The organism is Pseudoxanthomonas sp. 22568 (assembly GCF_052044485.1).
Taxonomy (GTDB): domain Bacteria; phylum Pseudomonadota; class Gammaproteobacteria; order Xanthomonadales; family Xanthomonadaceae; genus Pseudoxanthomonas_A; species Pseudoxanthomonas_A beigongshangi.
Map to the genome: position 1 here is coordinate 55462 of NZ_JBQENC010000008.1, position 57320 is coordinate 112781.

Here is a 57320-nt window from a genome sequence, read left to right on the forward strand (position 1 = left end):
CGCGCAGGCCGGCGGTGGTTGCCATGACTGGTCCGGGCTGCTGGCCGGCGCCGATTGGCTGCATGTGTCCGGGGTGACGCCGGCGCTGGGCGCGGACGCGGCGCGGGGCACGCTGGAAGCGATGCGCGCCGCGCGCGCGGCGGGCGTCCGGGTGTCCTTCGACGGCAACTATCGCCCGCAGCTGTGGCAGGCATGGGATGGCGACGCGCCGGCGCTGCTGCATGGCCTGATGGCCGAGGCCGACGTGATGTTCGCCAGCCATCGCGACATCGAGGTTGTGCTGGGACGTTCGTTCGATGGCGCCACCGCGCAGGAACGTTTCGCCGCCGGCGCGCAGGCCGCGTTCGCGGCGTTTCCGCGATTGCAGCGGATGGCCGCGACCGTGCGCGTGCAGCGCAGCGTGGATCACCATGCCCTGTCCGCGGTCGCGCTGCGGCGCGACGGGCGCCTGCTGGGAACGCCGGAGTACGAGATTCCGGGCATCGTCGACCGCATCGGTACCGGCGATGCGTTCGCCGCCGGCGTGCTGCATGGCGATCTGACCAGCCGGGACGACGCCGACGCGCTGCGTTTCGGCCTGGCGGCGGGATGCCTCAAGCATTCGCTGCCGGGCGACTTCAGCACCCTGGATGTCGCCGAGGTCGATGCCTTCCTGACGCAGGCGGGGTTCGACGTCCGCCGTTGACCGCGCGGCGGCGGGTTGCATCGCAGCAAACCGGGTCCATCCGGGCGCGCGGCCGGGGGGGGGCGCTTGTCGTCGCGCGTGTTTCGCGGCGTGCGCGCCTGCCGCGACGCGGGGCCGGGATCACCGCCACGGCAAGGCGTGACGCGGCGGAGGTGGCATATCGCAAGCAAATGTTGGGTCTGAAGATGCCGGGCGCGACTTTTCTTTGTGTCCGCATCGTTGAAACTGCCCCGCCATGAAGAGTGCGGTCCATGCGTAGCAAGTTGTTCGTGCCCGGCAGTCGCCCGGAACTGTTCGCCAAGGCGATGGCGAGCGGTGCCGACGCGATCTCCTTCGACCTGGAGGACGCCGTGCCTCCCGGGCGCAAGGCGGAGGCGCGCGCGAACCTGGCGCAGTTCCTGGCGGGCGCGGACCTGCCGGCCGGCAAGGTGATCATCGTGCGTACCAACGCGCCGTCTTCGCCGGAGTTCGAGGCGGACCTGGCCGCGCTCGCGGGTCGCCGGGTGGATCTGCTGAACCTGCCCAAGATCGACCAGGCCCGGGACGTCACCACGGCGGTGGTGGCGATGGCCTCGCTGCTGGCGACCGAGCAGGCGCCGGAATTGCTGATCAACATCGAGACGCCGCTGGGTCTGCGCAACGCCGCCGACATCGCCCGCGCGCATCCGCGCGTGGCCGGACTGCAACTGGGCCTGGGTGACCTGTTCGAGCACCTGGGCATCGACCGCCGCGATCCGGCCAACCTGCACGCGGCGATGTACGCCCTGCGCATGGCCGCCGCCGAAGCCGGCGTGTTCGCCTATGACAGCGCCTATCCGGACCTCGCCGACGAGGCGGGATTCCAAACCGAGGCGGGCATCGCCCGCCGGCTGGGCTATCTGGGCAAGAGCTGCATCCATCCTCGCCAGATCGACCTGGCCAATGCCGTGTTCCAGCCTTCCGTCGAAGAGATCGCGCGGGCGCGGCGGATCGTCGCGGCCGCCGCCGAGGCGGCGCGGCAAGGACGTGGCGCCTTCCTGCTGGAAGGACGCATGATCGATCCTCCCTACCTGCACCGTGCGCAAGCCATCGTCGCGGCGGCGGAGGCATGAAGATCGCGGGGGAGCGTAGAGGATTGCCATCCACGCAGCGCGTTCCGGATGCGCCGGATGCCGCGACCACACCGAATTTCGAAAGCATGGAAACACGATGAGCCGAACCGCCTTCCTGCCCGTATCCAAGGAGGCGACCGGCTTCCTGCGCGCCGCGCTGTGCCTGTTGCTGCTGCTGTGCGCGGCCGTTCCCGGCGTGCACGCCGAGAGCCTGACCTCGGTGGAACGCGACGCGCTGCCGGCACTGCCTGCCGGCGCGCACGTGGAGATGCTGAGATCGATCGAGGACCGTCCGCTTGCGCTGGGCAGCGATGGCGCGTGGGTCCTGTCGGCCGATGGCCGCCAGTGGCAGACGCTGTCATGGCCTGGTGGCGCCGCGCCACGCGTGCTGGACGCCGGCGGTGATGGCCGTCGCCTGTTCGCGCTGGTGTCCGTCGGAACCGGGCCGGCGCGGATCGAGGAACTGCGGCTCAGCGGAAACAGCCTCGCCCGCCAGTCGATGCCCGCGCTCCCGCTGGCGCTGAGCGGCGCACGCTTCGCCATCCTGGGCGAAAACCTGTACGTGATGGGCCTGGGCGACGGCACGCCTCGTCTGTGGCGTACCGTATTGAACGGGCCTGCCGCGTGGGTCGACGGCCCGGCGTGGCCGGAAGGCGCCTCGGGCGGCGAGTTGCTGGCGCAGACCAACGCGCTCTACCTGATCGGCACCGGCACGACCTCGCAACCGTTGTGGCGCTGGACGGCCGATCACGGGTGGGAAACCAAGCCGGCGGTGCCGGGCACGCGCCTGCCGGGTTCGGCGCGCGCGATGGGACAGGCGCATCTGCTCATGCTGGTGCGCGACAATCGCGGCACGCACCTGATGACCTATCACACCATCACCAGCGCCTGGGCCACGCTGCCGGCGACGGTTGGCGACGACGTGCCGCTGGCCACCGGCTGGCGCAACGGCCTGGTCTGGATGACCGGCGATGGCAAGGGCGGGCAGGTCATCGAATCCGCGCAGCTGGCGTCCGGAAAACACCTGCTGAAGTGGATGGACTGGCTGGTGATCATCATCTACCTCGCGTCGATGATCGGCATTGGCATGTACTTCTACCTGAAGGAAAAGCGCAATTCGACCTCGGACTTCTTCGTCGGCGGGCGCAGCATTCCGTTCTGGGCGGCAGGGGTGAGCCTGTATGCCACCAACACCAGTTCGATCAGTTTCATCGCCATTCCGGCCAAGGCGTTCGAGACCAACTGGCAGTACATGACCAACAACCTGATCGCCGTGCTCGGGCTGATGTTCGTGGCGGTGTGGATCGTGCCGCTGCTGCGCCGGCTGGACCTGATGTCGGTGTTCTCGTACCTGGAAACCCGCTTTCACCCTGCCATCCGCATGCTCGCCAGCGCGCTGTGCATCGCCATGCAGGTCGGCGCGCGGATGAGCGTGATCCTGTTCCTGCCCGCGCTGGCGATCGCCACCATCACCGGCATCAGCGTGGTGTGGAGCGTGATCCTGATGGGCGTGTTCACCATCATCTATACCGCGATGGGCGGCATGAAGGCGGTGATCTGGACCGACTTCGTCCAGGTATTCGTCAAGATGGGGGGGGCGATGTTCGCCATCGGCTTCATCATCTGGCACTTGAAGGGCGGTGCGCCGGAGTTCTTCGCCACCGCGATGGCCGAGCAGAAGATGCACACGCTCGACTTCAGCTTCGACCTGACCAAGGCCACGGTGTGGGGCTTCATCTTCCTGGTGATCTTCGACGTCGTGCTGACCTTCCCCAAGGACCAGGTGTTGATGCAGCGCACTCTGTCCACCAAGTCGGACAAGGAGGCCGGGCGTTCGATCTGGGCGTTCGCCGCGATCATGATTCCCGGTGGTTTCATCTTCTACGGTATCGGCACGGCGCTGTTCGTCTACTACAAGAACAACCCCGAGCGCCTGAATCCGCTGCTGCCGATCGACGCCACCTTCCCGCTGTTCATCGCCGCCGAACTGCCGCCGGGCGTGACCGGGCTGATCATTGCCGGCATCTTCGCCGCCGCGATGGCCACGCTGTCGAGCATCATGAACAGCGTCGCCACCCTGATCTCGGTCGACTTCTACGAGAAGCTGTCGAAGAAGGCCGACCAGAAGAAGAGCGTGCTGTTCGCCGAGATCACCACGGTGATGGTCGGCCTGGTCGGCATCGGCCTGGCGCTGCTGCTGTCGCGCTACGACATCCATTCGCTGTTCGACATCTCGATCGAGTTGGCCGGCTTGCTGGGCGGTGGTTTCGCCGGCGCGTACACGCTGGGCATGTTCACCCGCCGGGCCAATTCACCAGGCGTTGCGATCGGTATTGGCTCGAGCATCGTGCTGACCTTCCTGGCCTGGTCGATGGACCTGGTCCATCCGTACTTCTACCTGGCCATCTCGATCCTGCTGTGCATCGTCATCGGCTACCTGGCCAGTCTGCTGTTCCCGGCGCCCCAACGCTCGCTCAAGGGCCTGACCATCTACCGCGATGCGGAGTAACCGCGCTTTCCGCCCCTGCCGTTGGTCCTGTCGCGCGCGCGGCGGGGCTCCTGTAGCCTGAGCACTCGCCAGGGGGAGACACGTGGATACCCAGTTCCTGAACACCTTCGTCACCGTGGTCGACCGCGGCTCGATGGCGGCGGCCGCGCGTGAACTGAACATCACGCCGGCGGCGGTGGCGCAGCAGATCCGCACCCTGGAACGCGAACTCGGTGCATCGCTGATCGCGCGGGTGGGGCGGACCGTGAGCGTCACCGAGGAGGGCTCGCGGATCATCCAGCGGGCCCGCGATCTGCTGCGCGACGTGGCCGACATGCGCAGCGTCGCCAACGACAGCGCGGTATCCGGCGAACTGCGCCTGGGGGCCTGCCCGACCGCGCTGGCCGGCATGCTGCCGGATATCCTGGCGCGGATGGTGGAAACGTTTCCGCAGATCAACGTGTTCATCAAGCCGGGCTACTCCGCGGATCTGTACCGCGCGGTGGAGTCGGGCGAGCTGGACGCGGCCATCGTGCTGCAGGCGCCGTTCTCGCTGCCCAAGACCTGCCAGTGGCAACTGCTGCGCGAGGAACCGCTGGTGGTGCTGGCGCCGGCGGCGATGGCTGGCCGCGACCCGCACGAACTGCTCGCCACCCAGCCGCTGATCCGCTACGACCGCAACCAGTGGGGCGGCCGCCAGGCCGACGAGTACCTGCGCAGCGCCGGCATCGTTCCGCACGAGCGTTTCGAACTCAACGCCCTCAACGCCATCGCGGTGATGGTGGACCGCGGCCTGGGCGTTTCGCTGGTGCCCAACTGGGCGCGGCCTTGGCCGGAGGGGCTGGACCTGGTCCGGATTCCGCTGCCCAACGAATGCGTGCCGCGCCGCATCGGCATGGTCTGGTCGCGCTCGACCGTGCGCATCCGCCTGGTCACCGTCCTGCTGCAGGAAAGCCAGGCGGTTTCGCAGCTGTCCTGAACACGCGCGATGTTGCACTGCATCGATACCGTCGACCGGGATCACCCAACAAAAACTAGGCTCTGAACATAGGCGCGGAGGATTCTTTCCGTGACGGCGTGCACCTAGGCTCTGTCGACATTGTCGAGGCTGTCGCCGGCGTCTGGGAGGAACGTCTGGCAGCGCGGGCGCCATTCTCTCCGCCGCCCGCGGATGCGCAACAACAACAAGAACGCTATCGGGGAGCCCTGCGGCCTGCGCCGCGGTTCTCGCAGCCCACCATCTCAGAGAAGAACACCATGAAGCACGTGCCCGCCGCATTCGGCGTATTCCTGCTGGCCGCCGCCGTCAGCGCCAGCGTCAAGGCCCAACAGAACACCCCGCCACCGCCGGACGAGGCGTCGAAGGCCGGGGAAGTGGAAGCCACCAATCTCGATCAGGTGATCGTGACCGGCGTGCGCACGCCGAAGGCGGTGGACAAGATTCCGGGCGCGATCACGCTGGTGTCCAAGGAAGACATCGCCCATACGCTGCTGGTGACTGAAGACGCCACCGCAGTGCTCGCCCGCACCGTTCCCGGCTACGCGGAATCCTCCCAGGCGATGAGCAACACCGGCGAGACCCTGCGCGGCCGCATCGCCTTGCGCCTGTTCGACGGCGTCCCGCAGGGATCGCCCCTGCGCGAAGGCGGACGCAATGCGACCTTCACCGACATGGGCATGGTCGGCCGCATCGAGGTCATCAATGGCCCGTCGGCGTCCGAAGGCATCGGCGCGGCCGGCGGCATCATCAACTACCTGTCCAAGAACCCGACCAAGGAAGGCCACGAGACCACGGTCACCACACGCTATTCGACCCAGTTCGGTTCCGACAGCGCTGGCTGGAAGCTGGGTGTCAACCATGCGTACAAGCAGGACAACGCCGACTTCATCGGCGGTGTGTCCTTCATCGATCGCGGTATTTCCTATGATGGCAACGGCCGCCGCATCGGCATGAACACCAGTGGCTCGGTGGCGGATTCGGAAGCGAAGAACCTGTTCCTGAAGGGCGGCATCAACTTCGGCGAGAACGGCGAACAGCGCATCCAGGCGACCATCAGCCACTTCAAGATCGAGGGCAAGGGCAACTATGTCCAGGTCGTGGGCTGTCGCGGTCCGGAAGACCAGGACGCCGATCCGCCATGCACCGTACCGCGTACGAATACCTCCGAGCGCGGGCAGATCTTCGGCCAGAAGGCCGAGTTCAACGACTTCAAGCAATACGCCATCAAGTACACCCACGGCGATTTCTTTGGCGGCACGTTGGGCGTCGATGCCTACTACGCCGATCAGGCCATGCGCTATCTGCCGGAGAACGGCGACGACAAGCAGCTGGTCAAGGTGGATGACGACTTCAACGAGGCCGACCGCATCTACGATCAGTCCGAAATCGTCTCCGACAAGAAGGGCTTCCGCGTCGGTTGGACCCGTCCGGAGCTTTTCAATGTCGCCGGTCTCGAACTGCGCACCGGTGTCGACGTCGTCAAGGACACAGCCGAGCAGCGCCTGGCGTTGACGAACCGCTTGTGGGTGCCTCCGATGGAATATGAAAGCACCGCGCCCTATGCGCAGCTGACCTACGATATCGGCCCAGTGACCCTGAGCGGCGGATACCGCCGCGAGGACGGCGAGTTGAATGTCGACAGCTATACCACCACCGCCTATCGCAACAGCGTGTTCGTGCAGGGTGGTGGCGTGAAATACAAGGAAAACCTGATCAACTACGGTGCCATCTGGCGCATCACCGATGAATGGTCGGTGTTCGGCTCCTATGGCGAGGGGTTTGGCTTGCCGAACATTGGTATCCCGCTGCGTAACATCAACGTGCCGGGCCAGTCGGTGGATCGTATCGCGGATATCGCCGCCATCGTTGTCGACAACACCGAGTTTGGCGTCAACTGGCGTGGCAACCGTGGTTCCTTCAGCGCCTCGCACTATGACTCCAAGACGCCGTTCGGTACCTCACTGGCGATTGACCCGAATTCCAACGACTTCATCCTCAGCCGCGCGCCGACTCGCATCAAGGGCGTCGAGGTGAGCGGCGACTGGCGCTTCAATCCGCAATGGAAGGTCAGCGCGCTGTACTCACGCATCCGTGGCAAGACTGCGTTCTGGGCCGCTGATCCCGCCGGCAACTACGGCGCCGGCGCACTGAACAAGCCGATGGGCGTGCTGGACATCAACCCCGACAAGATCTCCGCCGCGGTGACCTGGAACCCGACCACGAACATCGACGTCACCCTCGGGGCGACCCGCCTGGCGGATCGGAACATTTCGGGCAGTGACACCCGCGCCTACGACAACCGCTTCTTCGAATACGAGGAAAAGACCACCGGTTATACCCTGTTCGATCTGGGCGTCAACGTGCAGACCGAAAGCTTCGGAAAGTTCTCGGTCGGCATCGAGAACCTGACCGACAAGCAGTACATCCTGAGCTGGTCGCAGCTGGCGGGCTACCAGAACTACTGGGCGGGCCGTGGTCGCATGGTCTCGATCACCCACACCATCAACTTTTGAAACGGACGACTCCCCCACGTCGGATGTTTCAGGCAACGCACGGGCGGCGGGTGTGGCCGCTGCTGATGGCCGCGCTGATGGCCGTGCACACGGCGCGGGCGCAGGGCCCGGTGGTGGACCTTCCGTCCGCGGCGTCCGCCGCGGCGGAAGGTTTCTCTCCGGTCCGCCTGCAGCGGCTGGATGATTCCCTTGAACGGGCGACCGGATCGGAGGGCTACCTCGGTGCGGTGGCCCTGATCGTGCGCGATGGCAAGGTCGTCACGGTGCAGGCGCACGGCAGCCGCGATCTCGCGCGCAGCCGGCCGATGACGGAGGATGCCGTCTTCCGCATCTATTCGATGACCAAGCCGATCACCTCGGTGGCGGTGCTCCAGCTGATGGAGCAGGGCAAGCTGGGCCTGGACGATCCGGTGAGCCGCTACCTGCCGGCGTTCAAACACATGCAGCGCTTCGCCGGCGGCACGGCGGACAAGCCGGTGCTGGTGCCGGCGCAACGTCCCATCACCGTGCGTCAGCTGCTGACCCATACCGCGGGTTTCGCCACCGGCGGCGAGGGCTTCGAGGAAGCCACCCGCCTGCTGGAACGCGCCGACCTGCATGATTCGCCCGATCTGGCGACCTTTGTCTCGCGACTGGCGGCGGTGCCGCTGGCGACCGAACCCGGAACCCGCTTCAAGTACGACGGCACCGGCATCGAAGTGCTGGCGCGCGTGGTCGAGGTGGTGAGTGGAGAGTCCTTCGAAGCGTATGTGCGCGGACATATCCTTGCGCCGCTGCGCATGCGCGACACCGGATTCAGCGTGCCGGAAGCCGCGCGCGGGCGCGTGGTCGATTTGACCCGCATGGGCGCCGACGGTCGGCTTGGGCTGGACGACAGCCGCAGCGCACGGCAACCGGGGGTGTCCCTCAATGCCTATCCCAGCGGCGCGGGTGGACTCTACTCCACGATTTCCGACTATGCGCGGTTCTGCCAGATGCTGCTGGCTGGTGGCGCGCTGGATGATCAGCGCATCCTCGGCCGCAAGACCGTGGACCTGATGATGATGAACCACCTCCAGGGACAGCTCGATCCGCCGGTTACCGAATTCAGCCGCGCCGAAGGCTTCGGCCTGGGTGGCTCGGTGATCCTGGACGTGGCCGGGCGCGGGCGATTGGGTTCGGTCGGCGCGTTCGGCTGGTCCGGCGCGGCCTCGACCTATTTCACCATTGACCGGCAGGAACGCCTGATCGCGATCCTGTTGCTGCAGCACCTGCCCGACGGCCAGCCGCACGATCTTCCCCGTCTCGCCACGCCTTTCTACAACCTGGTCTACCAGGCACTGGAACCATGACCGCAACACCCAGGCACATCCTCGTCGCCGGCTCGGCGAATCTCGATTTCGTCGTCCGCGCCGCGCACGTGCCGGCCCCGGGCGAGACGGTGCTGGGGCGCGACTTCGCCACCTTCCCGGGCGGCAAGGGCGCCAACCAGGCGGTGGCGGCCGCGCGCGCCGGCGGCGCGCCCACCCGCATGCTGCTGGGACTGGGCGAGGATGCGTTCGCCGCGACCCTCGAGGATTCATTGCGCGGCGCCGGCGTGGAACCGGTGATCGTGCGGTCCCGAAAACTGCCCACGGGCACCGCCTTCATCTGCCTGTCCGACGACGCGGAGAACGCGATCACGGTCGCGCCCGGCGCCAACAACGCGCTGCGCGCCAGCGATCTGCCGCCGTTGGCCGCGGTGTCGCACCTGCTGCTGCAACTGGAGACCCCGATGGAAACGGTCACGGCCTATGCCGCGACCGCGCGCCACGCGGGAGTCACGGTGGTGCTCAACGCCGCACCCGCGCGGTCGCTGCCCGATGCGCTGCTGCGCTCGGTCGACGTGCTGATCGTCAACGAAGGCGAACTCGAAGCGCTGGCGGGATCCGCCGGCGGCATCGCCGATCGTCTTGCCCGCCTGGCCGTGCCCTGCGTGGTGGTCACCCTGGGTGCGCGCGGCTGCATCGCGCGCAGCGCCGAGGGCCTGTTCCTGCAACCGGCGTTCCGGGTGGACGCCGTCGATACCACCGCCGCCGGCGACACCTTCTGCGGTGCGCTGGCCGCGCGGCTGGCGCGGGGCGACGCCCTGGCCGATGCATTACGCTACGCCTGCGCGGCGTCGGCGCTGGCCTGCACGCGCCTGGGCGCGCAGGCCTCGGTGCCCGCGCGCGAGGCGGTCGAAGCCTTCCTGCGCGACGCGCCGGCCACCACCGCGCAGGCGCGCGAGGCATTGGCCGCGCAGTTCGGCCTGACCTGAATCCCCCTCCCTGAAAGAACCACGCCATGACCGCCGCACCGGATCCGTTCCCTCCCGCCCACGACGACGACGCGCCGCGCCACGTGCCGAAGACCGAGTACAAGTTCTCGCACGTCACCACCCAGCGCTATCTGCCGACGCCGGGCAAGGCGCCGGGTTGGCCATTCGCCGAGATCGGCCACTGGAAGATCGACGTCAACGCCACGTCGGCCGACTGGATCGCCGAACTGCGCGACTGGCGCCGCGAACATCTGACCCGCATCGGCTACGACGACGCCAACTACCGACGCCCCGAGCTGCAATGGGCGCAGCGCAACTTCGTGCATGCGCAGATGATGGTGGAGGAACGCTATTTCTACGATCCGGTAGCCGGCCGCTACACCGTGGATCGCTACCTGGATGATCTGGAGCAGCGCTTCGGCGGGCTGGACAGCGTACTGCTCTGGTACGTCTATCCGAATATCGGCATCGACGATCGCAACCAGTTCGACATGGCCGCGGATCTGCCAGGCGGCCTGGCGGGCTTGAAAAGCGCGGTCGATGATTTCCATCGACGTGGCGTCAAGGTGTTCCTGCCGACCATGCCCTGGGACAACGGCACCCGCGCGCAGGGCGAGGCGGACTGGCAGGCCATCGCGCGGCTGGTGAAGGAAGTCGGCGCCGACGGCATCAACGGCGACACCTACAACGGCGTGCCGCGCGCGTTCTTCGATGCCTGCGATGCGCTCGGCCAGCCGGTGGTGGTGCAGCCGGAATCCACGATCAGCGCCGAGGAACACCTGATCTGGAACGTACAGAGCTGGGGCAAGAAGGCACCGAACGAGGTCATTCCGCCGGTCGCCAAGTTCAAGTGGCTGGAACCGCGCCACATGATCAACTACGAGAACCGCTGGGGCCGCGACCGCAACCACGATCTGCAGTACATCTTCTTCAATGGCATTGGTTACAACGCCTGGGAGAACATCTGGGGCCTGTGGAACCAATTCACCCCGCGCGACGCCGAATCGCTGCGCCGCGTCGCCACCCTCGAGCGCCGCTTTGCACCGCTGATGGTCAGCCGTGACTGGACGCCCTACTACCCGACCTTGCAGGCGGGCGTGTTCGCCAGCCGTTTCCCGGGCGAGGGCCAGGTGCTGTGGACGCTGGTCAACCGCAACGAGTACGACGTGGAAGGCGAACAACTGGCGCTGCCGCACCAGCCGGGCCGCCAGTACTTCGATGCCTGGCACGGCGTGGAGCTGCAACCGCTGATCACGGGTGATCAGGCGGTGCTGGAGATGAACCTGGAAGGCCGCGGGTTCGGCGCGGTGCTGGCCTTGGACGAAGGCGTTGAGATCGAAGGCTTGCCTGCGTTCCTGTCGCTGATGGCGGATCTGGCGCGGGTGCCGCTGCGCACCCTGTCCAACCGCTGGCACGCCATTCCGCAGCGGATCACGCCGATCGCGCCCACTGACGTGCGTGCGCAGGCACCGGAAGGCATGGTGACCGTGCCGGCCGGCGAGTTCGTGTTCGTGGTCGGCGGCGTGGAGATCGAGGGCCAGACCTGGGAAGGGCTGGACGTGCAGTATCCGTGGGAGGGCAGCGCGCGCCGGCATCATCGGAGGCGGATGGCGATGAAGGCATTCCACATCGATCGCCATCCGGTCACCAACTCCCAGTTCAAGCGGTTCCTGGAGGCCAGTGGCTACGCGCCGCGCGACGTGCACAACTTCCTGCGCGACTGGCAGGACGGTGCACCGCGCCCGGGTTGGGAAGACAAGCCGGTCACCTGGGTCTCGCTGGAGGACGCGCGCGCCTATGCCGAATGGGCGGGCAAGCGCCTGCCGCGTGAATGGGAATGGCAATACGCCGCGCAGGGCACCGACGGGCGGTTGTATCCGTGGGGCAACGAATGGCGCGCCGATGCGGTGCCGCCGGTGAACCGCGGGCGCCGCCTGCTTCCGCCGGCTGATGTCGGCGCGTATCCACAGGGTGCGAGCCCGTTCGGTGTCGAGGATCTGGTCGGCAACGTGTGGCAGTGGACCGACGAGTACGCCGACGAGCACACCCGCGCGGCGATCCTGCGCGGCGGCAGCGCCTATCAGCCGCAGACTTCGCACTGGTATTTCCCGCAGGCGTACCGGCTGGATCAGCATGGCAAGTACCTGCTGATGGCACCGAGCAAGGATCGGTCCGGCATGCTCGGTTTCCGTTGCGTGGTGGACGCGGAGTAGGGCATGGCGGTGAATGCACAGGCCCCGCGGGGCGATCGCTTCGTTCCCGCGCCCGCGGTGGTGCTGGGCGGCGTGCTGGGCGAGGCCATCGAGGCCAGCCGGCGAGGCCGCCTGGGCCATTTCATCACCGGCCCGGACAGCCCGGCGATTGCGATCTTCCATCCCGAGCACACCCGCGAGAATCTGGAAGGCGACTGGTACGGCGAACACGCGGGCAAATGGCTGTACGCCGCCGCCCGCGCGGTGGCGCGCAGCGGCGATGTCGACCTGCGCGACAACCTGCGCGCGGTGGCCGACTACCTGCTGTCCCGCCAGGCCGACGACGGCTACCTGGGCAACTACGCGCCCGAGCGCCGCTTCATGCGTCCGCAGCCGCCCAAGCCGGTCAGCTGGGATGGCGCGCCGGCCTGGCGGACCTGGGACATCTGGACCCACAGCTATCTGATCCTCGGCCTGATCGAAACCTGGCGCGCGCTGGGCGACGAGCGCTACCTGGCCGCCGCGCAACGCATCGGCGATCTGTGCTGGCGCACGCTGGGCGAAGGCGGCATCGACATCACCTCGCTCGGCAACCACTTCGGCATGTCGGCCACGGTGCTGATGGATCCGGCGGTGGAACTGCATCTGGCGACCGGCGACCTGCGCTACCTGGAATTGGCCGAGCGCATCGCCGGACAGGCCGACGCCGAGCCGCGGCTGGGGCTGATCCGGCGCGCGCTGGAAGGTGCCGACGCGTCGGAAATCGCCACCGGCAAGGCCTACCAGCTGGCCTGGAACCTGGTCGGTCTGGCCAAGCTGCACCGGGCGACCGGCAAGGCGCGCTATCGCGACGCGGTCGATCACCTGTGGCGCAACATCCGCGATCACCACCTGACCCTCGGTGGCGGTCCCTGGGGCGGGGTGGCGCATCGCTCGCGCGAAGTGTTCAATCCCGCCGGCGTGTTCAGCCCGCAGGCCTATGTGGAAACCTGTTCGGTGCTGGCATGGCTGCAGCTCAATCGCGAGCTGCTGCAGATCACCGGGCATGCGCGCCATGCCGAGGAAATCGAGCGCATCGCCTACAACGATCTGCTCGGCGCCGCCGCGCCCAACGGCGAGGACTGGTGTTACTACTCGTTCCCGAATGGCCCGCGCGTCCACACCACCTATTGGCGCTGCTGCAAGTCCAGCGGCGCGATGGCGTGGGAGGAACTGCCACCGCTGGCCTACGGCGTGGCCGAGGACGGCGCGTTGCAGGTCAATCTCTACGCGCCCGGACAGGCGCGGCTGGCCTTGCCAAAGGGTGAAGTCGGGATCGTCCAGTCGGGCGGTTACCCGTTCGCGGACGACGTGACCCTGACACTGCAACCGGCGCAGGCGATGCGCTTCACCCTGCGCCTGCGCGTGCCCGCCTGGACCGAAGGCGCCCGCGTGACAGTGAACGGCGAGGTGCTGGATGCCGGAATCGCGCCGGGAGAGTGGCTGGACATCAGCCGTGACTGGCTGCCGGGCGACGTCGTGGCGCTGCGCGTGCCGATGACGCCGACGCTTCATCTCCGTCGCAGCCGCAACGTGCAGGAATCGCGCGCGCCGGACGGTTCACCGGTGCGCCAGCAGGTGCTGCGCTACGACTACGTCGGCCTGACCCGGGGACCGCTGGTGTACGCGACGGGGCTGATTGACGGATTCAAGCACGAGGAAGCGGTGCGCCTGCCGGATGCGCCGCCGGCGCGATGGTTGCGTGAACTCGCCGCCGCCGATGGCGGTCCGGGCATGGACGTGGAGATGCAACTGGATGGCCGCGCACCGTTGCGCTTCGCGCCGTACTACCGCGCCGGCGGCCGCGAGGATGGTGCGTGGCGGCTGGGCTGGCTGTCGCTGGCGCCGGATCCCGCCGCCTGGGCGGATCCGCCGGATGCCGGCCGGGCCATGGAGTAGCGGAGTGCGCGTGCCGGGCAAGCAAGAATTTGTCGCCGCTGAAAATATGCGGTCCCGCTGTTTCGTCCCCGGAGCATGCGGGAGACTGGCCGCGGCACGGCTAGCGGCACCCGATGGAAACTTCACGCATGGATAACCCGTCTCCCTTCGGCCTGGTGCGGCGCGAGGGCCCCGCAGGACCGCTCAGCGGCGTCAAGGTGCTGGATCTGAGCGCCTACATCGCCGGGCCGTACGGCTGCACGCTGCTGGCCGATCAGGGCGCGCAGGTGATCAAGATCGAGCCGCCGGATGGCGACAACCTGCGCAAGTATCCCTCCACGCTGGCGGCCGAGAGCCGCGCGTTCATGGGCGTGAACCGCAGCAAGATCGGCATCGTCCTGGACCTCAAGTCGGCCGAGGGCCTGGCCGCGCTGTTGCGGCTGGTGCGGGAGGCCGACGTGCTGGTGCACAACTTCCGGCCTGCCGTGCCGAAACGGCTGGGTATCGATTTCGATCGCCTGACCCTGATCAATCCGCGCCTGATCTACTGCGCCGTCACCGGCTATGGCGAGCATGGTCCGATGAAGGACAAGGCCGGTTACGACCAGGTCCTGCAGACCATGACCGGCATGTGCGCTTTGCAGGGCAAGCGCGGCGGCGCGCCGGAGATCATCTACGGTTCGGTGGTGGACTATTACGCAGCGGCGCTGTTGGCGGGCGGGGTGTCCTCCGCGCTGTACGAGCGCGAGCGCAGCGGGCGCGGCCAGTTCGTCGGGGTGTCGCTGTTGCGCAGCGCGCTGACCATGCAATCGGCAAGGATGATCTGGGCCGAGGGCGAATCGCTCGACATCGGCCGCGACATGCGCTCCGGTGGCGTCACCGGCATCCATCCTGCACGCGAGGGCCATATCTACATCTCCGCCAATACGCCCAGGTTCTGGAAGGCCTTGTGCGGGAAGACCGGCCTTGACGCGCTGGCGGCGGACGAACGCTACGACAGCGTGCGCAAGCGCGCCGAACACGCCAATGAAATCGTGCCGCTGCTGCATGAAGCGCTCGCCACCCGCACCGCGCTGGAATGGGAAGCCCTGTTCGGCGACGAGGTGCCGTGCGCGGCCGCGCGCCGGGTCGAGGACATGTTCGATCATCCGCAGGTGCTGGCCGAGGACATCGTCGCCAACATCGAACATCCGGCGGTGGGCCGCTATCGCGGCGTGACCCGGCCGATCGCGTTCGGCCGCACGCCCGGCCCGGCGCCGTTCGCCGCGCCGGTGTTCAACCAGCACACCGGCGACGTGCTGGATCGCTGCACGGACGATGGCACCGTGAAGGACTGAACCCCCGAACCGGTCCACGCACCGGTTCTCACGGATTTTTACGATGAATTTACGCGGCCGACCGGGCCGCGAATGGAGGCTTTACGCCTGCCGGCGGGAAGATTTCCACAGTCGCGGAGCCGTTTCCGCGTGGACATCCCGCAATGCGCATTCCTTCCCTCCGCACGCCGGCACTGGCGTGCGTATTCCTGCTGGCGCTGGCCGAACCCGCCGCCGCCGTTACCCTGAGCGGCAATGCCGCGCTTACCACCGACTACATCTGGCGCGGCACCAGCCAGACCCAGGGCGATCCGGCGATCCAGGCCGGCTTCAAGGCCGCCGCCGCCAACGGTCTTTACGGTTCGGTGTGGGGTTCCAATGTGGAATTCGCTCCCGAGACGCATGCCAGCAGCGAGTTCGATTTCATCGTCGGCTGGTCCGGGAACCTGGCCGATGACTGGGCGCTGGACGTCAATCTCACGCATTACCGCTATCCGGGCACGACCGTGGATCTCAACTGGTCCGAACTCAACGGCACCGTGACCTGGAGGCAGAACACCTGGGCGCAGGTCGGCTGGTCCAACGACGCTCTGGCGACGGACCGGAACGGCACCTACGCGCAGTTGGGCGCGCGCGCTCCGCTGGGAGAACGGTGGCGGCTGGAAGGCGCGGTCGGCCGTTACTGGCTGGATGACGCCTATGGCGACAGCTACGCACACGCGCAACTGGGCGCGGTGTGGGCGTTCAAGGCGCCGTTCGAACTGCGCGTGACCGCGCACGCCACCGACGATTCCGCCAAGCGCCTGTTTCCGGATCTGGCCGGCTCGCGTGTCGAGGCGGCCCTGCAAGCGTCTTTTTGAGGAGAACTCCCATGCCTGGTTGGCTGGCCCTGTTGTGTGGCATCGCGGTGATCGTGGCGGCAGGCTACCTGCTGTACGTGATCCTGCGTCCCGAAGAATTCTGATGCGGGTGAACGACAATGACTGAAGCATTTCTCGTCTTCGCGCTCGCCATCGCGCTGGGCTGGCCGCTGGGCCGTTACCTGGCGGCGGTGATGCGCGGCGCGCCGATGCGCGGCGACCGGCTGTTCGGCTGGATCGAAAAGCCGATCTACGCGCTGCTGGGCACGCGCCCGGAGCGGGGCATGAACTGGCGCGGCTATGCCGGCGCGTTCCTGCTCAGCAACCTGATCGTCGGCCTGATTGCCTGGGTCATCTTCATGACCCAGGCCTGGCTGCCGTTCAATCCCGACGACATCCCGAACATGCGCTGGGACACCGCGCTGCACACGATGGTGTCGTTCCTGACCAATACCAACCAGCAGCACTACTCCGGTCAGGCGCAGCTGTCCTACCTGTCGCAGATGACCGGCATCGTCGGCCTGCAGGTGGTGACGCCGATGATGGGCCTGGCGATGGTGGTGGCGACGCTGCGCGCGTTGTTCGGCGGCCGCGGCGGGGTGAATTCCACCCAGGAAGGCGGTGTCGGGCAACCGAGCGAACGCGTGGACGTGGGCAACTACTGGGCCGATGTGGTGCGTTCGACGGTCCGCTTCATGCTGCCGCTTTGCCTGGCGTGGACGCTGCTGCTGACGAGCCAGGGCGTGCCGTCCACGCTCGCCGCAGGTCCGGTGGCGACGCCGGTGGACAGCAGTGCCGGCATGGGCGAACAGAAAATCCCGTTGGGCCCGGTCGCGGCGATGGTCGCGGCCAAGCAACTGGGTTCCAACGGCGGTGGCTGGTACGGCCCGAACAGCTCGGTGCCGCTGGAGAACCCGACCCCGCTGTCCAACCTGCTGGAGACCCTGGCCATCCTGCTGATCCCGGTGTCGGTGGTGTTCATGGTCGGCGCGTTCACCGGCCGGCGGAAGTTCACCGCGCTGGTATTCGGCAGCATGATGCTGATGTCGGTGATATCCACCGGCGCGGCGATCTGGTCCGAGGCGCATTCGGCGACGGCTGCCGACCCTGCGCTGATGGAAGGCAAGGAAGTGCGTATCGGCACCGACGCGTCCGCGTTGTGGGCGGCGGTGACCACCCAGGTCAACAACGGTTCGGTCAACGCCATGCACGACTCGCTGGCACCGATGACCGGGCTGGTCGCGCTGGTCAACATGCTGGTCAACGCGATCTGGGGCGGTGTGGGCTGCGGCCTGCAGCAGTTCATCGTGTACCTGCTGCTGAGCGTGTTCCTGGCCGGCCTGATGACCGGGCGCACGCCGGAACTGTTCGGCCGCAAGATCGAGGCCGGTGAAGTGCGCCTGCTGGCGTTGCTGATCCTGCTGCAGCCGCTGGTGGTGCTGGGACTGACCGCGATCACGCTGGCCGTCCCGTCGATCACCGGAAATTCCAATCCCGGCTTCCACGCCATCAGCCAGGTCTTCTACGAGTACACCTCGGCCTTCGCCAACAACGGCTCGGGTTTCGAAGGGCTGGGCGACGCCACCTACTGGTGGAACCTGAGCTGCGTGGTGGCGCTGGCACTGGGGCGCTTCCCCGCGCTGATCATCCCGCTGCTGGTGGCCGCGCGCATGGCCGGCAAGCGCCACGCCGTCGAATCGGCCGGCACCCTGCACATCGAAACGCCTACCTTCGCGCTGACCCTGGTGGCCGTGGTCGTGATCCTCACCGTGCTGCAGTTCATGCCCGCACTGGTGCTGGGACCGATCGCGGATCACCTGTCACTGGTCGCGCACTGAGAGCACTCCCATGACGACGATTTCTTACCAGGAAAAAACCCGCCGGGATCATCCGGCGCTGATGGACGGCGCGGCGTTCCGCGCGGCCCTGCGCGACGCCTTCCTCAAACTGGCGCCGCGGCACCTGATCCGCAGCCCGGTGATGGCGGTGGTGATGGGCGGCACCCTGCTGTCGGCGGTGATCACGCTGGCCGGGGTGGCATCGGCCGGATTTGGCTGGGCCGTGACCGCGATCCTGTTCGTGACGGTGCTGTTCGGCAACTTCGCCGAAGCGGTGGCCGAAGCGCGCGGCCGCGGCCAGGCCGCATCGCTGCGGCGCGCACGCAAGGATCTGGTCGCGCGCCGGGTGGAGACCGCGCTGGGCGGCGCCGAAACCCGCATTCCGGCGGCCGAGCTGCGTCCGGGCGATTACGTGATCGTCTCGGCGGGCGAGCAGATTCCCGCCGACGGCGAGATCATCCGTGGTGTGGCGACCATCAACGAGTCGGCGGTGACCGGTGAATCGGCGCCGGTGCTGCGCGAGGCCGGCACCGATCGCTCCGGCGTGATCGGCGGCACCAAGGTGCTTTCCGACGAGATCGTGGTGAAGATCACCGCCGAGCCGGGGCACAGCTTCCTCGACCGGATGATCGCGCTGGTGGAAGGCGCCAATCGCCAGAAGACCCCCAACGAGATCGCGCTGACCCTGCTGCTGGCGGCGATGACCCTGACCTTCCTTATCGTAGTGGCGACCCTGCCGGCGATCGGTGCCTTCGTCGGCGTGAAGGTGGATCCGCTGCTGCTGATCGCGCTGCTGGTGTGCCTGATTCCGACCACCATCGGTGGCCTGCTGCCGGCCATCGGCATCGCCGGCATGAACCGCGCGTTGTCGGCCAACGTGCTGGCCAAGTCCGGCAAGGCGGTGGAAGTGGCCGGCGACGTGGACGTGTTGCTGCTGGACAAGACCGGCACCATCACCCACGGCGATCGCCAGGCCACCGCGTTCCATCCGCTGGCCGGCATCGACAAGGCGCAGCTGCGTGACGCCGCGCTGCTGGCCTCGCTGGCCGATCCGACCCCGGAAGGCAAATCGATCGTGCGGCTGGCGCGTGAGCAGGGCTGCATCCTGGACGAGCCCGAGCGGGCGACCTACCTGCAGTTCACCGCCCAGACCCGGATGTCCGGCGTGGACGTGGAAGACCGGGTGATCCGCAAGGGCGCCGGCGATGCCATCGGCCAGCATGTGCAGGCACACGGCGGCAACGTGCCCAACGAACTGGCCGCGCGCATCGAGCAGGTCGCCCGCGGCGGCGCCACTCCGCTGGTGGTGTCCGAGGGCCGGCACGTGCTGGGCGTGGTCGAACTGTCCGACGTGGTCAAGCACGGCATCAAGGAGAAATTCGCCCGCCTGCGCGCGATGGGCATCCAGACCGTGATGATCACCGGCGACAATCCGCTGACGGCCGCGGCCATCGCCGCCGAGGCCGGCGTCGACGATTACATCGCCGAGGCCAGGCCGGAGGACAAGCTCGCCCGCATCCGCCGCGAACAGGCCACCGGACGACTGGTGGCGATGGTCGGCGACGGCACCAACGATGCGCCGGCGCTGGCGCAGGCCGATGTGGGCCTGGCGATGAACTCGGGTACGCAGGCGGCCAAGGAAGCCGGCAACATGGTCGATCTGGATTCGGATCCGGCCAAGCTGCTGGCGGTGGTCGAGGTCGGCAAGCAGCAGCTGATCACGCGCGGCGCGCTGACCACCTTCTCGCTCGCCAACGACGTGTCCAAGTACTTCGCGATCCTGCCGGCGCTGTTCGCCGCGGCGCTGCCGCAGATGGGCGCGCTCAACGTGATGCACCTGTCCAGTCCCGCCAATGCCGTGCTGGCCGCGCTGATCTTCAACGCGATCATCATCCCGGTGCTGATTCCGCTGGCGCTGCGCGGCGTGCGCTTCCGTCCGGCCACCGCCACCGTGCTGCTGCGGCGGAACATGCTGATCTACGGCGTGGGCGGCGTGCTGCTGCCGTTCGTGGGCATCAAACTGATCGACATGGCGCTGTCCCTCGTGACCGGCGCCTGAGGAAAACGACATGCAATCTCCCGTGAGCTACAAGATCGTCGCGTCGCCGCATATCACCCGCGCCGGCCTGCTGCGTCCTTCCCTCGGCCTGGCGCTGGTATCGCTGCTCGGCTTCGGCCTGCTGTATTCGCTGGCCGGCACCGGGCTGGGGCGCGGCCTGTTCCCCGCGCAGGCGACCGGATCGATCATCGACGCGCAGGGCCACGTCGCCGGTTCGGCGCTGGTGGCGCAGCCGTTCGCCGACCCGCGTTACTTCCAGCCGCGTCCCTCGGCGGCCGGCTACGACCCGATGGCGGCGGCCGGCAGCAACCAGTCGCGCGGCAATCCGGACCTGCGCAAGCGCATCGACGAAGCCCGCGCGGCGGTGGCCGCGCGCGACGGCATCGCGCCGGTCGATGTGCCGCCCGATCTGATCACCCAGTCCGGTGGCGGCCTGGATCCGCACGTCAGTCCGCGCGGCGCGGAGGTGCAGATCGCCCGCGTCGCCCGCGCCCGCGGGCTGCCGCCGGCCACGGTGGCGGAACTGACCAAGCGCCATACCGAGGCCCCGCAGTTCGGCCTGCTCGGCGAGCCCCGGGTGAATGTCCTGCGCCTGAATCTGGCGCTGGACGCACTGCCGGCCACCACGCAGCAGGCACAATAGCCGCATGACCGACGCCCGCAGCCGCCAAGCCGATGCCCTGATCGACGGCCTGCACCGCGAGGCGGGCGGCCGCCTGACCATCTTCCTGGGCGCCGCGCCCGGCGTCGGCAAGACCTACACGATGCTTTCGCGCGCGCGGGAAATGCGCAAGCAGGGCACCGACGTCGTGATCGGCATCGTCGAGACCCACGGACGCAGCGAGACCGCCGCGCTCACCGAGGGCCTGGAGGTGGTGCCGCGCAGGCGGGTCAGCTACCAGGGGCGCTGGCTGGACGAGATGGATCTCGACGCGCTGCTGGCGCGCCGGCCCAAGGTCGCGCTGGTCGACGAGCTGGCGCACCGCAACGCGCCCGGCAGCCGCCACGAGCGCCGCTGGCAGGACGTGATGGAACTGCTGGAAGCGGGCATCGACGTCTACACGACGATCAACATCCAGCACCTGGAAAGCCTCAACGACGTGGTCCACCGCATCACCGGCGTGCGGGTCAGCGAGACCGTGCCGGACGCGGTGTTCGATCGCCTGCGCGACATCGTGCTGGTCGACCTGCCGCCGCGCGAGCTGATCGAACGGCTGCACCAGGGCAAGGTCTACCTGCCGGACCAGGCGGCGCAGGCGTTGCAGGCGTTCTTTTCGCCATCCAACCTGATCGCGCTGCGCGAACTGGCGATGCAGACCGTCGCCGACCGCGTCGAAAACGATCTGCGCGACACCCGGACCGCGCGCGGCCTGCCCGGCATGGCGCTGCGCCGCCGGGTGCTGGTGGCGATTGACGGCATGGGCCAGTCGGAATACCTGGTGCGGGTCGCCCGGCGCCTGGCCGAACGCCGTGACGCGCCTTGGACGGTGGTGACCGTGCAGGCGCGCGAGGCCGGCGAGGCCACCCAGCTGGAACTGGATCGCGCGTTCGCGCTGGCGCGCCGGCTCGGCGCGCAGACCGATGTGGTGCACGGCAACAGCATCGCCGACGCGCTGTTGGATCACGCCGCCCAGATCGGCGCCTCCACGCTGGTGCTGGGACGCACCCGCGAGCGACCGGTGGCGCGGATGTTCAACCGCACCCTGACCCAGCAGCTGCTGCAACGGGCCGCGCACTACGAACTGGTCATCATCAACACGCCGGAAGCGCGGGCGCGCTCGCGTCGGCGCTGGAACCGCGCCGACATGCCGGTGTTGCGCAACGATCTGCTGTTCGCGGTAATCGCGGCGGTGCTGGCGGTCGGCGTGTCCTGGCTGGTCGAACGCTGGACCGGCATCGACGATCTGTCGATGGTGTTCATCGTCGCGGTGGTGCTGGTGGCCACCCGCACCCGGATGGCGGCGGCGGTGGTGGCGGCGCTGCTGAGCTTCCTGGCCTACAACTTCTTCTTCATCGACCCGCGCTTCACCTTCAACATCGGCGCCTCGCAGGGCGTGACCACGGTGTTCCTGTTCCTGCTGGCGGCGCTGGTCGCCGGCCGGCTGGCCTCGCGCCTGCGCATGCAGGTGCTGGCGCTGCGCGCGGCCAATGCCCATGCCACCGCCCTGCAGATGCTCGGACGGCAGCTCACCAGCGCGGCGGATCTGGGCCAGGTGCTGGCCGCCGGCCGCGACGCGCTGGGCACGGCGATGGACGCCGAAATCTGGCTGCGCTGGGATGGACAGGTGGCGGCATCGAACGGGGTGGTGCTGGAAGGCAAGGATCTGGCCGCCGCCGACTGGGCCCAGCAGCATGCGCAGGCCACCGGCCGCTTCACCGACACCCTGGCCGGATCCGCGTGGTGGTTCCTGCCGCTGCGCGACGCGCGCGGGGTGATGGGGGCGGCCGGCGTGCGTTTCCCGCGCGAACTGCCCCGGCTGGGTTTCGAGCAGCGGCGGATGGCCGAGGCGATGGCCGACGACATCGCACAGGCCGCGCTGCGCACCCGGCTGGTCGCGGATCTGGAGGGCGCGCGCATCACCGGCGAGACTGAGCGCCTGCGCTCGGCGCTGCTGTCCTCGGTCTCGCATGATCTGCGCTCGCCGCTGGCCTCGATGATCGGTTCGGCCAGCAGCCTGGCGAATTACGCCGACGCGATGGACGCCGAGGATCGCAAGGCGCTGCTGGACACCATCCAGCGCGAGGGCGAGCGGCTGGATCGCTATATCCAGAACCTGCTCGACATGACCCGGCTGGGCCATACCGGGCTGACCCTCAACCGCGACTGGATCAACGTCGACGAACTGATCGGCTCGGCGGTCGGGCGGCTGCAGCGCTACCAGCCGGAAGTGCGGCTGCAGACCCGGATCGCCACCGACCTGCCGCCGATCTGGGTGCATCCGGCGCTGGTCGAGCAGGCGGTGTTCAATGTGCTGGAGAACGCCGCCAAGTTCTCCCCGCGCGGCGAGCCGGTCGAGGTCGAGGCGCGCCTGGTCGACGAACAGTTGCGCATCGACGTGCGCGATCGCGGGCCGGGCATCCCGGAGCAGGAGCGCAGCCGCATCTTCGACATGTTCTACAGCGTGGAGCGCGGCGATCGCGGCCGCCAGGGCACCGGCCTGGGCCTGACCATCTGCCAGGGCATGATCGGCGCCCACGGCGGCAGCGTGGAGGCGCTGCCCGGGCCGGATGGCCGCGGCACCACGATCAGGATTACGCTTCCCCTCCTGCATCCCTGAGTTCCGCCGGTCCCGCCTTGAATCCCGCCGACACCGTCCCGGTTTCGTCCGCGCCCCCGGTCCGCATCCTGGTGGTCGACGACGAGCCGCAGATCCGCAAGTTCCTCGACATCAGCCTGCGCGCGCAGGGGTATCGGGTACTGCTGGCCGAGGACGGCGCTTCCGGCCTGGCCGCGCTCGCTTCGCCGGGCGCGGATCTGGTGATCCTGGACATCGGCCTGCCGGATCGCGACGGCCACGAGGTGTTGCGCGAAATCCGCGGATTCTCGCAGGTGCCGGTGATCATGCTGACCGTGCGCGCGGGCGAGCAGGAGAAGGTGGCCGCGCTCGACGCGGGCGCCAACGACTACGTGACCAAGCCGTTCGGCGTGCAGGAACTGATGGCGCGCATCCGCGGCCTGCTGCGTGCCCACGCGGGCGCGACGGTGGAGGCACCGGTGGTGTTCGATGATGGCCGCCTGCATGTTGACCTGGCCCGGCGCGAGGTGTCCCTGGACGGCGAGCCGCTGGCGTTGAGCCGCAAGGAATTCGCCCTGCTGTCCTTGCTGTTGCGCCATGCCGGTCGGGTGGTCACCCAGCCGCAATTGCTGCGCGAACTGTGGGGCCCCACCCACCAGCAGGACACCCACTACCTGCGCATCCTGGTCGGCAAGCTGCGCCAGAAGATCGGCGACGACGCTTCCGCGCCGCGTTACATCGCCACCGAGCCGGGCGTGGGCCTGCGTTTCATCGACGGTGGCCACTGACGCGGCCACCGCGCGAAGGCAACCGGGACGCAGGCGTCAGGGACGACGCTCCAGCCGCAGCAGCCGTCCCGCCGGCTCATCCGTCAACAGGTACAGCGTGCCGTCCGGCGCCTGTTTCACGTTGCGCAGGCGGGTTCCGCTGAGCAGCACTTCCTCGCCGAGCACGCGATCGCCCTCCAGGTCCAGCCGCATCAGGCTGCCGGTGGACAGTCCGGCGAGGATCATGTCGCCGCGCCATTCCGGAAACTGCGAGCCGCTGTAGATCACCAGGCCGGTGGGCGCGACGGTGCGATCGGTCCAGGTCCATGCGGGCGCGGTGTAGATCGCCCCGGGCAGCGTCTGCGGCCGGTAGCCGGTGGTGCGATAGCGGCCCGAGGTGTGCACCGGCCAGCCGTAGTTGGCGCGCGGACGCAGCACGTTGACCTCGTCGCCGCGATGGGTGCCATGTTCGGACATCCAGATGCGTCCGTCCGCCGCCTGCGCCAGTCCCTGCGCGGCGCGGATGCCGAGCGCATAGAGACCGGGCACCGCATTCGCGCCAAAATCCGGATTGCCAGGCACGGGCTCGCCGTCCAGGGTGAACCGATAGATCTTGCCGCGCCTGTCCGTGGGATCCTGCGCCACCGGCAACGGCGGATTGTCGCCTTCGCGGAAATGACGCTCGCCGACGGTCAGGTACAGATGGCGCTGGCGATCGATCAGCAAGCCGCCGCCGTAGTGGAAGCGCTCGGCCGAACGCGGGGTGGCGGCGAACAGCGGACGCACGTCGGCCAGGCGATCGTCGATCAGGCGCGCGGTGGCCAGATGCGTGGTCAAGCCGTCCGCGCCCTGCGATGCATAGGTGAAGTAGATGCGCCGGTTGCCGGCGAAATCCGGATGCAGCACCACGTCGAACAGGCCGCTGTTGTCGCCGCGGCCCTGGAAGTCGTCGACGAGATCGTCGGGCATGCCGGCGATGGGGTGTTTCGCGCCATCCGGGCTGATTCGCATCAGCCCACCTTCCTTCTCGCTGACCAGGAAGTCCCCTTCGGGCAGGAACGCCATCGACCAGGGACGCCGGAGTCCGGTGGCGACCGGGACCGCTTCGATTGCTTCCACGGGGGCCGTCGCCATGCCCGCGGCCAGTACCAGTTCGAACAGCATCGATGACTCCTTTGGTATGGTGCCTCGCCGCCCATGCCGGACGCGCGTCGGATTGAGGAGGGTCTTCCCGTGTCGTCGATCAGGCTAGCCATTGCCGGGATGTCCGGGCCCGCGTTTGCGCCGGAACGTTCCCGGCGCGCGCCGAACCGAGCCGCGTCCGCCAACCGGCCGCGCCACACGGCCTATCCTGTCCACCGGGTTGCACCGCGCGCACCATGACTCAGGATTCCGCTGCTCACCGCCATTCCACGCCACCACTTGGCGAGCGGACGCCTTCGCCGCATCGCTCCGGGAGCGCGCTGTTCTGGTGGTTGCATCTTGGCGGCTGGGGCGGGGTGTTCCTGGTCAACTATTTCTCCGCACTCGCCAACGGCAAGCCCGCCGAGTACTGGACCGTGCTGCTCGCGGTCGCGATGACCGGATGCCTCGGCACGCTCGGCCTGCGCTATCTGTTGCGTGCCTGCGCCGAACGGCCGCCGGCGCGGGTGGCCCTGCTGATGATCGTGCCGGTGTTGCTGATCGCCGCGGCGATGGCGCTGGCCTTCAAACTCGTCACGGATCTGGGGTGGTGCGGTCACTGCCTGCCCTTCACCCGGTTCGGTTACTACACCTACGTGATCGGACAACTCTACGTGGTGGTGGGCTGGACCAGCCTCTATCTGGTCATGACCACCTGGCGCAAGCTGCGCATGCAGACCGAAGCGGCGCTGGCGGCGACCGCGACGGCCCACCAGGCGCAACTGAAGATGCTGCGTTACCAGCTGAACCCGCACTTCCTGTTCAACACCCTCAACGCCATCTCCACCCTGGTGCTGGACCGCGACAACGCCACCGCCAACCGGATGGTGCAGGGGTTGAGCGCATTCCTGCGCCACTCGCTCGACAACGATCCCATGCAGCGGGTGACCCTGAAGCAGGAACTGGACGCGATCAGCCTGTACCTGGATATCGAGAAGACCCGCTTCGCTGAGCGCCTGCGGTTGGAGATCGAGATAGAACCGGCCTGCTGGTTGGCATTGCTGCCAAGCCTGCTGCTGCAACCGCTGGTGGAGAACGCGATCAAGTACGCGGTGGCCAAGCGGGTGGAAGGCGGCACGATCGGCCTGCGCGCCTCGCGCCAGGGGGAGCGCCTGAGATTGTCGGTCGTCGACGACGGTCCGGGATGGCCTGCGCTCGATCACGGGGGCGTGCCCCCCGACAACGCGCCGCGCGGCAACCGGGTTGGCCTGGCCAATACCCGCGATCGGCTTCGCGTGCTGTACGGCGCGCAACAGAGTTTCGATGTCCGCAACCGCGAGGAGGGCGGGTTCATGGTGACGATGACCCTGCCGTTCGAAACCGGCGGCGCGCCACGGGAGTGACCATGCCACGAGCTGCGAGTGAACAGATGATCCGGACCCTGATCGCCGACGACGAGCCGCTGGCGCGGCGCGGACTGGAACTGCGCCTGGCCGGCGAACGCGACATCCACATCGTCGGCCAGGTCGGCGATGGCGCCGCGGCGGTGCGCGCGGTGTCGGAGCACGCGCCGGATCTGCTGTTCCTCGACGTGCAGATGCCAGGCCTGGACGGCTTCGCGGCCCTGCGCGCGATCCCGGCGCAGCAGATGCCGCTGGTGGTGTTCGTCACCGCTTATGACCACTACGCGCTCAATGCCTTCGAGGCCAGCGCGGTGGACTACCTGCTCAAGCCGGTGGATGACAGCCGCCTGCACCAGGCCCTGTTCCGCGTGCGCGAGGCGCTGGATCAGCGTGATGCCAGCGATCATCGCGCGCGGCTGCTGGGTCTGCTCGGCGCGCTCAGCGGCCGGCCCGCGTTGACCCTGGACGAGGCGCTGGACGCCGGCGGCGCGCAGGTGTTGCGCGATGCGGACACGCCGCTGGCGATCCGCGATGGCGCGCGCACCTTGCGGCTGCCGAGGAGCAGCATCCGCTGGGTCGATGCGGCGGGCGATTACCTGTGCATCCATACGGATCGCGACACCCACGTGCTGCGTGCAACGCTCGGACAACTGGAGAAACGGCTGGATCCGACCCGGTTTCCACGCATCCATCGCTCGACCCTGGTCAACGCCGGACGGGTCAGCTCGCTGCGTCCGCACCTCAACGGCGAGTATTTCCTGACCCTGGACTGCGGGCAGGAACTCAAGCTCTCGCGCAGCTACCGCGACCGGCTCGCCCTGTTCAAGTAACACGTGCCCGAGGCGCGTGCTCGGAGGCATTGCGCCGAAGCGTGCGGAATCCGCGGTGGGCGCCATTGTCCGCGGACGCCCCGCCCGTCAGTCTGCACGGACATTCCCAAGGAGACGTGCAATGAACCAGCCGCGGTTTCGAAGCTTGCTCGCGGGTGCCCTCTTTGCCTTGACCGCGGGCGCGCACGCGCTGCCGGCCGATGCACCCGCTGCCCATCCGGCGGCGCAACAGGATCCCGCCGCGCAGGCGGGCATGCGACAGGCGATCAATCACTACTTCCGCGGCCAGGCCACCGGTGAGGCGTCCCACATGCGCCAGGCGTTCCTGCCGAGCGCGCGGATCGAGAGCGTGCGCGACGGCAAGGTCACCTCGCTGACGCTGGACGAATTCTGCGCGTTCTTCAAGGGCAAGGCCGCGGCAGACGAGGCATCGCGCGTGCGCACCATCGATTTCATGGATGCCTCGGGGAGCGCCGGTACCGCCCGCATCACCCTGGACCATGGCGCGGTCGTGATCACCGACTATTTCCTGCTGCTGAAGGTCGGCGACGAGTGGAAGATCGTCAACAAGATCTCCTATTTCGGCCGCAAGGCCGAAGGCCAGGCCGGATGATGCGCATGAAATCCGCGCTGCTCTTCGCTTCGCTCCTGTGCCTGTCCATTGCCAGTCTCCCCGCCCCCGCGGCGGACGGGCCAATGGCCCGGGAGGCCGAGGCGGCGATCCGCGCGACCGACGTCCGATGGTCCGAGGATCTCTACGCCGGCCGCCTGGACCGGGTGATGGAGAACTACGACGAAAACGCGGCGTTCCTGACCCATGGCAGTCCACTGATCCGCGGCAAGGCGGCGATCCGCGCGTGGTTCCGGGAACGCCTGGATACGCCGGGATACTCGGCCAGGTTCCGGCCCACGGAGATCATCATTGCGGCATCCGGCGACATGGCTTACGAACTGGGCGAGTTCGAGGCGACCGTCCTGTCCGGGGGACGGACGATGCGGGTCAAGGGCAAGCACCTGGTCACCTGGCGATGGAACGGCGCGCGTTGGGTGGTCACCGCCGAGTCGATCAACACCGATGGGCCGGCGGTCGCCGGGTAGGCCGCACGCCCTCACGGGAAATCGGCGGCACTGCGGTCTGAACCGGCGCGGACGGCGCTGGACAGGGATGTGGGAGGAGTTCGGGCCGCCGCCACGACATGGGCGATAATGGCCCGGCAGGCGCCTGGCGGCCGCGGACCCGCGTCCCGGACTGTCCATCAGGCGGCCTGGATGTCCGCAGACCCCACTGGAAACAAGCCGAGCATGCCGTTGGAAACCGCCGTCCCGACAGGGGCAAAGCCCCGTAGTCCCGATATCAGGGAAGGCGTGACCCTGTCCGTCGCGCCAATGATGGACTGGACCGATTCGCATTGCCGCGTGTTCCATCGGCTGCTGTCGCCGCATGCGCGGCTGTACACCGAGATGGTGCATGCGCAGGCGGTAATCCACGGCGATCGCGATCGCTTGCTGGGATTCGACCCCGTCGAGCATCTGGTCGCGCTGCAGTTGGGCGGCAGCGAGCCGGACCTGCTGTCGCGGGCCGCGCGCATCGGCGAGGAATGGGGCTACGACGAGGTCAACCTCAACGTCGGCTGTCCTTCCGATCGCGTGCAGGCCGGCCGCTTCGGCGCCTGCCTGATGAAGGAACCGGCGCTGGTGGCCGACAGCGTGGCGGCGATGATCGCCGCGGTCGCGATTCCGGTGACGGTGAAGTGCCGGTTGGGCGTGGATGAACTGGAGGACTACGATCGCTTCCGGGCGTTCGTCGAAGCCGTCGCGGACGCGGGCTGCACGACGTTCTTCGTGCATGCGCGCAAGGCCTGGCTGCAGGGCCTGTCGCCGAAGGAGAACCGCGAGATCCCGCCGCTGCGCTACGACTGGGCCTACCAGCTCAAGCGCGAGCGCCCCGATCTGACCGTGGCGGTCAATGGCGGCATCGGCACCGTCGTCGACGTGCAAACGCACCTGCGGCACAGCGACGGGGTGATGCTGGGCCGCGCCGCGTATCACGAGCCGTATCTGTTGCATGAACTGGAAGCCTCGCTGTGGGGGGCGCCATTGCGCAGCCGCACCGAGCTGCTGCGCGCGCTGCGTCCTTACGTGGAAAGCCGGCTGGCGGCGGGCGTCGCGCTCAAGCACGTGACCCGCCATGTCCTGGGCCTGTTCCATGGCCAGCCCGGCGGGCGCTTGTTCCGCCAGATCCTGAGCGAGGGTGCGCATCGGCCGGGGGCCGACTGGTCGCTGCTGGAGCGCGCGCTCGCGGCGACGGAATCGCGCCTGCAGCCGGCCGCCTGAGGGCGACCCGCGATGCTCACCCGCGATATTCCGGAGTTCCTGCGTCTGGCCCGCGCCAGCGCCGCCGACTTCGGGCCCGCCACCGCGCGCGCCGCCTTCCTGGTCAGTCCGGAGGGGTTCGTCCGTGCCGACGAGTCGGCGCGCGACAACCGCTACATGGCCGATGCCGCCGGCTTCGATGCGCCGGCCGCACTGGACGAACACCGCGCGCTGCATCGCGCGCTGTCCGCCGAGTTGCCGGTGATCGCCTTTCCGGGCAATCCGCGGACGCCGGACGCGGTGTTCCCCAACAACGTGTTCGCGACCGCGCCCGGGCGCCTGATCGTCGGCCGCATGCGCCACGAGGTCAGGCGGCGCGAGGCGGAGCGGGGCGATATCCGCGGCTTCTTCCGCGACACCCTCGGTTACCGGGAAATCGACCTGTCCATCCAGCCCCATCCCTGCGAGCTGACCGGGGCGCTGGTCATCGATCGCGCACGCGGGCTGGGTTTCTGCGGCCTGTCCGAACGTTGCGACGAAAGCGGCGCGGCGCTGATGCACGAAGCGTTCGGCCTGCGCGCGACCCTGATGTTCGACCTGGCCCCGGGCGAATACCACACCAATGTCGTGCTGGCCGTACTGGCCGGGCGTGCCGTCCTGTCCGCGGCGCCGGGCTTTGCCGACCCGCGCGTGCCGGCCGCCCTGGGCGAACTCTACGGGCCACTGGCCATCGCCCTGTCACCGGACGAACAAGCCGCGTTCGCCGCCAACGCGATCGCGCTGCGCCCGGACAGCGTCTGGATGAGCGAACGGGCGGCCCGGGCGCTTTCCGCCGATACCCGCCGGCGCCTGGAAGCGCAGGCCGGGTTCGTCGTGCGCGACGTCCCGCTGGCCGCCGTCGAGGCCGGTGGGGGCTCGCTAAGATGTTGTGTCGGCGAGATTTTCTGACCGTTCGTAAGCTGAACGGTGGCGCCAGGCTTGTGGATAAGTTCAGACCGGATTCACTGCCCGGAGCCAAGACTTTGCGTCCATTGGTCTAGAAGTGGTTTCGGGTTCCGTTCAGTTTGGGAAGCCGAGATCCGTTACGATTCCGTTATGCATCGCACACTTTCTTCCATCGCGTTCGTGGCACTGCTGGCGCTGGCCGGCATGGTGGTCGTGGCCGACGCCCGGGCGCAGGCACAGGGCCAGGGACAGGGCCGGGGACATGACGATCGTGGCGAGCGTTCGGGGCAGCGCGAACAGGGGTCTCCCCGTTCCAACGATGCCCGCGACAACAACCACAATTCGCTGTCCGATTCCGTGCGCCGCGCCCAGCGCGAGCCCGGCATCCGCGTGCTGAGCGCCGAACGCGTGCCGTTCGATGGCCGGGACATCAATCGCATGAAAGTGATCGATGAGCGTGGCCGCGTGCGTTACATGGACGATGCCGGCGGCAGCCGCCGCCGCACGCCGTCGCGTGGGGGAGAAGGCGAACAGGCGCCCGCGTCTGCACGTAGTGATAACCCACCTCAACCGTAGTCTTACGTAGAATCACTCGTAAGCTCGTGGCGGCCCAGGTGCCGCCCGCATTCCAAGGAGAGTCCATGCGTATCTTGCTGGTCGAAGACGAAGCCCCCCTGCGCGAAACCCTGGCCGCCCGTCTGAAGCGCGAAGGCTTTGCCGTCGACGCCGCCCAGGACGGCGAAGAAGGCCTGTACATGGGCCGCGAAGTCCCGTTTGACGTGGGCATCATCGACCTCGGCCTGCCCAAGATGTCGGGCATGGAATTGATCAAGGCCCTGCGCGACGAGGGCAAGAAATTCCCCATCCTGATCCTGACCGCGCGTTCCAGCTGGCAGGACAAGGTGGAGGGCCTGAAGCAGGGCGCAGACGACTACCTGGTCAAGCCGTTCCATGTCGAGGAACTGCTGGCGCGCGTCAATGCGTTGCTGCGCCGTGCCGCCGGCTGGAGCAAGCCGACCCTGGAGTGCGGTCCGGTCGCGCTGGATCTGGCCGCGCAGACGGTCAGCGTCAATGGCAGCAACGTCGACCTGACCAGCTACGAGTACAAGGTGCTGGAATACCTGATGATGCACGCCGGCGAACTGGTCTCCAAGGCCGACCTGACCGAGCACATCTACCAGCAGGATTTCGATCGTGACTCCAACGTGCTGGAAGTCTTCATCGGCCGCCTGCGCAAGAAGCTGGATCCGGAAGGCGAACTGAAGCCGATCGAGACCGTGCGCGGACGCGGCTACCGCTTCGCCATCCCGCGCACCAACGAGGCTTGATGGCGTCCCCGGCGGGCGCCGAACCCTCGGCCAGGCCGCGGCGCGCGCCGTTCGACGGCTGGCGCCCGCGATCACTGCGTGCCCGCCAACTGCTGGCCGCCAGTCTCGGACTGGTGGCCTTTCTCGCTTTGGCGGGCTACGCGCTGGATCGCGCGTTCATCGCCACCGCCGAGGACAACCTGCGCCAGCGCCTGAAAGCCTATGCGCTCAAGTACACCGACGAAATCGACTTCACCCGCGGCGGTGCGCTGATCCCGCCGTTCGACACGCCCGATCCGCGTTTCGAGATGCCCGACAGCGGCTTGTATGCGGAAGTGATCCTGCCCAACGACCGCTGGGGCTCCAACTCCACCCTCGGGCCGGTGCTGCCGGCGTCGCCGATGCTCGGCCCGCTGGAGGAAGCCTTCGACGGTCCGGTCACGTTCCGTCGCGCCGACGGCAGCGAGAGCCAGGTCTACCGCTATGGCGTGGGCTTCGTCTGGGCCGAGCGCGGCCCGGATGCGGAGTTTCCCTACAGCATCTACATCCTCGAGGACGCGCAGGCGCTCAACGCGCAGATGCGCGTGTTCCGCGGCGCGCTGTGGGTGTACCTGGGCAGCGCCGGCTTCATCCTGCTGCTGCTGCAGATGGCGGTGCTGCGCTGGAGCCTGCGTCCGCTGCGGCGCGTGATCACCGAGTTGACCCGCGTGCAGGGTGGACAGATCGACCGCATGAGCGAACGCCATCCGCGCGAACTGGAACCGCTCACCGACAGCATCAACGCCTTCATCGAGAGCGAACGCGAGAACCTGGAGCGCCAGCGCAATACCCTGGCCGATCTCGCGCACAGCCTGAAGACGCCGCTGGCGGTGCTGCGCACCCAGCTCGACAGCGGCAGCGGCGAGGCTTCGCTGCGGGAGGAACTGGACAACCAGCTCAAGCGCATGAATGGACTGGTGTCCTACCAGCTGGCGCGCGCGGCCTCCAGCGGCCACAAACTGTTCTCCGCGCCGGTGCCGATCGAACCGCATGCGGAAGAGATCGTCAGCGGCCTGGAGAAGGTCTACGCCGGCAAGCGCGTGCTGTGCGAATTCGAAATCGATCCGCAGGCGAGGTTCTACGGCGAGACCGGCGATCTGCAGGAACTGATGGGCAACCTGCTGGAGAACGCGTTCAAGTGGGCGCGTTCGCGCGTGTTGCTGACCGTGCGCCCGCTGCCCGCGGCACCGCAGCGGCGCGCCGGCCTTTACCTGTCGGTGGAGGATGACGGCCCCGGCATCACCGAGGAGAACATCCCGGTCGTCCTCCAGCGTGGCGTGCGCGGCGACGAGCGCGTGCATGGCCATGGCATCGGCCTGTCGATCGTGCAGGACCTGATCCGCGACTACCGCGGCGAGCTGCAGGTGGGACGTTCGGAGGAACTGGGCGGCGCGCAGTTCGTGGTCACCCTGCCGCAGGGACTCTGATCCGCCGCACGGTGCGCGGCGACCCGCCGGTCACCATTCCGGCGGCGGACCATAGAACCGGCGCAGGTGTGCGGCCACGTCGGGCATGGCCTGGCGCAGCAGGCGTGGTGCGGAGAAGTGGTATTCGGTGGCCACCGCGAAGAATTCGTCCGGGCCTTCGGTCGCATAGGCGTCGATCCGGGTCTCGCGGCCGGTATCCACCTCCTGGCACAACTGATCGTAGGCACGCTGGAAATCCTGCGCCCAGCGGCGGCGCCAGTCGCCGGGCAGTGGAGGCGTCCCGTCCATCTCGCCGTCGAGCGCATCCAGCTTGTGTGCCATTTCGTGCACGGCCACGCAGAAACCTGCGTCGGGTTCGGCCAGGTCCGCCTGCACGTCCGCCCACGACAGGATCAGCGGGCCGGCATCCCAGGATTCGCCGGCCAGATCGTCTTCCCATTCGTGTTGCACGCCCGCCGCGTCGGTGTGGCTGCGGTGCACGCGGAAGGCTTCGGGATAGACGATGAGCTGCGACCAGCCGCGCCAGCCGCGATGGCCGAATTCAAGCAGCGGCAGGCAGCACAACGCGGCCAGCTGGGTGCACTGCTGGATATCGAGCGACAACTCACCCAGTGGAGTGATGGTCTTTTCGTGCAGGAAGCGCGCGGTCAGTGCGCGCAGGCGCCAGCGGCGCACGTCGTCGAGCCGCGCGATCCACGGTGTATCGCGGCAGATGCGTTGCCAGATCTCGTCATCGATGGGAGCAGGCGGACGGAACCGCCGGAGCAGTCGCAACACTGGTCAGCGGAACATGCCCGGCAGGAAGCTGTGCCATTTCGGTGCGCGCGGGCGCGGCAGCACCGGGCTTGGATCGCTTTCATCCTCGCCGCCGCCGCCACGACTGCCCACCACCGGCAGCGTGCCGCCGGACGATGACGTGGTCGCGGGCGCATACTTGTCGCGCACCGACGCGCGCGCGGCGCGCGTGGCGGCTTCGCTGGGCGGGGATGCTTCGTTGGCCTTGTCGGCGATTTCCTGGCAAGCCGATGCGCTGACGGTCGACAACACGCGGCCGTTCTGCGCCATCGCCGGCGCACAGATGCAGGTCAGCAGGACGATGAAGCTGGCGCGAAGCATCGGAGGACTCCTGTCGGATGGCGACCGAGGCGGCGGCCATCCTGCTGAATATAGCCGGAAACCGGGATGACGGTCTGAACAGGCCGGGGCGCGGCGAAGCCTGCCGGGAGCGGCCCCGGAGCGGGCTTGGCGGGCCCCGGCATAATGACGCCATGTCATGCCTGTCCGCCGCCGCCCCCGATGCCTCCTTTCCCCACGCCCTGGGCGGTCGGGAGCCGCGGTGAGTGCCGAACGCGAACTGCTGAGGCGGCTGCAGGCCGGTCCCGTGTCCGGTGACGCGCTGGCCCGGGACGCCGGCCTGACCCGCGCCGCCATGTGGAAGCGCATCGAAGCCCTGCGCGAGGCGGGGGTGCGCATCGACGCCAAGGCCGGCCGCGGCTATGCCCTGGCCGGGCCGCTGGACCTGCTGGATGCCGGGACCATCGGCCAGGCGCTGGAGCCCGGTTGTCGCGATGGCCTGGCGGCGCTGGAAGTGGCCTGGTCGCTTGATTCCACCAACAGCGAGTTGTTGCGCCGGGATACCCCCTCCCAGGGCGCGAGCGCGCTGCTGGCCGAACAGCAGACCGGCGGGCGCGGACGGCGCGGGCGCCGATGGGCGTCGCCGGTCGCGGCCAACCTCTACCTGTCGCTGGCACGCCATTTCTCCGGCGGGCTGGCGCGGCTGGGCGGACTCAGCCTGGTCACCGGCGTCGCGGTGGCGGAGGCGCTGCGCGCGCTGGGCTTCGCCGGCACCGGGCTCAAATGGCCCAACGATCTGGTGGTGGACGGCCGCAAGCTGGGCGGCGTGCTGGTCGAAGGCGGCGGCGAACACGGCGGCCCGGTCCGGGCAATCATAGGCATCGGCATCAACGTGCGCATGCCGGCGACGTTCGCGGCCGGCATCGACCAGCCCTGGATCGATCTGGCCGCGCTGGGCGGCACCGCGCCGGATCGCAACGCACTGGCGGCGGCGCTGCTGTCGCATCTGCTGCCGGCGCTGGACCGGTTCGATCGCGATGGCCTGGCCCCGTTCCTGCCGCGCTTCGCGTCGCTGGACGTGCTGGCCGGGAGGGAAGTGGCGATACATGGAGCGCGGCAGACACGCCACGGTGTCGCCGGCGGGCTGGCCGAGGACGGCGCATTGCGCGTCCTGATCGATGGCGCCTGGGAGAACGTGCATGCCGGGGAAATCAGTGTGAGGGCGCAATGACGCAATGGTTGTTTGATCTGGGGAACTCGCGGCTCAAGTGCACGCAACTGGATGGCGAGGGACGTCCCGGCGAGGTGATCGCGTTCGGCCATGACGAGCGTGGGTTCGCCGAAGCGCTGCGGCGGCACTTGCCGGCCACGGCGGATTCGGCCTGCCTGGCGAGCGTGGCGTCGCCAGCGCTGACCCTGGCCGTCATCGATGTACTGACCGAAAGATTCCAGCGCATTTCACTCGCCCGCACGCAGGCCGCGTTCGCGGGCGTGCGCATCGCCTATGCACGGCCGGAGAAGCTGGGCGTGGATCGGTTCCTGGCGATGGTCGCGGCGCATGCCCGCGGCGCGCGCGCGTGGATGATCGCCGGCGTCGGCACCGCCATCACCATCGATCTTCTGGACGCACGCGGCCTGCACCGGGGCGGGCGCATCGCGCCTTCGCCCGCGCTGATGCGCGCCGGGCTGCATCAGGCCGCCGCGCAGTTGCCGGCGCAGGGCGGCATCTACCGCGAGTTCGCCGACGATACCGAGGACGCGCTGGCGTCCGGTTGCGACGGCGCCGCGTTGGGCCTGATCGAACGCAGCCTGCGGCTGGCCGCCCGCGAACTCGGCGAGACGCCGGCGTTGCTGCTGCACGGTGGTGGCGCCGAGGCATTGCGCGCCTGCCTGCCTGAAGCGGAGTTCGCCCCGCCGCTGGTACTGGAGGGCCTGGCGCAATGGGCGAAGGCCGGCCGCCCCGCCGATGTGGCGGCGTGACCGTCATGGATAGAATCCCCGCATGCTGATTCGCGCCCTGATCGTCCTGCTGGCCGTCCTCAACCTGGGCGTGGCCGCCTGGTGGCTCACCCGCCCCGAACCCGCCGCGTCGCCATTGCCGGAAGTGCCGGCGGGAGTGACCAGGCTGGAACTGGTGGAATCCACGGTGCCGTCATCGGCCGCACCGCAGGCGGCCGTCACCGCCACCACGCCGCCGTCTTCGCCCGCCGCGCCGGCCGCGCCGCCAACCGCCGCGCGGGCCTGTTTCCGCGCCGGTCCGTTCGCCGAGCGGGCCGCCGCCGATCTCGCGCGTGGCCGGATTGACCCGACGGTCGGCCGCGCGATTCCACGGGAAATGCCGGGGAAGGGCGCCAGCGGCTACCGGGTCTCGCTGCCGCCAATGGCCAGCCGCGAGGAAGCGGTGGCGATGGCGCAGCGCATCGGGGCGGCGGGCTTCGACGATTTCCTGGTGATCAACCAGGGAGAGGAAACCAACGGAATCGCATTGGGTCGCTACCGCAGCCGGGAAGGCGCCGGGCGGCGCCAGGCACAACTCGCAGCGGCTGGTTTTCCCGCCCGCGTCCATGCGATAGGCGAGGAGGGCCCGTCGCGCTGGTGGCTGGACGTCGCCGCCCCGGCCGGAACCACCGCCATGGCGCTGCGCCCGTTGGCCGGCGTTCCGGTGCAGCCGCAGGACTGCCCTGCCGCACTGCGGTAGAATCCCGGGACCGGCGCAACGCCGGCCCTCCGTGCCGCTTTAGCTCAGCTGGTAGAGCAACCGCCTTGTAAGCGGTAGGTCATCCGTTCGATTCGGATAAGCGGCACCATTTTGTTGTTACATGGCCTCCAGCCAGATCCTGGATCCACGATAAGCCCGCGAAAAGGCGGAATTTTTTGCGCGCTAGGGTCCAGGGCTGGGAACGTGAAGGGCAAGCCAGGCTCAGGTCAAGGTTGTCTGCGGATGCCAGGTCTGAAGCCATCGCGCTGGCTTGGTGGATATGCGCCAAGACTTGGCGGCGAGGACCGTACCGGGGGAGGGCTGCCAATGCCCTGTCCATCGTGCCAAGCCGTGGTTGCCGACGAGAATCAGTACGTCCGGAAGGGAAATGCCAGACAGATGAGCGCGGTCGCCATCATCAGAAGGCAGATCACGATCGCCCATTTGAGGGTGAACTTCTGATGGTCGCTGAACTCCACCCCCGCAAGCCCCACCAGCAGGTAGGTCGACGGCACCAGAGGACTGAGTAGGTGCACCGGTTGACCGATCAATGATGCTCGCGCCATCTCGGCGGGCTGGATGCCGTAGACCTGGGCGGCCTGGGAGATGACGGGTAGAACGCCGTAGTAGAAGGCGTCGTTGGAAATGAAGAATGTGAAGGGCAGGCTGGCCAGCGCGGTGATGGTGGCCAGATACGGGCCCCACGAATCCGGAATGATCGCCAGGAAACTGTCGGACATGGCTTTCGCCATGCCGGTCCCCGACAGGATTCCGGTGAACACGCCGGCGGCAAAAATCACGGCTACGACCGGAAGAGCGTTCCTGGCATGTTCCGAGATGCGCTCACGCTGGAGAACCACGCAGGGATAATTGAGGATGACGGCGGCGGAAAACCCGATCATGAACAGGACGGGAAGTGGAAGCACTCCCGCCACCAGACACACCATCAGGGTGGCCGTCAGGATGACGTTGAACCACAACAGGCGAGGTCGCTTGAGTTCGGATGAGCTCTCCTCCGGCAACGGCGGCGCACTGACCGGGATTCCGCGCGGATTACGCAGTACGAGGATGCCCAGGCGCCTGCGTTCACGGTTGCCGAGGACATAGGCAAGGCCAAACAGCCCGGCCATGCCCACCACCATCGACGGAATCATCGGAACGAACACCTCTGCGGGATCCACATGCAATGCGCTGGCCGCACGCGCCAGCGGCCCGCCCCACGGCGTGAGGTTCATCACGCCACCTGCGAGCATGGTCATGCAGGTCAAGTTGAGCGCATCAAGTCCAAGCCTTCGATACAGGGGCAGCATGGCGGCCACGGTGATCATGTAGGTCGTCGAACCATCACCGTCGAGTGAGACGAATGCGGCCAGAACGGTGGTGCCGAGGACAATTTTCAGCGGATCTCCGCCTACCAGCCCGAGGATGCATCGGACCGCGGGATCAAACATGCCGGCATCGATCATGATGCCGAAGTAAAGGATGGCGAACATCAGCATCACGCCCGTGGGCGCGAGTGTCTTGATGCCATCCAGCATCATGGCACCCAGCGCCGGCAGGGCGGCGCCGGCGACGATGGCGAAAACGATGGGAACGGTGATCAACGCCACTAGCGGGGAAAGCCGCTTTGACATGATGAGCGCCATGAAGGTGGCGACCATTCCGAATCCGAGCCAGGTCAGCACGGCCTACTCTCCATTTCATTCTCGGACGTTGCAAGCCGGCAGCGCGGGGGGCCTGCCGCCGTTCTTCGGTGCGTCACCGGGGATTGCTGGATGTGCGGCTCGACGCGATCATGTTCCTGGAGTGGCTATGAAAAGCCTTCGACGCGAACATTGCCGGAGGGAAACTTCACCAGGAAAACCAGCCCGATGCCTATTGCGCTGAAGAACAGCGGAACCAGAAGGGCGTACTTCCACTCGCCCGACCAATTGACGAGATACGCCATGATGATGGGCAGCAGACCCGCGCTCAGATTGCCCCAGAACGAAGTCCACCCGGCGAGCAGCGCGGTTCGTTGGCCGCCTATGTCCTGGATGGTCGACCAGACCATTCCCTGCACCAGGCCGACTCCGAACAGCGAGCAGCACAAGGTCACCATCACCCAACCGATATTGCTGATCCAGGGCACCAGAGCGAGCGAGATGCCACCCATCACCAGGCCCACAATGGCTGCCGGCAGTCTGGCCATTCTGAGCGAACCACTGCGCCTGATGATGGCTTCGGCGATGAATCCATACAGCGTAACGCTGAAATACAGCGTCAACCATGGCATCGCCGTGTACCAGGCCGACGTGCTGAGCGAGAGTCCGTGCTCCTTGGTCAGGTAGATCGGGAGCCAGCTCAGGAAAAACGCCTGCACGCTGACGAGACAGAAGTAGAAGGACGACATCACCCAGGTTGTCCGGGTGGAAAGCATTTGCCGAAGCTCCGAGCCCGCCGAGCCGGGGCGCGGTTGCTCCTGCCCCTTCTCTCCCGCGGCGTCGTCCTGACGCGTCAACGCCCACCAGATGGCGCACAGCATGAATCCGAAAATGGCATAGGCATAGAAACAGTTCCGCCATCCGTAGTGGGTGGCGAGCACTCCGGTGAGGATTGAACCGGCGACAGGGCCGATGTACTGGCCGGAAAGGGCGATGGAGGTGAACCGGGATCGCCGCGCCGCGGGGAACCAACTGGATATGGCCGCCACGGAACTCGGCCAGTCCGGCGCCTGCGCCGCGCCCAGAAGAAGGCGGAGCAGCAGCAGGCTCCAGAACCCCGTGGCCATCGGCATCAGCCCGACCGCCAGCGACCATAATGCAAGGGCGATCGCCATCAGCTTGCGAAAGCCGAATCTCTGGATCAGCCAGCCCGCCGGCAACTGGAATATCGCATAGGTCCAGGAGATGGATGCCAGCAGGTAGGACATCTGTTCGAGATTGAATCCGAACTCCTGCTGGACATTGGACGCGACGACCACGAAGGCATTGCGGTCGATGGAAAGGACCAGGTTGATGGGAACCAGCGCCACCATGAAAGGGATCAGCACCCGACGTTTTTCCGGTTCTCTTGCCATTGCCATCTCGGTCATGTGTTGCCCCATCTCTGTCGTTTCGGTCTCAACGAATGCGTGCCTGGCCCCCTCCCGCGTCGCCGGAATGACGACGCGAAGGACGTTTCATCCGGTCAGAAATCGAATGTCACGCTGGCGAAGTAGGTACGGGGATCGCCCAGGAACATGTAGGTGGCCGATCCGCCAATCCAGTACGTCTTGTCGAACAGGTTGTTGATGCCCGCGCGATAGGTGACGGCATGGCCACCGACAATCTGCTGATACTTCGCCGATACGTCGTAGAGGGTATAGCTTGGGGTCTTGATGGTGAGCAGCCTGGCGGTGTTCTGGTAGGCGACGGTTTCACCCGTGTAGCGCGCTTGGGCAGAGAACGAAAGCCCCTCCACCGCCGGAACGGAATAGTCCGCATGCACCGAACCGCTGTATCGGTACGAACCAGGCACTTTCTTGTCGATCAGCCAGGCGGAGGAGGAGTTCAGATAGTCGGCCTTGTCCAGCCAGACGAATGAACCGCCTACCTGCAGATTCTGGCCCAGGCGCAGATCCAGGGATCCGTCCAGGCCCTGGTAGCGGCTGATTCCGCTCTGGACCCACACATTGCTTTCGTTGGCGTAGGCCGTACCCCGGTCTACCCTGAAAGCCGATATGGCCGAGCGGACCGTCCTGCTGTCATTCTTGAACCCGATCTCCCATTGCTTGCTGGTATTGGGATCCAGCAACTGACCATAATTGACATACTGCGCGCCCACGGTGCTGCCGGGTTCCAGCGCTTCGGAGTAGCTGGCATACACGGTCGTTTCGGCGCGGGGTTTGAACATGACCGCCAGCGTCGGCGTCGTCTCCTCGGTCCGGATGTTGAGCGTGTTGCGGGTATAGCTTGTCGCCGAAGCGAAGCTGTATTGAGTCTGCGACTGCTCGTAGCGGGTGAATCGGACACCGGCGATGGCCAGCCAGTGCGGGCTCAACTGGATGGTGTCGCTGACGAACAGGGCCTGCTGCCTGTTCCAGTTGTTGGGGAACCGACTCTGGTCCTCGACGGCGATCGGTGCATAGGAGAAGTCCATCCGGGTGTACAGGTTGCGATAACCGTAGTTCCGGTAGCCGGGATACTGGTGGGAGAGACCGCGCGTCTCGCGTTGCTTGATCATGGTCGCGCCCAGGGCCAGCTTGTGGTTCATGCCGAACACGTCGAGGTCGCCATTGACCAGCAACTGGACGGCATCATTGTTGTATATCTGCAGGCTCTCGAAGGTGCGATCCTGATAGCGCCCGGTGGCGTCGAGCAGGGTCAGGTATCCCTTTGAATACGCCTGCTCCGTCTTGCTGTGGGTGAACCTCAGATCGGCATCCCATGACGGAGCCAGTTGCCAGTTCAGGGCGGCGCCCACGTACAGGAAGCTGGGATTGTCGAAGGCTTCCGACGCCTGTGCGTTCCGGTCCACGCCCTTCGGGCTGGGCAGATCGCTCTGGTTGTAGGAGGTGAGGAACACCATCGGTGCGGGCTTGGTGAACTCCGACTTCAGGTAGATGGTGTCGAAAGACAGCTTGAGGGCGTCGGTGATGCCGGCTTGCAGGGCGAGCGAAAACGCACTGCGCTTGACCCCCGTGCCGGTGGACGTGGTTCCATCCTCGTGTACCGCGTTGATCCGGTATCCCACGCCACTGCCGTCTTCCGCGCCACGACCGATGTCCACATGCCCCTTGAGGATGTTGTTGGAGGTCCAGCCGATGTCGGCGCTCAGCTGGAAGCCTTCAACCGGCTTCTTGGTGACATAGTTGACCGCGCCGCCGGGGGAGGTGAAGCCATACATGAAGCCGGAGGCGCCTTTCAGGAGCTGGATCTGATCCATGACCTCGATGGGCAGGCTCAGGCCCCAGGTCGTCACCGGCACACCGTTGATTTTCTGGCTGCCATCGGTGGAGGAAATCGGGATGCCCCGGACCGAAATGAACGATGACCAGCCCGTATAGGCGCTGCCGGCTTGGCGGGTGACGCTGGCGTCGGAGACGAAGGCGTCGTACAGCGAGGCTGGCTGCTTGTCCTGCAACGCCTCGAAGGGCACGGCGGAAATGGAGAACGGTGTGTTGAGGCGGGATACGACGCCCAGCGCCCCACCGGTCACGTCCTTGATTTCGCGAGTGCCCTTGGTGATCACGCGTCCCAATTCCTTGACCTCGGTACCTTCGCCTGCGGCGGTGGTGTCTTCCGCCTGCTGGGCGTGCGCCGGGATGGCTCCGAGCGCCAGGATCGAGGCGATCGTGCAGCTGAGAAGCGCTGCCTTCTTCCGCAGCAATGGCGATGGATTCGGCAGGCCCCTCGGATCGTCGACAAACAGGTTCATGGGTGGTTCCTTTATTGGCGGAAGGCTGGGATGGGACGCGGCATTCTCGAAAGACCTGGTTCAATGGCCGCATTCGTGTGGGACGGAAAGCCCTGCGTGGCCGACGTTCGTGGACGGCATGATCGAGGACAGTTCAGGTTCAATAACGCTGGTTCGGAATTTGAAATCTGTTCACGACGCTTGCTTCTCGTTTCTGGAATCCAGGCACTGTCGTTGCATCGGCAAGCAGGAACGTTCGTCGTTTGCGGAAACCGCGTGGCATCAGTCGGGCACACGGATGCGCTGCGGTTCGGGAAGTGGTCGGTCCTGTGTGAGGCTGGGCAGGCGCTGGCGCGTGCGCTCCACGAGTTCGGGATCCAGATCCGAAAGGACGATGACCGGCTCGTCCCCGCCGCCCGCCAGTACTTCTCCGAATGGGGCGATGACACGACTGTTTCCGAACACCCGCAGGCCGGCACGCTCGCCGCATTGCGCCGGCGCGACGACATAACTTCCCGTTTCTATGGCACGTGCGCGCAGCAGGGTTTCCCAATGCAGCGGGCCGGTGATGATCGAGAACGAGGCCGGCACCATCAGCACGTTCGCGCCGGCCTTGGCCAGGGCGCGGTACAGATGCGGGAAACGCAGGTCATAGCAGATCGACAGGCCCAGGGTCAGGCCGAGCGGGGCGATTTCCACCAAGACAGGTGCATTCTCGCCCGCACGGACACTGGCCGATTCCTGGAAATCACCCGCGCCACCCAGCTTGACGTCGAAGGTATGCAGCTTGTCGTAGCGGGCGACCACATGGCCGCTCGGCGAGATCACATGGCTGCGGTTCCAGACCTGGCGATCATCCTCGGTGCGGACCAGCAGCGAACCCGTGTGCACCCAGATGCCGAGTTCGGAGGCCAGCGTGCGGCAGAGCAGGAGCGTGCTGTCTTCGGCTTCAGGGACACATGCGGCTGGGTAGCCATGGACATCGGGCAGGAGAATGTTTGCCGCTTCCGGCAGGCAGACCAGGCGGGCGCCGGCGACGGCCGCCTCGGTCATCGCCCGGGCGATGTTGCGGTTGTTCACGGCCACGTCCACGCCCGTGCAAAGCTGGACGGCGGCGATGCGGACGGTCTGGTTCATGCGTTCCCTCCGGGCGGGGCGTCATGCAGAGCAAGGAACGATGCGACTTCCCGCATGGTTTTTTCGCGCTCCTCGACATGGCACATGTGGGCGGATTCCTCCATCAGCACCCAGCGGGCGCCCTTGATGTATTCCACGTAGGCCGCCACGCAGGCCGGCGTTGCCTCGTCGTAACGGCCGGATATCACCAGGGTCGGGACATTCACGGCGGACAGACGCGACTGGATGTCCCACTCGCGCAGGGTTCCGATCACGTGGAACTCGGTCGGGCCATTCATGGTGCGGTAGACGGTGGGATCGTCCTCAAGCGCCGCGAATGTGCGCCGCACCTCGTCCGGCCATACGGGCAGGCGACAGACATGGCGGCGGTAAAATACTTCCGTCGCTGCCAAGTACTCCGGGTGAGCGTAATCGCCGCTGGCCTCGTGCCGGTCCAGCGCTTCGCGCACGTCGGCGGGCAGATCCGCGCGCAGGCGCTTCGCTTCGCTGACCCACAGTGGAAACGACGAGGGGGAGGAGGCGATGACCAGTGCATTGAGTCCCGACGGACGGAGCACCGCGTGTTCCGCCGCCAGCATTCCGCCCCAGGATTGTCCCAGCAGGTTGTAGCGCTCCTGGATGCCGAGATGCCGCACCAGGTTTTCCATTTCCCCCAGGAACAGGGAAACCGTCCAGAATTCCGGATCGGCCTGGCGCAGGTGGGTCGAGCGCCCGTTTCCCAACTGATCGTAGTGGATGACCGCGCGGCCATCCGCCGCGAGATCGGTAAAGGCTTCAAGATAGTCGTGCGTACAGCCCGGACCGCCATGGGCGACAATCAGGGGCGCTTTCCCCGACTGTAGATCCCCGGTGACGCGGTACCATGTCTGGTGCCCCAGGTAGGGCACATGGCCTTCATATTGCGCTGCACGAACAGGCATCGGATCTCTCATCGCCGGGGAAAATCCCGTTGGCGACAAGAGTCCCTACCGCGGAATTCCACCACAACTACAAAAAATTACAGTTCTATTGCATACCCGGATGGCTAGCATGGCCGTGTAGTCCTGGATGGGCGTCCCGGGGCCGGCTGCTGCCGGATTCGGCCTCGCCCGACAGGGGATCTTTCAAAACTGGCACATCAATCCGATCGGGTACTCAGGTAGCCGAAATGCGCGGCGCGGGCGATGGCCTGTGCACGGTTCCTCCCCCCCAGCTTGCGGGCCGCCGACTGCAGGTGCAGCACGACCGTGGATTCGGAACGCTTGAGTTTCCAGGCTATCTGCTTGGTTGAAAGCCCCTGGGCCGCAAGTGATATGCACTCGCGCTCACGGCTACTGAGCTTTATCCCCACAGGCGTGAGTTCGTTCCTGCCGAACAGTCCCGAGATCCTGTCGTTTGCCGCATGCGCCAGATAGGCGAACTGCATGACGCACAGATCCAGTATTTCGCGCATCGACGAGAAGCTCTCGTCATGCCAGAGGCCGGTCATCGTTGCAAATCCGTTGCCGGGCATATGCAGGGGCACGGTTACCCCGCGCGAGTACCGCCAGTCGCACAGGATCGTCGACACCGCGGTCGCAGTCTCGTCCAGACTGGACTGCAACACGGAGGCTTCGTCCCGGTGGTAGGACCAGAAGAACGGACAGGAGCCCTTCAGCGCCAAGGCCTGCACGGGATCCTTCTGGTAGAGGCCCTGGCGGACCCAGAGATCACGCATTTCCGCCGGCAGGTTGCAAGGTTCCACCACGCTGGGTGTCATCAGCACGCCTTCCGGCGTGGTGGGCACCGGTGCGAAGTCGTAGATGACCGCGTCGAAGCCAATCCTGCGGGCGATGGACAGTGCCTGATCCAGGCAGTCGGGAATGTTGCTTGCCACCGGTACGAGGTCAAGCAATGCCGGTGATCGTTCAACCTGGTGCATGGTGAAACCCTGTCATGGCAATTCCACCAGGTCCTTCAATGTGGCATTGGCGGATTCAAACTCCCGAGCCGTCTCCGTCAGCCGGGCTGATCAACACGAGCCTACCCCTGTTTCTTCGCTGCATCCTGGCCACCCTTCCCTGGACCCGGCGTAAGCACCATTGCCGCTCCCGCGCCGCATCCCCGGTTCAGCGCCGCCGCTGCGGCGTCCCGGAGCCATCATAGCGCGTAGTCCGACCCTGCCAAGCGGCGTTGATCCGGTCCCCGGTGACCGTGGCGACGAATTGATGTGCCAGGAAGAACGTGCGGTTTCCGTTTTCCGGCCCCGGAGTTCCACCATCAACAGCAATCCCCAAAACAGGTCCCCTTCTCGATCGGCGAGGCCGGCCGCGCAGTCGCCCGCAGGCCATCCTGAAGCCGCCTCGCAGTTTCCGGCGCGGGTCCGGTGTTCGTGGCGGCGGCATGGACGGACATCTCCGGTGACCTGCGGCAGCCACGGTTGCACGTGGGTCGGACAGCCGTCGTCCGCGCGCATCGCCGTCCCGCGGGTTACCGGCGGGCGCATTCCCGCCCGCGGCGCGCACTTCGTGGCTGCCGCAAAAGACGCTCCCGCCGTCTCCTGCCTCGATCATCGCCAAGGCGATGACCGCACCCTTCTTCCACGACAATCCGGACGCCTGCCATGAATCCGTCGTTGCGGCCAAATCGTGTCCTGCACAAGTTGAGGAACAGGCAAGCCGCGCGCGGCGCCTGGCTGTTCATGGGCAGCGCCACGGTGACGGAGGTGATGTGCTCCGCCAATCTGGACGCGTTGATCATCGATCTCGAGCATACCCCGTCGAACCCCGGCAGCGCGTTGGACCAGCTGCGCGCGGCGGGGCGTTCGGACACCACCATGTTGGCCCGGGTCGATGGCGCCGCCAGCACGCTCATCAAGCCGCTGCTGGACGCCGGCGCCGAGGGCATCCTCGCCCCCAACGTGGAGTCCGCCGAGGAGGCGGCGCAACTCGTCGCGGCCTGTCGTTATCCACCCTTGGGGAAGCGCGGGCTCCACTACACCGTTTCGCGCGCGGCCGGCTGGGGCGAGCACGCGGCCACATTCGAGGCGCATGCCGCCGACAATACGCTGGTCGTGGCGATGATCGAGTCGGCAACGGGCGTGGCCGCGATTCCAGAAATCGCCAAGGTCGGCGGCGTGGACATGCTGTTCTTCGGACCGCTCGACCTGTCGGCCAGCATCAATCTGGCCGGGCGCTACGATGCCCCGGAGTTCCTCGAACTGTGGCACGAGGGCGAGCGCCGCTGCCTGGAGAGCGGCCTCGCACTGGGCGGAACCGTCCTGCCTGGCCACGGCGTGGCACGGCTGGTGGAGCGTGGTTATCGATTCGTCACCGTGGGCGCGGACGTGGCGTTCCTGCGGCGGGGCCTGCTGGCCCAAGTGCAGGAGTCGTCCGGGTGAACGCGCCTTCCGAGTCCCCATCCACCAACACCGGCACTTCCCTGCAAAGGAACGAACCCATGCCACTCGGCCGATATCGCATCGCTCCCCATCCGGATCCGCTACCCGCCGCGCTGTTGGCCTCGATGGCGCGGGTGGAAACCTCGACCGTCGGCCATGGCGTTCCCTGGGGCCTGATGTCCAGGGGCATCCGCCCGGTGGCGCCGGGCCTGCGGATGCTCGGCAATGCCGTCACGCTGTCGATACCCGGGGCGGATTCGACTCTCCTGCACCACGCACTGTCCCTGCTGCGGCCTGGCGACGTCCTGGTGATCGATCGCCTGGGAGACGATCGCCACGCGTGCTGGGGCGGCATCGTCACCGCGGCCGCGCAACGCGCCGGCGCCGTGGGTGCGATCATCGACGGCCCTTGCACAGACTTGGCGGAGATCCGTGCCAGCGGGTTTCCGCTCTGGTGCCGGGGAACCTCGCCGGTGACCACACGCCTGCTCGACTGGGGCGGGCGCCTCAATCATCCGATCTCCTGCGGCGGTGTCGTGGTCAGTCCCGGCGACGTCGTTCTGGCCGACGAGGACGGCGTGCTGGTGCTGGCGCGTCAGGAGGCCGAGGCTGTCAGCCGGCATGCGCTGGAAGTGCAGGACATCGCCGCCAGCCTGTTGGAGGAGGTGCACGCCGGTAATTTTCTGGGCGAACGCAGCGGAGCCAGCCTGCTCGTGCAGTCCGCACTCGCGGCGGACCGATCGTCATGAAGTATCGCCATGGGTGGGATGGAGCCACCTGGCAATTCGCCGATCTTCGCGAGTTGCTGGCCAAGGCCAGTCCGTTGCGGTCGGGGGATCAACTGGCGGGATTGACCGCGGAGTCCGAGATCGAGCGCATGGCCGCGCGGTTCTGCCTGGCCGACGTGCCCCTGAAGCGCTTCCTGCAGGAGGCGGTGATTCCCTACGAACAGGACGAGGTCACGCGACTGATCCTGGACCGCCATGATGCGACCGCCTTCGCCCCGGTTTCGCATCTGACGGTGGGAGGCTTCCGCGACTGGTTGCTTGCCGATACCACCGACAGCCGGGTACTGGCCGCTGTCGCGCCCGGAATCACGCCGGAGATGGCGGCCGCGGTGAGCAAACTGATGCGTCATCAGGATCTGATCCTGGTGGCGCGCAAATGCACCGTGGTGACCCGGTTCCGCAACACGATCGGCTTGCCGGGAACGCTCGCCGTGAGGCTCCAGCCCAACCATCCGACCGATGATCTGCGCGGCATCGCCGCCGCCATCGTGGACGGCTTGCTGTATGGCGCGGGCGATGCGGTCATCGGCATCAATCCGGCCAGCGACAACCTCGCCGTGTTGTCGGATCAGCTGCGCATGCTGGATGGCATCATCCATGGTCTGGACATCCCGACGCAGTCTTGCGTGCTGACCCACGTGACCAACAGCCTGCGAATGATGGAACAGGACGTACCGGTCGATCTGGTGTTCCAATCGGTCGCCGGGACACAAGCCGCCAATGCCAGCTTCGGCGTCGATCTCGGGCTGCTGGCCGAGGCGCACGCCGCGGCGCAGTCCCTGCGACGCGGCACGGTCGGCCAGAACGCCATGTACTTCGAGACCGGCCAGGGCAGCGCTCTCTCGGCGGGGGCGCATTCCGGCGTGGACCAACAGACCTGCGAAGCCAGGGCATACGCGGTTGCGCGCGCGTTCGACCCGTTGCTGGTCAATACCGTGGTGGGCTTCATCGGGCCGGAGTACCTGTACGACGGCAAGCAGATCATCCGCGCGGGGCTGGAGGACCATTTCTGCGGAAAGCTGATGGGCCTGCCGATGGGATGCGACGTCTGCTACACCAATCATGCGGAAGCGGACGGGGACGACATGGATACCCTGATGACGCTGCTGGCCGCGGCGGGACTGACTTACATGATGGGCGTGCCCGGCGCCGACGACGTCATGCTGATGTACCAGAGCACCTCCTTCCACGATGCCTTGTACCTGCGCAAGACGATGAAACTGGGGCGGGCCCCGGAGTTCGAGTCGTGGTTGCAGCGCATGCAACTGGCCGACGCCGACGGCCGGCTGCTGCCGGCGACGCACCCGCCGGCGGCACTGGATCGGCTGCTTGCCTTCCTGCCGTCCGGCCCGGGGGCATGAGGGCACCCATGGATATTGCCGACCCCTGGCGCGATCTTCGCCGCTTCGGTCCCGCGCGCATCGCCCTGGGCCGGAGCGGGACCAGTCTGCCGACCCGCGAATTGCTGGATTTCGGCCTGGCCCATGCCCGTGCCCGGGATGCGGTACACGCCCCTTTCGCTGCCGCTCCGGTCATCGCGGCGATTGAACGTCTTGGCCTGGATTGCGTGGAAGCGACCACCCTCGTGCATGATCGAACCGAGTATCTGCTGCGACCGGAGCGGGGACGGCATCTCTCGGCGGTGTCCGAGGCGGCGCTGCGCACGCTCGGTTCGACCAGGAAAGATTGCGATCTGGCCCTGGTGATTGCCGACGGACTGTCCGCGACCGCCGTCGAGCGCCATGCGCCCCCGTTATGCGCCGAGCTATTGCGGCATGTGCCGGCCAACTGGCAAATCGGGCCGGTCGTCGTCGCCCATCAGGCGCGGGTGGCGCTGGGCGATGAGTGCGGATTCCTGCTGCGCGCCCGGGCGGTAGTCGTGCTGATCGGGGAACGACCCGGCCTGAGCACCCCCGACAGCCTGGGCATCTACCTGACGCACGGACCCCGTCCCGGACTGACCGACGTCGCCCGCAACTGCATCTCCAACGTGCATCGGCATGGTTTGTCCCACGATATCGCGGCACGCAAACTGTGGTGGCTGATATCCGAAAGCACCCGGCTCGGCCACAGTGGCGTGGCCCTCAAGGACGACAGCGATGTGGATGCCGCGCGCTTGGCCGTTGGACCACCCGGCGCCGACATGCGAAGGTTGTCCGGCTGCGGCGGGGGCCCGGATTCCGGGGATTGACCAATGATCCTTTACCTCGCAAAGCCATCTGGAACCATGAAGGAAAATCCAATGATCCGCAGAGGCCTCCTGTTGGTTCTGTTTGCCGGTGCCGCATTCCTGGCATGGCTTCCCGCGCCGGCGACGGCCGGCCAACAGGCGCTCAGGGCCCGCGTCTACATCGACGGCGAGCTCGATTACCTGCTGTATGCGCCCGATGATCATGTCGAGCCCACAGCGCGTGTTCCACTGGTCGTCTGGCTGCACGGGGGCAACGAAGGCGGCAACGATATCGACAAGGTGAGGGCAAGCGGTCTGCCTAAGATGATCGAGCATGGCAGGAAGTTCCCTTTCTTTGTCTTCTCTCCGCAGAATCCAAGCGAGGAACTGCTTTATCCGATCGAGAGGCTGGAAAGCGTGCTGCAACAGGTACTGGCCAATCCGAGAATCGACCGCAACCGTGTCTATTTGATTGGCTACAGCCGCGGCGGCTTCGGTGCCTGGGCGATGGCCGAGCAGTTTCCGGGCATGTTTGCGGCCGTTGTGTCCATCGCCGGTGGAGCGAACCTCCAGTACCTCAACCGAACCAGCGAAAAAACCGCTTACCGGCTTTTCCATGGAACCGATGACGACGTCGTCCCGCTGTCGGTTTCCGCCCTGGTGCACGAGCGACTCAGGAGCCTGAAGCGCAATACGACCCTCACCGTGTATGAGGGTGCCAATCATGCGGCGGTGGAATCGATCGCCTTGAACGACGAGACGTTGTGGAACTGGCTGCTGCAACAAAGATCTGATGCCGCCGCCCCATGAGCACGTCCGTCTTTCGGTACCAGGCCATCTCTTATGACGGTTGCACGGATACCGTTGCTGCGATGCGGCGGGAGCGCCTGCGGCCCATGACTAGAATCAGGGCGACCACATCTTCGGGTTCCGGGAATGGCCTGTCTTCTTTCTCCACATGTTCCGGGTGCCTTCCGCGGGGTTTGATCCTCGGCTGGATGTTAGGCCTGGCCGCTCCCGCGACGCTCGCCAGGTCCGCATCTGAGCAGACGGACGATCCGCTGCTGGTCGAAGTCGAGACCACCGATGCTTGGCGGTTTGCACGGGTATTCAAGGAAACCGGCGGAACACCCACGGCCGCCCGTTTGCAGACGGACTATCTGTCCGGCGCGGGGTTCGGTGTGGAAGTTTTTACCCCGGATCGCATCGTCGATGCGGACAATCTGGCACGGGCCGTCGCGGCCCACCGTGACCGGTACCGCCACGCGATCGAGGTTTGCCTGCCGGAAGTCGAGAAAAGCAACGCACAGCTGCGCGCGGTATATCTCGCCTACGGCAGCCTGTTTCCCGGGCGCCGGTTGCCACGGGTGGCCGCGGTCTTCGGCGCAGCCAATTCCGGCGGAACCGCGGACGCGCGCAGTCAGGTGATCGGCCTGGAGGTGGCATGCCAAGGCGTCACCGGACCCGCCGACTTCCAGAAGTCCATGCGTCACCTGTTCGCACACGAAACCATCCATTCATTGCAGACGCCGATGCAGGAAGGCAGCGCCGCCCAGCGCGATCTGCTGGTATGGGCATTGCGGGAAGGTGCGGCCAACTTCTTCGCCGCATTGGTTACGGGCGGTGACCTCACCGGCGCGGACAATGCCTGGGCGATGGAGCGGGAAACGGAACTGTGGCGTGGATTCCAAACCGACCGGCGGATCATGCGGGCGCGTTGGACGCCGGGCCAGGAACCCGACGCGGCAGCCGTGAAAGCGGCGACCCGCTGGATGTGGAATGTCGGCAATCCGCCGGCAGGCTGGCCGGCGGAACTGGGTTACTGGATTGGGCACCGGATCCTGGGTGCGTACTACCAGCGGAAGCCCGACAAGCGCGCGGCCATCGCGGCCATCCTCGCCCTGGAAGATCCGGACGCGTTGCTGCGAGAAAGCGGCTATGCCGGCGGTGCGGCGGTACCTGACGGGGATCATTGAACAGGGCCGGCTCGCCGCTGCTGCTGCAGCGCCACAGCCCGGTCATGCAAATCGGACTAGACTTCCGGATCTTTCCAGAACACCGAGTGTTGCCGATGGCCCGTACGTTTCCCCCCGTTTCCCTGATAGGCGTGCCCACCGACATTGGCGCGGGGCACCGCGGCGCGCGGATGGGGCCGGATGCCCTGCGAATCGCCGGTCTCGGCGAGGCGCTGGCCGGGCGCGGGGTGGACGTGATCGACACCGGCAACGTGCAGGGACCGGCGAATCCCTGGATCGATCCGGTGCGCGGCTATCGCCACCTGGACGAAGTGGTGGCCTGGAACCATGCGCTGATGGAAGCGACCGCCGCCGAGTTGGGCAAGGGACGCCTGCCCATCATGATGGGCGGTGATCATTGCCTGGCAATCGGATCGATCACCGCCATCGCCCGTCATTGCCGCCAGCAGGGCAAGCGCCTGCGCGTGCTCTGGCTCGATGCGCATTCGGATTTCAACACCAGCGAAGTCACGCCTTCCGGCAACATCCACGGCATGCCGGTCGCGTGCCTGTGCGGCATCGGCCCGGATGCGCTGACCCGGCTGGGCGGCGACAGCCCGGCGATCACGCCGGCGATGGTGCGGCAGATCGGCATCCGCTCGGTGGATCCGGAAGAAAAGAAGCTGATCAAGGACCACGCGGTCGATGTCTACGACATGCGCTACATCGACGAAGTGGGCATGAAGCGGACCATGGAAGCGGCGCTGGAAGGCGTCGATGCCGATACCCACCTGCATGTCAGTTTCGACGTGGATTTCCTGGATCCCAGCATCGCGCCGGGCGTCGGCACCACCGTACCGGGGGGGCCGAACTACCGCGAGGCGCAGCTGGTGATGGAGATGATTGCCGATACCGGCCGGATGGGCTCCCTGGACATCGTCGAACTCAATCCGGTGCTGGACCGCCGCAACCGGACCGCCAAGCTGACCGTCGATCTGGTGGAAAGCCTGTTCGGGAAATCCACCTTGATGCGCGACTGAACCGAAGCCGGCCGCAGGCTTATTCATGCCTGAATGCCGCCCGCCGCTTTCACGTGCCGTGAACGGCCGGCTGTCCATGGTGGAACCACGCTGCAAGGGTCGCCTGCCGCACCGATGCAGCATCGTTCCACCAGGCATTTCACCAAGGAGGCGAGCATGAAACGTTGGATGGCTTTGCTGATGCTGGCGATGTTTTCCACCGCGGTCCTTTCCGGCTGCAACACCATGGCCGGCGCGGGCAAGGACGTGCAGAAGGTCGGCGAGAAGGTCGAAGACAAGGCGCAGGATTGCAAGGACGGCAAGTGCTGACGTCGTAACCCCCTTGGCGCAGCGACGAGGCGCGCCTTCCGGAAGGGCCGGCCATGCCGGCCCTTTCGTTTTCCGGAGCCTTGGTCAGCCCCGATGCAGCATGCTTTAATCAGACTCGCCGCCGCAGGGGAAGGCTGGCGCGGGAAGGTCCGCCGCCACTCCCCGGGAGCCAATATCAACCAGGAGCTTTTCCCATGAAGCGCTACGTCGCCCTGTTGTTCATCGCCATGTTCTCGATCGCCGCGCTGTCCGGCTGCAACACCGTCAAGGGGTTCGGCAAGGACGTGCAGAAAGTGGGCGAGAAGGTCGAGGACGCCTCCGGCAAGTAAGCGCCGGTCCGCGTGCGCCGGCAGTCACTGCTGGCGGGGGCGGGAAGGGAAGGGCCGGCATCCGCCGGCCTTTTTCCGTTGTGGGAGGGTGTCGGGAAATCGGGCCTCCGAGTTTCGCGGCGCGTTTTCCGGAGGAAATCCGGCGGAAATAATGTGGCGTTGACGCCGCCTTGATCGTGCGGGAATGGCCGGGTTGCGATGCTGGTCGCGCGGTGTTCCCCGCCGCGAGACCAAGAGGAAATCCCATGAACCAGGACATCATCGCCGGTAACTGGAAACAGCTGAAGGGCCGCATCCAGGCCAAATGGGGCGATCTGACCGACGACGACTTCCAGATTGCCGAAGGCAATGCCGAATACCTGGAAGGACGCCTGCAGGAACGCTACGGCTGGGGCCGCGAGCGGGCCCACGATGAAGTGAAGGCATTCGAGCGCAGCCTGCGCTCGGACATGAAGCACTGATTCGGCCGGACAACCGGTACGACGACGGGCCGCGCGAGCGGCCCGTTTCTTAGTGGCGTCCGATGGCTCCGGCGTTCAGCGCCAGCGCGGCGGGTCGGCGACGAAACCATTTGGGAACGCCTGCGGCGCGCGTTCGCGATAGGACGGACGGTAGGGCGGCGGCAGGATGCCCAGGGCCACCAGCCGGCGCGGTTCGTCGTATCGGATCTGGCTGACCTGGTCGGGCGTGCGCCGGGCGCGCACGAAGTCGGTGGAACCCACCGGCGCCCATTCGCGTTCGCCGTGCCCGGTGCCGATGCGCTGGCGGCTGGCCATCGCGTCGCCGGCGGACTCGGCCGCGGTCGGTGCGGCGGCCTTCGCGTCGGCGCTTTCCGATTGCGCGCGGGAACCGGCATAAGGCGGGTAGGGCGCCGGCGTCGGGTGGACCGGATAGCGCGGCGAGTAGTAGGGCCGTGCTTCGCGGAACGCCGCGACACCGATCACCCCGATATTGCGCGGACGTCCGGTCCGCGTGGCATAGCTGTCGCCATGATCGGTGAACACGAACTGGGCGACATCCTCCAGCGACTTCCGCCAGCCGGCGATCTCGGCGGTCTCCCAGGGATCCAGCACGTAGCCGGCCTGCGAGGGCGCGGCGGTTTCGCCGGTGACCGCGTTGACGCCGTCCACCGACAGCACCACCAGCACGCGCTCGCCGGTGGTATTGGTCAGGCGTACGGCGTAGCGGTGGCCGGGCTGGCCGGCCACCCAACTATCGCCGCGATGCGGATAGCTGGGCAGCCATTGGCCGGTGTCGCGGTCGATGACCGTCATGTCCACCAGCGGCCCGGCCTCGGCGCGGGAGCAGGCGGCCAGCGGGAACAACGAGGCAATCAGGAGCAGGCAGGCGCGGAACATGGCGGTTCTCCGGAAGGGACGTGCGTGTCAACGCGTCGCCGTCGCGGATGGGGTTTGCGCCGCCAGCGGTTAAACTGGCCGTGTTCAGACTTCAGAAAGACGCAATGACCACCCGAGTCCTGACCGGCATCACCACCTCCGGCACCCCCCACCTGGGCAACTACGTCGGCGCGGTCCGCCCCGCCGTGGCGGCCAGCCGCAACCCGGGCGTGGAGAGCTTCTATTTCCTGGCCGACCTGCACAGCCTGATCAAGGCGCAGGATCCGGCGCGCACCCAGCGTTCGACCTTGGAAATCGCCGCCACCTGGCTGGCGGCGGGGCTGGATCCGGACAAGGTGTGGTTCTACCGGCAGAGCGACATTCCCGAGATCACCGAGCTGACCTGGTTCCTGACCTGCGTGGCGGGCAAGGGCATTCTCAACCGCGCGCATGCCTACAAGGCGGCGGTGGACAAGAACCGCGCCGACGGCGAGGACGATGACGCAGGCGTCTCCGCCGGACTATTCATGTACCCGGTGCTGATGGCCGCCGACATCCTGATCTTCAACGCCAACCAGGTACCGGTGGGGCGCGATCAGATCCAGCACATCGAGATGGCGCGCGATTTCGGCCAGCGTTTCAATCACGTCTACGGCAAGGAGTATTTCGCGCTGCCGGAAGTGCTCATCGACGACAACGTCGCCACGCTGCCCGGCCTGGACGGGCGCAAGATGAGCAAGAGCTACAACAACACCATTCCGCTGTTCGTGCCGCGCGAGGAGCTGAAGAAGCTGGTGTTCTCGATCCTCACCGATTCGCGTGGACCGGGCGAGGCCAAGGACACCGAGGGTTCGGCGCTGTTCCAGTTGTACCAGGCCTTCGCCAGCGCGGAGGAAACTGCCGCGTTCGCCCGGGCCTTCGCCGATGGCATCGGCTGGGGCGACGCCAAGCAGAAACTGTTCGAGCGCATCGACGCGGAAATCAGCCCGCTGCGCGACAAGTACCTGGCGCTGATGGCACGGCCCGAGGAGATCGAAGCGATCCTGCGCGACGGCGCGCAGCGCCTGCGCACGAAGTACGCCATCCCCTTGCTGGCGGAATTGCGCCACGCGGTTGGCCTGCGCAACCTGGCCGAGCAGCCGGCGGCGCCAGCGAAGGCGGCCGCGGCCAAGGCCGCATTGCCGCAGTTCAAGCAGTATCGCGACAAGGACGCGCGGTTCTATTTCAAGTTCACCGACGCCGAAGGCCAGTTGCTGATCCAGAGCAATGGCTTCGACGCGCCCAAGGATGCCGGCCAGATCATCGCCGTGCTGAAGCAGGCCGAGCGCGCGGATCAACTGGAAACCACCGAGATCGTGCTGCAGGTTCCCGCCGCGGAGGTGCTGGCAGCATTGAAGCAGTTGCGCGACGCCGAGGCCTGAGATGCCGTTCCTGGCGATGGTGCTGTTCTTGCCGTGGTTCGCGCTGCTGGGCACGCTGTTCTGGCTGTTTCCCCGGCAACCGCGCAGCGGCCGGCGCAAGGCATTCGACACGGCCAGCCTGGCGGTGGCGTTCGTACTCAGCATGCTGGGCATGTATTGGGGCTACGCGCTGGGCTTGGCCGATATCGGCACCGGCGCGATCTGGAAGCAGGTGCTGGCGACCCTGGTCGGCTACGGCGGTTTCCTGTTCGTGCTGACCGTGGCGGTGCTGTTGCGGTCGTGGTGGCTGGAGCGCGGCTGAGCGCGCCGGGTGGAAGCGTCCGGTCCGTCCGGCTGATGGTGGAAGCGACGTGAGTTGCGAAAAGAAGTGCTTCCGATTCGCGACTCACGTCGCTCCCACAGTGAGGCATGTGATGTGCTTCTGCGACCAAAGATGCATCGTGGCGGCGCCGGGACGCCGGTAGAATCGGTTCCATCCTAGCGTTACCCCACAAGCGTATGGACACCATTGGCATCCACACCATCGATACCGCGTTCCAGCGGGATCATTTCGATGCCGCCTACCTGATTGTCGAACAGGGACGTGGCGCATTCATCGATACCGGCACCAACCACGCGGTCCCGCGTTTGCTGGAGACGGCACGAAAGACGGGCTTGGCGGCGGAGGACATCGATTGGGTGCTGGTCACCCACGCGCATCTG

The 57320-nt window shown here is 67.0% G+C and carries 52 protein-coding genes and 1 tRNA gene (2 of these 53 only partly in view); 43 read left to right on the top strand and 10 right to left on the bottom strand.

Going from position 1 to position 57320, the window contains the following annotated elements:
- The 17 genes from ACTJI2_RS11805 to ACTJI2_RS11885 form a co-directional block, all read left to right on the top strand.
- On the top strand, window positions 1-685 hold the 3' portion of the coding sequence (locus ACTJI2_RS11805; protein ID WP_440842190.1) for a sugar kinase. Its footprint begins 353 nt before the window's first position; 685 of the gene's 1038 nt are visible here — the last part of the coding sequence; its start codon lies off the left edge, out of view; it ends in the stop codon at window positions 683-685.
- Between the two features lie 251 nt (window positions 686-936).
- Window positions 937-1776 (top strand): HpcH/HpaI aldolase/citrate lyase family protein, encoded by an 840-nt coding sequence (locus tag ACTJI2_RS11810; protein ID WP_440842191.1) that lies wholly within the window; start codon window positions 937-939, stop codon window positions 1774-1776.
- Window positions 1777-1873: 97 nt separating this feature from the next.
- On the top strand, window positions 1874-4285 hold the full coding sequence (locus ACTJI2_RS11815) for a sodium:solute symporter family transporter (protein WP_440842192.1): 2412 nt from the start codon (window positions 1874-1876) through the stop codon (window positions 4283-4285).
- A gap of 82 nt (window positions 4286-4367) precedes the next feature.
- Window positions 4368-5243 (top strand): LysR family transcriptional regulator, encoded by an 876-nt coding sequence (locus ACTJI2_RS11820; RefSeq protein WP_183639284.1) that lies wholly within the window; start codon window positions 4368-4370, stop codon window positions 5241-5243.
- A gap of 278 nt (window positions 5244-5521) precedes the next feature.
- Window positions 5522-7777, top strand: coding sequence for a TonB-dependent receptor (locus tag ACTJI2_RS11825; RefSeq protein WP_440842193.1), 2256 nt, complete (start codon window positions 5522-5524; stop codon window positions 7775-7777).
- Window positions 7778-7800: 23 nt separating this feature from the next.
- Window positions 7801-9108, top strand: a complete 1308-nt coding sequence (locus ACTJI2_RS11830) for a serine hydrolase domain-containing protein (protein WP_440842194.1) — start codon at window positions 7801-7803, stop codon at window positions 9106-9108.
- Window positions 9105-10055: a ribokinase gene (locus ACTJI2_RS11835; RefSeq protein ID WP_440842195.1), complete on the top strand. Its 951-nt coding sequence runs from the start codon at window positions 9105-9107 to the stop codon at window positions 10053-10055. Before ACTJI2_RS11830 ends, ACTJI2_RS11835 begins: the two co-directional genes overlap by 4 nt.
- A 26-nt stretch (window positions 10056-10081) precedes the next feature.
- Window positions 10082-12268 carry a formylglycine-generating enzyme family protein gene (locus ACTJI2_RS11840; protein WP_440842196.1) on the top strand — a complete coding sequence of 729 codons (2187 nt, stop codon included), beginning with the start codon at window positions 10082-10084 and terminating at the stop codon, window positions 12266-12268.
- Between the two features lie 3 nt (window positions 12269-12271).
- Window positions 12272-14185: a glycoside hydrolase family 127 protein gene (locus ACTJI2_RS11845; RefSeq protein ID WP_440842198.1), complete on the top strand. Its 1914-nt coding sequence runs from the start codon at window positions 12272-12274 to the stop codon at window positions 14183-14185.
- Between the two features lie 128 nt (window positions 14186-14313).
- On the top strand, window positions 14314-15501 hold the full coding sequence (locus tag ACTJI2_RS11850; RefSeq protein WP_440842199.1) for a CaiB/BaiF CoA transferase family protein: 1188 nt from the start codon (window positions 14314-14316) through the stop codon (window positions 15499-15501).
- Window positions 15502-15644: 143 nt separating this feature from the next.
- Entirely contained in the window at window positions 15645-16340 is a 696-nt protein-coding gene (locus tag ACTJI2_RS11855; RefSeq protein WP_440842201.1) for a TorF family putative porin, read from the top strand.
- 11 nt (window positions 16341-16351) lie between these two features.
- Entirely contained in the window at window positions 16352-16444 is a 93-nt protein-coding gene (locus tag ACTJI2_RS11860) for a potassium-transporting ATPase subunit F (RefSeq protein ID WP_141455506.1), read from the top strand.
- Between the two features lie 15 nt (window positions 16445-16459).
- Window positions 16460-18178, top strand: coding sequence for a potassium-transporting ATPase subunit KdpA (gene kdpA, locus ACTJI2_RS11865; RefSeq protein WP_440842202.1), 1719 nt, complete (start codon window positions 16460-16462; stop codon window positions 18176-18178).
- Window positions 18179-18188: 10 nt separating this feature from the next.
- Window positions 18189-20237, top strand: a complete 2049-nt coding sequence (gene kdpB / locus ACTJI2_RS11870; protein WP_440842203.1) for a potassium-transporting ATPase subunit KdpB — start codon at window positions 18189-18191, stop codon at window positions 20235-20237.
- 10 nt (window positions 20238-20247) lie between these two features.
- Window positions 20248-20880, top strand: a complete 633-nt coding sequence (gene kdpC, locus ACTJI2_RS11875; RefSeq protein WP_440842204.1) for a potassium-transporting ATPase subunit KdpC — start codon at window positions 20248-20250, stop codon at window positions 20878-20880.
- Window positions 20881-20884: 4 nt separating this feature from the next.
- Window positions 20885-23515: an ATP-binding protein gene (locus ACTJI2_RS11880; protein ID WP_440842205.1), complete on the top strand. Its 2631-nt coding sequence runs from the start codon at window positions 20885-20887 to the stop codon at window positions 23513-23515.
- 17 nt (window positions 23516-23532) lie between these two features.
- A complete protein-coding gene (locus tag ACTJI2_RS11885; protein ID WP_183639262.1) occupies window positions 23533-24261 on the top strand; it encodes a response regulator in 729 nt (242 codons plus the stop codon).
- 36 nt (window positions 24262-24297) lie between these two features.
- Here ACTJI2_RS11885 and ACTJI2_RS11890 read toward each other — a convergent pair whose 3' ends face one another.
- Window positions 24298-25404, bottom strand: a complete 1107-nt coding sequence (locus ACTJI2_RS11890) for a PQQ-dependent sugar dehydrogenase (protein WP_440842206.1) — start codon at window positions 25402-25404, stop codon at window positions 24298-24300.
- A gap of 215 nt (window positions 25405-25619) precedes the next feature.
- Between ACTJI2_RS11890 and ACTJI2_RS11895 the strand changes: the two genes are divergently transcribed.
- The 9 genes from ACTJI2_RS11895 (at window position 25620) to ACTJI2_RS11935 (ending at window position 33626) form a co-directional block, all read left to right on the top strand.
- A complete protein-coding gene (locus ACTJI2_RS11895) occupies window positions 25620-26765 on the top strand; it encodes a sensor histidine kinase (protein WP_440842208.1) in 1146 nt (381 codons plus the stop codon).
- A gap of 26 nt (window positions 26766-26791) precedes the next feature.
- Window positions 26792-27595, top strand: a complete 804-nt coding sequence (locus ACTJI2_RS11900; RefSeq protein ID WP_440842209.1) for a LytR/AlgR family response regulator transcription factor — start codon at window positions 26792-26794, stop codon at window positions 27593-27595.
- Window positions 27596-27740: 145 nt separating this feature from the next.
- Window positions 27741-28208: a nuclear transport factor 2 family protein gene (locus ACTJI2_RS11905; protein WP_440842210.1), complete on the top strand. Its 468-nt coding sequence runs from the start codon at window positions 27741-27743 to the stop codon at window positions 28206-28208.
- A gap of 5 nt (window positions 28209-28213) precedes the next feature.
- Window positions 28214-28693: a YybH family protein gene (locus ACTJI2_RS11910; RefSeq protein ID WP_440842211.1), complete on the top strand. Its 480-nt coding sequence runs from the start codon at window positions 28214-28216 to the stop codon at window positions 28691-28693.
- Between the two features lie 204 nt (window positions 28694-28897).
- A complete protein-coding gene (gene dusA, locus ACTJI2_RS11915) occupies window positions 28898-29929 on the top strand; it encodes a tRNA dihydrouridine(20/20a) synthase DusA (RefSeq protein WP_440842213.1) in 1032 nt (343 codons plus the stop codon).
- A 12-nt stretch (window positions 29930-29941) separates the two neighbouring features.
- On the top strand, window positions 29942-30856 hold the full coding sequence (locus ACTJI2_RS11920) for an arginine deiminase-related protein (protein WP_440842214.1): 915 nt from the start codon (window positions 29942-29944) through the stop codon (window positions 30854-30856).
- Window positions 30857-31003: 147 nt separating this feature from the next.
- Entirely contained in the window at window positions 31004-31429 is a 426-nt protein-coding gene (locus ACTJI2_RS11925) for a hypothetical protein (protein WP_440842215.1), read from the top strand.
- Window positions 31430-31494: 65 nt separating this feature from the next.
- Window positions 31495-32181 (top strand): response regulator transcription factor, encoded by a 687-nt coding sequence (locus ACTJI2_RS11930; RefSeq protein ID WP_141455518.1) that lies wholly within the window; start codon window positions 31495-31497, stop codon window positions 32179-32181.
- Window positions 32181-33626: an ATP-binding protein gene (locus ACTJI2_RS11935; RefSeq protein WP_192197999.1), complete on the top strand. Its 1446-nt coding sequence runs from the start codon at window positions 32181-32183 to the stop codon at window positions 33624-33626. Before ACTJI2_RS11930 ends, ACTJI2_RS11935 begins: the two co-directional genes overlap by 1 nt.
- A gap of 30 nt (window positions 33627-33656) precedes the next feature.
- Here ACTJI2_RS11935 and ACTJI2_RS11940 read toward each other — a convergent pair whose 3' ends face one another.
- Complete coding sequence (locus ACTJI2_RS11940; protein ID WP_318287773.1) at window positions 33657-34403, bottom strand: zinc-dependent peptidase; 747 nt, start codon at window positions 34401-34403, stop codon at window positions 33657-33659.
- Between the two features lie 3 nt (window positions 34404-34406).
- Window positions 34407-34742, bottom strand: coding sequence for a hypothetical protein (locus ACTJI2_RS11945; protein WP_440842216.1), 336 nt, complete (start codon window positions 34740-34742; stop codon window positions 34407-34409).
- Between the two features lie 220 nt (window positions 34743-34962).
- On the opposite strand from ACTJI2_RS11945, the gene birA reads away from it, so the two are divergent.
- The 4 genes from birA to ACTJI2_RS11965 all read left to right on the top strand — a co-directional run bounded on the left by birA (window position 34963) and on the right by ACTJI2_RS11965 (window position 37507).
- Complete coding sequence (gene birA, locus ACTJI2_RS11950; protein WP_440842218.1) at window positions 34963-35931, top strand: bifunctional biotin--[acetyl-CoA-carboxylase] ligase/biotin operon repressor BirA; 969 nt, start codon at window positions 34963-34965, stop codon at window positions 35929-35931.
- Window positions 35928-36680 (top strand): type III pantothenate kinase, encoded by a 753-nt coding sequence (locus tag ACTJI2_RS11955; RefSeq protein WP_440842219.1) that lies wholly within the window; start codon window positions 35928-35930, stop codon window positions 36678-36680. Before birA ends, ACTJI2_RS11955 begins: the two co-directional genes overlap by 4 nt.
- Before the next feature lie 22 nt (window positions 36681-36702).
- Complete coding sequence (locus ACTJI2_RS11960) at window positions 36703-37398, top strand: SPOR domain-containing protein (protein ID WP_440842220.1); 696 nt, start codon at window positions 36703-36705, stop codon at window positions 37396-37398.
- Between the two features lie 33 nt (window positions 37399-37431).
- Window positions 37432-37507 (top strand) — tRNA-Thr (locus ACTJI2_RS11965).
- A gap of 259 nt (window positions 37508-37766) precedes the next feature.
- Here the strand turns inward: ACTJI2_RS11965 and ACTJI2_RS11970 are convergent.
- The 6 genes from ACTJI2_RS11970 to ACTJI2_RS11995 form a co-directional block, all read right to left on the bottom strand.
- Window positions 37767-39083 (bottom strand): CitMHS family transporter, encoded by a 1317-nt coding sequence (locus tag ACTJI2_RS11970; protein WP_440842221.1) that lies wholly within the window; start codon window positions 39081-39083, stop codon window positions 37767-37769.
- 125 nt (window positions 39084-39208) lie between these two features.
- Entirely contained in the window at window positions 39209-40471 is a 1263-nt protein-coding gene (locus ACTJI2_RS11975; RefSeq protein ID WP_440842222.1) for an MFS transporter, read from the bottom strand.
- A gap of 95 nt (window positions 40472-40566) precedes the next feature.
- Window positions 40567-42795 (bottom strand): TonB-dependent siderophore receptor, encoded by a 2229-nt coding sequence (locus tag ACTJI2_RS11980; RefSeq protein ID WP_440842223.1) that lies wholly within the window; start codon window positions 42793-42795, stop codon window positions 40567-40569.
- 261 nt (window positions 42796-43056) lie between these two features.
- On the bottom strand, window positions 43057-43911 hold the full coding sequence (locus ACTJI2_RS11985; protein WP_440842224.1) for a carbon-nitrogen hydrolase family protein: 855 nt from the start codon (window positions 43909-43911) through the stop codon (window positions 43057-43059).
- Window positions 43908-44831 (bottom strand): proline iminopeptidase-family hydrolase, encoded by a 924-nt coding sequence (locus ACTJI2_RS11990; RefSeq protein WP_440842225.1) that lies wholly within the window; start codon window positions 44829-44831, stop codon window positions 43908-43910. Before ACTJI2_RS11990 ends, ACTJI2_RS11985 begins: the two co-directional genes overlap by 4 nt.
- Before the next feature lie 197 nt (window positions 44832-45028).
- Window positions 45029-45811: an autoinducer binding domain-containing protein gene (locus tag ACTJI2_RS11995; RefSeq protein ID WP_440842226.1), complete on the bottom strand. Its 783-nt coding sequence runs from the start codon at window positions 45809-45811 to the stop codon at window positions 45029-45031.
- Between the two features lie 681 nt (window positions 45812-46492).
- Here ACTJI2_RS11995 and ACTJI2_RS12000 point away from each other — a divergent pair.
- From ACTJI2_RS12000 to ACTJI2_RS12045, 10 genes are all read left to right on the top strand, one after another.
- A complete protein-coding gene (locus tag ACTJI2_RS12000) occupies window positions 46493-47269 on the top strand; it encodes an HpcH/HpaI aldolase family protein (protein WP_440842228.1) in 777 nt (258 codons plus the stop codon).
- 59 nt (window positions 47270-47328) lie between these two features.
- On the top strand, window positions 47329-48018 hold the full coding sequence (locus tag ACTJI2_RS12005) for an RraA family protein (protein WP_440842229.1): 690 nt from the start codon (window positions 47329-47331) through the stop codon (window positions 48016-48018).
- Window positions 48015-49418, top strand: a complete 1404-nt coding sequence (locus ACTJI2_RS12010; RefSeq protein WP_440842230.1) for an ethanolamine ammonia-lyase subunit EutB — start codon at window positions 48015-48017, stop codon at window positions 49416-49418. The genes ACTJI2_RS12005 and ACTJI2_RS12010 overlap by 4 nt, the downstream gene beginning before the upstream one ends.
- Before the next feature lie 8 nt (window positions 49419-49426).
- Complete coding sequence (gene eutC, locus ACTJI2_RS12015) at window positions 49427-50248, top strand: ethanolamine ammonia-lyase subunit EutC (RefSeq protein ID WP_440842231.1); 822 nt, start codon at window positions 49427-49429, stop codon at window positions 50246-50248.
- 3 nt (window positions 50249-50251) lie between these two features.
- Window positions 50252-51037: a prolyl oligopeptidase family serine peptidase gene (locus ACTJI2_RS12020; protein ID WP_440842232.1), complete on the top strand. Its 786-nt coding sequence runs from the start codon at window positions 50252-50254 to the stop codon at window positions 51035-51037.
- Between the two features lie 188 nt (window positions 51038-51225).
- On the top strand, window positions 51226-52203 hold the full coding sequence (locus tag ACTJI2_RS12025) for a DUF2268 domain-containing putative Zn-dependent protease (protein ID WP_440842233.1): 978 nt from the start codon (window positions 51226-51228) through the stop codon (window positions 52201-52203).
- Between the two features lie 95 nt (window positions 52204-52298).
- Window positions 52299-53222 (top strand): arginase, encoded by a 924-nt coding sequence (gene rocF, locus ACTJI2_RS12030; protein ID WP_183639239.1) that lies wholly within the window; start codon window positions 52299-52301, stop codon window positions 53220-53222.
- A gap of 156 nt (window positions 53223-53378) precedes the next feature.
- Window positions 53379-53531: an entericidin A/B family lipoprotein gene (locus tag ACTJI2_RS12035; RefSeq protein WP_141455525.1), complete on the top strand. Its 153-nt coding sequence runs from the start codon at window positions 53379-53381 to the stop codon at window positions 53529-53531.
- A 194-nt stretch (window positions 53532-53725) separates the two neighbouring features.
- A complete protein-coding gene (locus ACTJI2_RS12040; protein WP_141455526.1) occupies window positions 53726-53860 on the top strand; it encodes an entericidin A/B family lipoprotein in 135 nt (44 codons plus the stop codon).
- 245 nt (window positions 53861-54105) lie between these two features.
- Window positions 54106-54321, top strand: a complete 216-nt coding sequence (locus ACTJI2_RS12045) for a CsbD family protein (protein WP_141455527.1) — start codon at window positions 54106-54108, stop codon at window positions 54319-54321.
- A 75-nt stretch (window positions 54322-54396) separates the two neighbouring features.
- Here ACTJI2_RS12045 and ACTJI2_RS12050 read toward each other — a convergent pair whose 3' ends face one another.
- Entirely contained in the window at window positions 54397-55218 is an 822-nt protein-coding gene (locus ACTJI2_RS12050) for a hypothetical protein (protein ID WP_318287771.1), read from the bottom strand.
- A 104-nt stretch (window positions 55219-55322) separates the two neighbouring features.
- On the opposite strand from ACTJI2_RS12050, the gene ACTJI2_RS12055 reads away from it, so the two are divergent.
- The 3 genes from ACTJI2_RS12055 to ACTJI2_RS12065 all read left to right on the top strand — a co-directional run.
- Window positions 55323-56618 carry a tryptophan--tRNA ligase gene (locus ACTJI2_RS12055; protein ID WP_318287770.1) on the top strand — a complete coding sequence of 432 codons (1296 nt, stop codon included), beginning with the start codon at window positions 55323-55325 and terminating at the stop codon, window positions 56616-56618.
- A gap of 1 nt (window position 56619) precedes the next feature.
- A complete protein-coding gene (locus tag ACTJI2_RS12060; protein WP_183639230.1) occupies window positions 56620-56919 on the top strand; it encodes a hypothetical protein in 300 nt (99 codons plus the stop codon).
- Window positions 56920-57116: 197 nt separating this feature from the next.
- Window positions 57117-57320, top strand: partial view of an MBL fold metallo-hydrolase gene (locus ACTJI2_RS12065; RefSeq protein ID WP_440842234.1) — the 5' end (the start) only. It continues 726 nt past the right edge of the window; 204 of the gene's 930 nt are visible here — the first part of the coding sequence; its start codon is at window positions 57117-57119; the stop codon falls past the right edge of the window.

Excerpts from the sequence above, each read along its gene's own strand:
- ACTJI2_RS12000 (WP_440842228.1), top strand. The coding sequence starts at position 46,493 with ATGAATCCGTCGTTGCGGCCAAATCGTGTCCTGCACAAGTTGAGGAAC.
- ACTJI2_RS12050 (WP_318287771.1), bottom strand. The coding sequence starts at position 55,218 with ATGTTCCGCGCCTGCCTGCTCCTGATTGCCTCGTTGTTCCCGCTGGCC.
- ACTJI2_RS11835 (WP_440842195.1), top strand. The coding sequence starts at position 9,105 with ATGACCGCAACACCCAGGCACATCCTCGTCGCCGGCTCGGCGAATCTC.
- ACTJI2_RS12010 (WP_440842230.1), top strand. The coding sequence starts at position 48,015 with ATGAAGTATCGCCATGGGTGGGATGGAGCCACCTGGCAATTCGCCGAT.
- ACTJI2_RS11890 (WP_440842206.1), bottom strand. The coding sequence starts at position 25,404 with ATGCTGTTCGAACTGGTACTGGCCGCGGGCATGGCGACGGCCCCCGTG.
- ACTJI2_RS11935 (WP_192197999.1), top strand. The coding sequence starts at position 32,181 with ATGGCGTCCCCGGCGGGCGCCGAACCCTCGGCCAGGCCGCGGCGCGCG.
- ACTJI2_RS11860 (WP_141455506.1), top strand. The coding sequence starts at position 16,352 with ATGCCTGGTTGGCTGGCCCTGTTGTGTGGCATCGCGGTGATCGTGGCG.
- ACTJI2_RS11980 (WP_440842223.1), bottom strand. The coding sequence starts at position 42,795 with ATGAACCTGTTTGTCGACGATCCGAGGGGCCTGCCGAATCCATCGCCA.
- ACTJI2_RS11955 (WP_440842219.1), top strand. The coding sequence starts at position 35,928 with ATGACGCAATGGTTGTTTGATCTGGGGAACTCGCGGCTCAAGTGCACG.
- ACTJI2_RS12020 (WP_440842232.1), top strand. The coding sequence starts at position 50,252 with ATGATCCTTTACCTCGCAAAGCCATCTGGAACCATGAAGGAAAATCCA.
- ACTJI2_RS11945 (WP_440842216.1), bottom strand. The coding sequence starts at position 34,742 with ATGCTTCGCGCCAGCTTCATCGTCCTGCTGACCTGCATCTGTGCGCCG.
- ACTJI2_RS11920 (WP_440842214.1), top strand. The coding sequence starts at position 29,942 with ATGCTCACCCGCGATATTCCGGAGTTCCTGCGTCTGGCCCGCGCCAGC.
- ACTJI2_RS11855 (WP_440842201.1), top strand. The coding sequence starts at position 15,645 with ATGCGCATTCCTTCCCTCCGCACGCCGGCACTGGCGTGCGTATTCCTG.
- ACTJI2_RS11825 (WP_440842193.1), top strand. The coding sequence starts at position 5,522 with ATGAAGCACGTGCCCGCCGCATTCGGCGTATTCCTGCTGGCCGCCGCC.
- ACTJI2_RS11815 (WP_440842192.1), top strand. The coding sequence starts at position 1,874 with ATGAGCCGAACCGCCTTCCTGCCCGTATCCAAGGAGGCGACCGGCTTC.
- ACTJI2_RS11880 (WP_440842205.1), top strand. The coding sequence starts at position 20,885 with ATGACCGACGCCCGCAGCCGCCAAGCCGATGCCCTGATCGACGGCCTG.
- ACTJI2_RS11960 (WP_440842220.1), top strand. The coding sequence starts at position 36,703 with ATGCTGATTCGCGCCCTGATCGTCCTGCTGGCCGTCCTCAACCTGGGC.
- ACTJI2_RS11990 (WP_440842225.1), bottom strand. The coding sequence starts at position 44,831 with ATGCCTGTTCGTGCAGCGCAATATGAAGGCCATGTGCCCTACCTGGGG.
- ACTJI2_RS11840 (WP_440842196.1), top strand. The coding sequence starts at position 10,082 with ATGACCGCCGCACCGGATCCGTTCCCTCCCGCCCACGACGACGACGCG.
- ACTJI2_RS11900 (WP_440842209.1), top strand. The coding sequence starts at position 26,792 with ATGATCCGGACCCTGATCGCCGACGACGAGCCGCTGGCGCGGCGCGGA.
- ACTJI2_RS12045 (WP_141455527.1), top strand. The coding sequence starts at position 54,106 with ATGAACCAGGACATCATCGCCGGTAACTGGAAACAGCTGAAGGGCCGC.
- ACTJI2_RS11925 (WP_440842215.1), top strand. The coding sequence starts at position 31,004 with ATGCATCGCACACTTTCTTCCATCGCGTTCGTGGCACTGCTGGCGCTG.
- kdpA (WP_440842202.1), top strand. The coding sequence starts at position 16,460 with ATGACTGAAGCATTTCTCGTCTTCGCGCTCGCCATCGCGCTGGGCTGG.
- ACTJI2_RS12035 (WP_141455525.1), top strand. The coding sequence starts at position 53,379 with ATGAAACGTTGGATGGCTTTGCTGATGCTGGCGATGTTTTCCACCGCG.
- kdpB (WP_440842203.1), top strand. The coding sequence starts at position 18,189 with ATGACGACGATTTCTTACCAGGAAAAAACCCGCCGGGATCATCCGGCG.
- ACTJI2_RS11850 (WP_440842199.1), top strand. The coding sequence starts at position 14,314 with ATGGATAACCCGTCTCCCTTCGGCCTGGTGCGGCGCGAGGGCCCCGCA.
- ACTJI2_RS11845 (WP_440842198.1), top strand. The coding sequence starts at position 12,272 with ATGGCGGTGAATGCACAGGCCCCGCGGGGCGATCGCTTCGTTCCCGCG.
- ACTJI2_RS12005 (WP_440842229.1), top strand. The coding sequence starts at position 47,329 with ATGCCACTCGGCCGATATCGCATCGCTCCCCATCCGGATCCGCTACCC.
- dusA (WP_440842213.1), top strand. The coding sequence starts at position 28,898 with ATGCCGTTGGAAACCGCCGTCCCGACAGGGGCAAAGCCCCGTAGTCCC.
- ACTJI2_RS12055 (WP_318287770.1), top strand. The coding sequence starts at position 55,323 with ATGACCACCCGAGTCCTGACCGGCATCACCACCTCCGGCACCCCCCAC.
- kdpC (WP_440842204.1), top strand. The coding sequence starts at position 20,248 with ATGCAATCTCCCGTGAGCTACAAGATCGTCGCGTCGCCGCATATCACC.
- ACTJI2_RS11830 (WP_440842194.1), top strand. The coding sequence starts at position 7,801 with ATGTTTCAGGCAACGCACGGGCGGCGGGTGTGGCCGCTGCTGATGGCC.
- ACTJI2_RS11910 (WP_440842211.1), top strand. The coding sequence starts at position 28,214 with ATGAAATCCGCGCTGCTCTTCGCTTCGCTCCTGTGCCTGTCCATTGCC.
- rocF (WP_183639239.1), top strand. The coding sequence starts at position 52,299 with ATGGCCCGTACGTTTCCCCCCGTTTCCCTGATAGGCGTGCCCACCGAC.
- ACTJI2_RS12060 (WP_183639230.1), top strand. The coding sequence starts at position 56,620 with ATGCCGTTCCTGGCGATGGTGCTGTTCTTGCCGTGGTTCGCGCTGCTG.
- ACTJI2_RS11895 (WP_440842208.1), top strand. The coding sequence starts at position 25,620 with ATGACTCAGGATTCCGCTGCTCACCGCCATTCCACGCCACCACTTGGC.
- ACTJI2_RS11930 (WP_141455518.1), top strand. The coding sequence starts at position 31,495 with ATGCGTATCTTGCTGGTCGAAGACGAAGCCCCCCTGCGCGAAACCCTG.
- ACTJI2_RS12025 (WP_440842233.1), top strand. The coding sequence starts at position 51,226 with ATGTTAGGCCTGGCCGCTCCCGCGACGCTCGCCAGGTCCGCATCTGAG.
- ACTJI2_RS12040 (WP_141455526.1), top strand. The coding sequence starts at position 53,726 with ATGAAGCGCTACGTCGCCCTGTTGTTCATCGCCATGTTCTCGATCGCC.
- ACTJI2_RS11810 (WP_440842191.1), top strand. The coding sequence starts at position 937 with ATGCGTAGCAAGTTGTTCGTGCCCGGCAGTCGCCCGGAACTGTTCGCC.
- ACTJI2_RS11975 (WP_440842222.1), bottom strand. The coding sequence starts at position 40,471 with ATGACCGAGATGGCAATGGCAAGAGAACCGGAAAAACGTCGGGTGCTG.
- ACTJI2_RS11995 (WP_440842226.1), bottom strand. The coding sequence starts at position 45,811 with ATGCACCAGGTTGAACGATCACCGGCATTGCTTGACCTCGTACCGGTG.
- ACTJI2_RS11985 (WP_440842224.1), bottom strand. The coding sequence starts at position 43,911 with ATGAACCAGACCGTCCGCATCGCCGCCGTCCAGCTTTGCACGGGCGTG.
- eutC (WP_440842231.1), top strand. The coding sequence starts at position 49,427 with ATGGATATTGCCGACCCCTGGCGCGATCTTCGCCGCTTCGGTCCCGCG.